General features: G+C 52.2%; 38 protein-coding genes and 2 pseudogenes. 25 read left to right on the forward strand and 15 right to left on the reverse strand.

The window, feature by feature from the left end; translation table 11 throughout:
* From PAT3040_RS37920 to PAT3040_RS02445, 6 genes are all read left to right on the forward strand, one after another.
* Positions 1–1,627 (forward strand): S-layer homology domain-containing protein (locus PAT3040_RS37920; protein WP_219930226.1); only part of this gene is annotated, 1,627 nt, incomplete at its 5' end.
* 203 nt (positions 1,628–1,830) lie between these two features.
* Positions 1,831–3,642, forward strand: a complete 1,812-nt coding sequence (locus tag PAT3040_RS02425) for a sensor histidine kinase (protein WP_108991412.1) — start codon at positions 1,831–1,833, stop codon at positions 3,640–3,642.
* A 3-nt stretch (positions 3,643–3,645) separates the two neighbouring features.
* The gene (locus PAT3040_RS02430) at positions 3,646–4,431 is read left to right on the forward strand and encodes a response regulator (protein WP_108991413.1); all 786 of its coding nucleotides are present in this window, start codon (positions 3,646–3,648) and stop codon (positions 4,429–4,431) included.
* 153 nt (positions 4,432–4,584) lie between these two features.
* Positions 4,585–5,919: an ABC transporter substrate-binding protein gene (locus tag PAT3040_RS02435; protein ID WP_307719149.1), complete on the forward strand. Its 1,335-nt coding sequence runs from the start codon at positions 4,585–4,587 to the stop codon at positions 5,917–5,919.
* A 174-nt stretch (positions 5,920–6,093) separates the two neighbouring features.
* The gene (locus tag PAT3040_RS02440; RefSeq protein WP_108991414.1) at positions 6,094–6,975 is read left to right on the forward strand and encodes a carbohydrate ABC transporter permease; all 882 of its coding nucleotides are present in this window, start codon (positions 6,094–6,096) and stop codon (positions 6,973–6,975) included.
* A gap of 22 nt (positions 6,976–6,997) precedes the next feature.
* Positions 6,998–7,846 carry a carbohydrate ABC transporter permease gene (locus tag PAT3040_RS02445; RefSeq protein WP_108991415.1) on the forward strand — a complete coding sequence of 283 codons (849 nt, stop codon included), beginning with the start codon at positions 6,998–7,000 and terminating at the stop codon, positions 7,844–7,846.
* Between the two features lie 665 nt (positions 7,847–8,511).
* Here PAT3040_RS02445 and PAT3040_RS02450 read toward each other — a convergent pair.
* From PAT3040_RS02450 to PAT3040_RS02465, 4 genes are all read right to left on the reverse strand, one after another.
* Positions 8,512–10,932: an ABC transporter permease gene (locus tag PAT3040_RS02450; protein ID WP_258234791.1), complete on the reverse strand. Its 2,421-nt coding sequence runs from the start codon at positions 10,930–10,932 to the stop codon at positions 8,512–8,514.
* The gene (locus PAT3040_RS02455; RefSeq protein ID WP_181376408.1) at positions 10,929–11,696 is read right to left on the reverse strand and encodes an ABC transporter ATP-binding protein; all 768 of its coding nucleotides are present in this window, start codon (positions 11,694–11,696) and stop codon (positions 10,929–10,931) included. The genes PAT3040_RS02450 and PAT3040_RS02455 overlap by 4 nt, the downstream gene beginning before the upstream one ends.
* Before the next feature lie 115 nt (positions 11,697–11,811).
* Complete coding sequence (locus tag PAT3040_RS02460; RefSeq protein WP_108991416.1) at positions 11,812–13,254, reverse strand: sensor histidine kinase; 1,443 nt, start codon at positions 13,252–13,254, stop codon at positions 11,812–11,814.
* Positions 13,255–13,281: 27 nt separating this feature from the next.
* Positions 13,282–13,992, reverse strand: a complete 711-nt coding sequence (locus PAT3040_RS02465) for a response regulator transcription factor (protein WP_108991417.1) — start codon at positions 13,990–13,992, stop codon at positions 13,282–13,284.
* 186 nt (positions 13,993–14,178) lie between these two features.
* Here PAT3040_RS02465 and PAT3040_RS36705 point away from each other — a divergent pair, with 186 nt between their 5' ends.
* The 5 genes from PAT3040_RS36705 to PAT3040_RS02495 all read left to right on the forward strand — a co-directional run bounded on the left by PAT3040_RS36705 (position 14,179) and on the right by PAT3040_RS02495 (position 18,849).
* Positions 14,179–14,523 (forward strand): hypothetical protein, encoded by a 345-nt coding sequence (locus tag PAT3040_RS36705; RefSeq protein WP_108991418.1) that lies wholly within the window; start codon positions 14,179–14,181, stop codon positions 14,521–14,523.
* A 260-nt stretch (positions 14,524–14,783) separates the two neighbouring features.
* Positions 14,784–15,506 carry an HIT family protein gene (locus PAT3040_RS02475; RefSeq protein ID WP_258234792.1) on the forward strand — a complete coding sequence of 241 codons (723 nt, stop codon included), beginning with the start codon at positions 14,784–14,786 and terminating at the stop codon, positions 15,504–15,506.
* A 200-nt stretch (positions 15,507–15,706) separates the two neighbouring features.
* Positions 15,707–16,318 (forward strand): FHA domain-containing protein, encoded by a 612-nt coding sequence (locus tag PAT3040_RS02480; protein WP_246608596.1) that lies wholly within the window; start codon positions 15,707–15,709, stop codon positions 16,316–16,318.
* A gap of 19 nt (positions 16,319–16,337) precedes the next feature.
* The gene (murA, locus tag PAT3040_RS02485) at positions 16,338–17,630 is read left to right on the forward strand and encodes a UDP-N-acetylglucosamine 1-carboxyvinyltransferase (RefSeq protein ID WP_108991419.1); all 1,293 of its coding nucleotides are present in this window, start codon (positions 16,338–16,340) and stop codon (positions 17,628–17,630) included.
* A 199-nt stretch (positions 17,631–17,829) separates the two neighbouring features.
* A complete protein-coding gene (locus tag PAT3040_RS02495; RefSeq protein WP_108991421.1) occupies positions 17,830–18,849 on the forward strand; it encodes a leucine-rich repeat domain-containing protein in 1,020 nt (339 codons plus the stop codon).
* 100 nt (positions 18,850–18,949) lie between these two features.
* On the opposite strand, the gene PAT3040_RS02500 is transcribed toward PAT3040_RS02495, so the two are convergent.
* The 3 genes from PAT3040_RS02500 to PAT3040_RS02510 all read right to left on the reverse strand — a co-directional run bounded on the left by PAT3040_RS02500 (position 18,950) and on the right by PAT3040_RS02510 (position 21,522).
* Complete coding sequence (locus PAT3040_RS02500; RefSeq protein WP_108991422.1) at positions 18,950–19,381, reverse strand: NUDIX hydrolase; 432 nt, start codon at positions 19,379–19,381, stop codon at positions 18,950–18,952.
* A gap of 145 nt (positions 19,382–19,526) precedes the next feature.
* A complete protein-coding gene (locus tag PAT3040_RS02505) occupies positions 19,527–20,408 on the reverse strand; it encodes a putative RNA methyltransferase (RefSeq protein ID WP_258234793.1) in 882 nt (293 codons plus the stop codon).
* 244 nt (positions 20,409–20,652) lie between these two features.
* The gene (locus tag PAT3040_RS02510) at positions 20,653–21,522 is read right to left on the reverse strand and encodes an AraC family transcriptional regulator (protein ID WP_087570996.1); all 870 of its coding nucleotides are present in this window, start codon (positions 21,520–21,522) and stop codon (positions 20,653–20,655) included.
* Between the two features lie 163 nt (positions 21,523–21,685).
* Between PAT3040_RS02510 and PAT3040_RS02515 the strand changes: the two genes are divergently transcribed.
* Complete coding sequence (locus PAT3040_RS02515; RefSeq protein ID WP_108991423.1) at positions 21,686–23,662, forward strand: alpha-amylase family protein; 1,977 nt, start codon at positions 21,686–21,688, stop codon at positions 23,660–23,662.
* A 44-nt stretch (positions 23,663–23,706) separates the two neighbouring features.
* On the forward strand, positions 23,707–24,837 hold the full coding sequence (locus PAT3040_RS02520; RefSeq protein WP_108991424.1) for a serine hydrolase domain-containing protein: 1,131 nt from the start codon (positions 23,707–23,709) through the stop codon (positions 24,835–24,837).
* 95 nt (positions 24,838–24,932) lie between these two features.
* On the opposite strand, the gene PAT3040_RS02525 is transcribed toward PAT3040_RS02520, so the two are convergent.
* Genes PAT3040_RS02525 through PAT3040_RS02535 form a run of 3 tightly spaced genes read right to left on the reverse strand, consistent with a single transcriptional unit; the run spans position 24,933 to position 27,696 of the window.
* A complete protein-coding gene (locus tag PAT3040_RS02525) occupies positions 24,933–26,522 on the reverse strand; it encodes a methyl-accepting chemotaxis protein (protein ID WP_087570999.1) in 1,590 nt (529 codons plus the stop codon).
* 56 nt (positions 26,523–26,578) lie between these two features.
* On the reverse strand, positions 26,579–27,004 hold the full coding sequence (locus PAT3040_RS02530; protein WP_087571000.1) for a chemotaxis protein CheW: 426 nt from the start codon (positions 27,002–27,004) through the stop codon (positions 26,579–26,581).
* A 56-nt stretch (positions 27,005–27,060) separates the two neighbouring features.
* Complete coding sequence (locus tag PAT3040_RS02535; protein ID WP_108991425.1) at positions 27,061–27,696, reverse strand: HD-GYP domain-containing protein; 636 nt, start codon at positions 27,694–27,696, stop codon at positions 27,061–27,063.
* A 479-nt stretch (positions 27,697–28,175) separates the two neighbouring features.
* On the opposite strand from PAT3040_RS02535, the gene PAT3040_RS02540 reads away from it, so the two are divergent.
* The 4 genes and pseudogenes from PAT3040_RS02540 to PAT3040_RS38305 form a co-directional block, all read left to right on the forward strand.
* Positions 28,176–28,658 carry a helix-turn-helix domain-containing protein gene (locus PAT3040_RS02540; RefSeq protein ID WP_108991426.1) on the forward strand — a complete coding sequence of 161 codons (483 nt, stop codon included), beginning with the start codon at positions 28,176–28,178 and terminating at the stop codon, positions 28,656–28,658.
* A gap of 115 nt (positions 28,659–28,773) precedes the next feature.
* The gene (locus PAT3040_RS02545) at positions 28,774–29,496 is read left to right on the forward strand and encodes a uracil-DNA glycosylase family protein (protein ID WP_108991427.1); all 723 of its coding nucleotides are present in this window, start codon (positions 28,774–28,776) and stop codon (positions 29,494–29,496) included.
* A gap of 55 nt (positions 29,497–29,551) precedes the next feature.
* Positions 29,552–30,025: an SRPBCC domain-containing protein gene (locus tag PAT3040_RS02550; protein WP_108991428.1), complete on the forward strand. Its 474-nt coding sequence runs from the start codon at positions 29,552–29,554 to the stop codon at positions 30,023–30,025.
* A gap of 313 nt (positions 30,026–30,338) precedes the next feature.
* A pseudogene (locus tag PAT3040_RS38305) lies at positions 30,339–30,767 on the forward strand (Gfo/Idh/MocA family protein); the annotation flags it as partial.
* A 59-nt stretch (positions 30,768–30,826) separates the two neighbouring features.
* Here the strand turns inward: PAT3040_RS38305 and PAT3040_RS39830 are convergent.
* Positions 30,827–31,432 (reverse strand): annotated as a pseudogene (locus tag PAT3040_RS39830) (AraC family transcriptional regulator); the annotation flags it as partial.
* Between the two features lie 162 nt (positions 31,433–31,594).
* Entirely contained in the window at positions 31,595–32,473 is an 879-nt protein-coding gene (locus PAT3040_RS02565; protein WP_108991568.1) for a LysR family transcriptional regulator, read from the reverse strand.
* A gap of 118 nt (positions 32,474–32,591) precedes the next feature.
* Between PAT3040_RS02565 and uxuA the strand changes: the two genes are divergently transcribed.
* The 5 genes from uxuA (at position 32,592) to PAT3040_RS02590 (ending at position 39,033) form a co-directional block, all read left to right on the forward strand.
* Positions 32,592–33,683 carry a mannonate dehydratase gene (uxuA, locus tag PAT3040_RS02570; RefSeq protein ID WP_108991431.1) on the forward strand — a complete coding sequence of 364 codons (1,092 nt, stop codon included), beginning with the start codon at positions 32,592–32,594 and terminating at the stop codon, positions 33,681–33,683.
* Entirely contained in the window at positions 33,673–34,533 is an 861-nt protein-coding gene (locus tag PAT3040_RS02575) for an SDR family oxidoreductase (RefSeq protein WP_108991432.1), read from the forward strand. Before uxuA ends, PAT3040_RS02575 begins: the two co-directional genes overlap by 11 nt.
* A 242-nt stretch (positions 34,534–34,775) precedes the next feature.
* The gene (tkt, locus tag PAT3040_RS02580) at positions 34,776–36,758 is read left to right on the forward strand and encodes a transketolase (RefSeq protein WP_108991569.1); all 1,983 of its coding nucleotides are present in this window, start codon (positions 34,776–34,778) and stop codon (positions 36,756–36,758) included.
* A gap of 79 nt (positions 36,759–36,837) precedes the next feature.
* Entirely contained in the window at positions 36,838–37,506 is a 669-nt protein-coding gene (gene fsa / locus PAT3040_RS02585) for a fructose-6-phosphate aldolase (protein ID WP_087571011.1), read from the forward strand.
* Positions 37,507–37,674: 168 nt separating this feature from the next.
* The gene (locus tag PAT3040_RS02590; RefSeq protein ID WP_108991433.1) at positions 37,675–39,033 is read left to right on the forward strand and encodes a glucose-6-phosphate isomerase; all 1,359 of its coding nucleotides are present in this window, start codon (positions 37,675–37,677) and stop codon (positions 39,031–39,033) included.
* 372 nt (positions 39,034–39,405) lie between these two features.
* Here the strand turns inward: PAT3040_RS02590 and PAT3040_RS02595 are convergent, their stop codons facing one another.
* Positions 39,406–40,785: an MFS transporter gene (locus PAT3040_RS02595; RefSeq protein WP_258234794.1), complete on the reverse strand. Its 1,380-nt coding sequence runs from the start codon at positions 40,783–40,785 to the stop codon at positions 39,406–39,408.
* Between the two features lie 115 nt (positions 40,786–40,900).
* Between PAT3040_RS02595 and PAT3040_RS02600 the strand changes: the two genes are divergently transcribed.
* Complete coding sequence (locus PAT3040_RS02600) at positions 40,901–41,245, forward strand: ArsR/SmtB family transcription factor (protein ID WP_108991435.1); 345 nt, start codon at positions 40,901–40,903, stop codon at positions 41,243–41,245.
* Between the two features lie 72 nt (positions 41,246–41,317).
* Here PAT3040_RS02600 and PAT3040_RS02605 read toward each other — a convergent pair whose 3' ends face one another.
* Positions 41,318–42,226 carry an aldo/keto reductase gene (locus PAT3040_RS02605; RefSeq protein WP_108991436.1) on the reverse strand — a complete coding sequence of 303 codons (909 nt, stop codon included), beginning with the start codon at positions 42,224–42,226 and terminating at the stop codon, positions 41,318–41,320.
* Between the two features lie 108 nt (positions 42,227–42,334).
* Entirely contained in the window at positions 42,335–43,210 is an 876-nt protein-coding gene (locus tag PAT3040_RS02610) for a deoxyribonuclease IV (RefSeq protein WP_108991437.1), read from the reverse strand.
* Positions 43,211–43,363: 153 nt separating this feature from the next.
* Between PAT3040_RS02610 and PAT3040_RS02615 the strand changes: the two genes are divergently transcribed.
* Entirely contained in the window at positions 43,364–44,008 is a 645-nt protein-coding gene (locus PAT3040_RS02615) for a methyltransferase domain-containing protein (protein WP_181376409.1), read from the forward strand.
* A gap of 47 nt (positions 44,009–44,055) precedes the next feature.
* On the forward strand, positions 44,056–50,818 hold a 6,763-nt coding region (locus tag PAT3040_RS02620), incomplete at its 3' end, for a CLIPPER-2 domain-containing protein (protein ID WP_108991438.1).

Here is a 50,818-nt window from a genome sequence, read left to right on the forward strand (position 1 = left end):
AAAGCTGGTTCTGGATGACAACAACCGGCCATTAGTGGCCTATCGTTACAAAACCGCTGCAAATCCCGATATTTTCGAAGTGAAGCTTGCTCGTTTCGACGAGGAAGAGTGGGTGAAGGAAACCGTCTACGCCTCGGAGGATACCAAAGCGGCCATTGATATTACGAGCCACGGTACGGAAATTAGAGTTTATTATGCAACGGCAGCGGGCGCCGATCGCGCTCGGGTTTCTATATTAGCCGACGGAGAATGGCATCATGACGTCCTTGCGCCCGGTATACCGATTGAACGATTGTCAGTCGAATCTAGCTCACTTGGCTCCGATATTCTCTATTTGGTGGATATCACCAATAAACGGTTGTATTATGGACGCAAGGATGCGGCAATTGTCGCTCCCGAGCTTCCCCCCGTATGGAACGATGGCGTGTTAAGCGCGACGAACGTCGGCACATCTGCGGTCACCTTAACGTGGTCGGGTATCTCCGGAGACGAGGACGTATCGGGGTATAAACTCTATAACGGCAGCAACGAGATCATTGAACTAGGTGGCGACGTGACCAGCTACCGGGTGACGGGATTAACGGCGGATACCGCCTATACCTTCAAGGTAGAAGCGGGTACAAACAAAAATGTGTGGAGCACGAACGGACCTTCGGTTAACGTTCGGACGGCGGCTGACATTTGCTACAGCTGTACGCCGGTCGACCCTGTAACGCCTCCCGCGCAAGAACCAGAGCCTGAAGTTGAGGAGCCCGCAGAGCAGATAGTGCCGGTAGAAGCGCAACGCGCCAAGGCCCTTGCCCAACAAGGTTCGGCATACCCAGGCCGACTTAGCAGGGGAGGCAGTATGGTAGAGGTGGCGCGGGATCCGGCGGCGACAGGAACCTTGTTGCCAGAACCGCTGACGCTCACGCTATCTTATGAGCCTGCAGAAAACAATATCGCTTTATTAGGGGTGTATTACCTCAATGAGACCAGTGGCCGCTGGGAGTATGTGGGCGCAATTACGGAAAGCGATTCTCATCAGTTCCAGGTGGCGGTGCATCACGCGGGAGTTTATAGCGTAATGGCGTATGACCATACGTTCGAAGACGTTCCGGAGGAGCATTGGGCGCATCAGGCCTTGAAGGAGATGACAGCCAAACATATCGTTAACGGCGTCAGCGATCGTTTGTTTAAGCCAACGGGCATGACGACGCGCGCCGAGTTTGCAACGTTGCTCGTCAGGGCGTTAGGTCTGCAATCGGCCGGAGCGCATTCCTTTGCAGATGTGCCTTCGGACGCTTGGTATGCGGCGTCTGTTGGAGCAGCTTATGAAGCGAACCTGATTAAAGGCGTATCGGCCAATGAATTTGGCCCGGACAAGATGATTAGCCGGGAAGAGATGGCCGTGATGCTCGTACGCGCTTACGCTTTTGTGTCTGGCAAGCAGCCGGTGCCGAAGCAGGGCGCAGCTCCATTAAACGATAGCAATCGGATTTCATCATGGGCAGAGAGTGAAGTGGCAGCAGCGATTGCGCTCGGTTTGATGCAGGGCAAAGGTCAAGGTCATTTCGATCCTAAGACTCCTACGCAACGGGCAGAATCCATCCAGGCGGTGTGGAACTTGCTGCAATTAATGAAATAATATTGGCAGCAAAAAGCATTCGGTCATTTTTGATCCGAATGCTTTTTGCATCTCAAGGGATATATAGTTCCCCTTATACGATAGAACAATTTGATGTTGTGCCACTTTGACATCCTACAAAATGATGTATTTCGACACGATTGGGGTTATCCAAAATAAAATGATGCTATAATGAGATCACCAAAAACAAAGGGGTATCTCAAATGCGCGGCTGGTTGGGAAAGCTCGTTCCTCATAGGCTCAAATATCGACTTTTCGCTGTGTTCGTGTTAGTCATTCTGTTGCCGTTCAGCGTATTGAATATCTATAATTATCAGAGAATCGAGACTTTGGTTCAGAACAAAATCAGTGAGCAGAGCCATGAGCAGCTTGATAATTTGCATCGCTCTCTCGAGGATCAGCTTAGCATTGCGTTCAAGACGCTTATTTTTCTGGAGCAGGACGCGGATGTGCGGGAGGTTCTGCAATATCCCGACAAACGCAACGTGCTGGAGAACCAGCGCTTGATAGAAAGGAAGTTCAAAAATCTCAATAACAGCTTCTTCCTATACAATCCTTCCGTTTATTTCACGTTGCTGGATGATGAGGAAGGATATTACGCCTCCGTTCCGCCGCGGTATACGTTAGATTACGATGCGATCGCCTCCAATCCATACATTCGGGAGATGAGAGAGACCGGCGCATCGTATTTCTGGGTTTCCGACGACGAGAATTATGTTTCGCCGGATATTTCGAAGAGCCCGACGCTTCTTTCCCTTTATGCGACTCTTAAGGATAATCGCGGTCAAGTATACGGGTGGGCTCGCATCAGCATTGATTTCTCCTTCTGGTTTCAATCCGTGCTGCAGAAATCGGCAACCGAGCAGGTCTATTTCATCCTGTCGAACAAAGGCGAAATCATATCGAGGTCGGCGCCGGATGCAAGATTGACGGGGGATGCGATCGCCAAAGTCACAGAAGCGCCGGCGAACGGCTATTGGACAGACCGATCGGAGAGCGCTCTTGTCAATTACAGCTATTTGTCCTCGCTGGATTGGTATTTGGTCAATCAGATTCCTCTAAGCGTGTTGTTCCAAGAAATCGAAAGCTTGAAGCAACAATACTTTGTCACTTTTTTTGTCATTACGGTTTCATTTATTATTCTGGCTTTCATGATTGCGTATGCATTTACAAGACCGTTATCCCATATTCAGGCCAAAATGAAGGAAGCGGTGCGCAAGGACCTGCGCATACGGCTGCCGGAAAAAAATTATAAAGGTGAAGTGCTGGAGTTGACGCGAACCTTTAATGGGATGATGGTCGACATGAATGCGCTTATTCACAGGCTGAAAGCGGAAGAACGGCAACGTGACGCCGTGCACTTCCAGATGCTGCTTGCCCAGGTCAATCCGCATTTTCTGCTCAACACGCTTAATACGATGAAGTGGATCGGATTGCGAAGCCGCAACGAAGAAATCGTGGAAATTTGCCTTTCTCTTGGCAAGCTGCTGGAAATAAGTCTGAACTCGGATGTGGATCTCATTCATTTGAGAACGGAAATCGAATTAACAAAAGCTTTTATCTATATTCAGCAGGTGAGGTACAGCAATAAATTCGTAGTCGAGTTCAGCTACGAGGAAGACTTGCAGTATGCGCTGGTGCCCAAGCTGAGCTTGCAGCCTTTGGTGGACAATGCGATCAAGCACGGAATCGCAAGCCTGGACGACGGGGGTTGCATATATATCCGAATGGGGCTCGCGGAGAGCAACCCATCGCAACTGGTGTTGGAAGTTGAAGATAACGGAGTAGGCATGGAGCAATCACAATTGATGAGGGAAGCAGGACGAAGTCGTCCGGGCATCGGACTGCATAACGTACGCGAACGCTTGCGGCTGCTCTTTAAGGAAGGGGCTTCCCTGGAAGCGGTTCAGTTGAAGCGGGGCATGTTATTCCGGATGAACTTGCCGTTTTTGTTGGCTGAGCCCTACGAGCTTCAGACGGAGCGATCTATCGATGATGAAGGAGGAGGGGGATAGACGATGTGGAAGGTGCTACTGGTGGAGGACGAGACCTTTGTCCGCGAATCCGTGAAGGAGATTATCAGATGGGAGGACATGGGCTTTACGTTGTCCGGAGAAGCAAGCAATGGCGAGGAAGCGCTCGAAATCATACGACAAGATCCTCCGGACCTCGTGCTGTGCGATATCGTGATGCCCGTGATGGACGGACTTACGCTGCTGAAGGAAACGAGACGCGCGGGCATACCGTCCAAGTTCGTCATGCTGACTTGTTTAGGGGACTTCGAGTCGATGAGGCAGGCGATGGAGTTCGGGGCTTCCAATTATATTCTGAAGCTGTCGATGAGCGTCAAGGACTTAAGGGAGACGCTTGCGAAAGTTGGCGCCGAGCTGACTTCGACGAAGCCCGCTATCGGCATTACCAAACCGGTTGGCACCGCGTTGCAACCGGAACCTTCTCACCAACGGGATCAACTATTGCACAACATTACGCATCCCGAGGTGAAAAAGATCATTCAATACATCAACCAGCATTATGCCGAGGAGATCACGCTAGCATCGCTCTCCAAATATGTGATGATGGGCGAAAATTACGTAAGCGCTTTGTTTAAGAAAAAAACGGGGGAAACGCTTATCCATTATTTGCACCGGATTCGCATCGAGAAGGCAATCGAGCTGCTGGCAACGACGGAGCTTCCCGTCAATCAGATTGGGCAGAATGTCGGCTTTATGAACGACAATTATTTCATTAAAATATTTAAGCGGATGACCGGCACGACACCGAGCCAATATCGACAAGCCAGATAGAACGATTTGGTTGGGGGAGCTGCCGGAAACGCTTGCAAATTACAAAGTTATGTTCCATCCGAAACGTGATTTTGTTACTTATAACCGCCCCCGGGGCTTGTTATCCTTGATTTGCATCAACAAAAACAAGACAATCAAGGAGGTCGAAAGCAAGTGAGCAAAAAAACATGGTTTGCTGGCATGACGTCGCTCGTGATCGCATCGGGCGTTTTGACAGGATGTTCCGGTAATGGAAACGCAGTTAATACGGGAGCGGAGGCATCGCCTTCCGCTAGCGCGCCAATAACATCGGGTGAGACAGTCAAGCTTAAGATGTGGGGAGGCGTTCCGCCGGAATCGGGCCCACAAGCCGTTGTCGACGCATGGAATAAAGAAAATCCGAACATTCAAGTCGAATACGTCCGTTACGTGAATGATGACGAAGGCAACCTCAAGCTGGATACGGCCATGATGACGGGGCAGGATGTAGATTTATTCGTTAACTATACGCTCTCCCACACAAACAAACGTATCGACTCGGGATTTGCGCTCGACCTGAGCGGCTTCACCGATTACAACATCGAAGAAAAGATGGGCAGCGATTCGGAGAACTGGAAGATCAACGGGAAATTCTATGGCGTGCCAACGACGAAAAGCTCTTATTTTGTCGCACTGAACAAGGATGCGCTCGACGCGGCTGGACTTGAAGTGCCGAAAGAATGGACTTGGAATGAGCTCCGCGAATATGCGGTGAAGTTGAAGACTGGCGATGGTTACGGTTTCCTTCAACACATCGAGCCTTACGCCGATCCGCTGGATTCCGTCTTGTCGCAGGAAGGTTACACGAAGGCTGATGGAACGTCCAAACTGGATCAACCGCTCGTCAAGTCATGGCTGGAAACATTAAACGGCATGATGGCGACAGATAAATCGACGCCTCCGCTCGGCGAGCAATTAACGTCAAAGATGCCGGTCGAGCAGGAATTCCTAAGCGGCAACGTACCGATGCTGAATATCGGAGCTTGGTTGCTGCGCAGCTCCAATAACTTCACGGATTTCCCTCGCGACTTCAAAATCGCGTTTGCGCCGGTCCCTCGTCTGACGGAAGCGGCATCCGATTACGTGACGCGCGGCGGCTTGGGAGATTACATCTCCATCAATGCCAAATCCAAAAAACAGGCTGCAGCATGGGAATTCCTGAAATGGTATGCGGACGGGGGGATGGCTCCGATGGCTTCTGGCGGCAGAGTGCCGGCATCCAAGGATGCCGATCAGGCTACGGCGCTGGACAATCTGCTTGGCGATAAAGCCGATACGTACGATCTGGACTCCTTGAAGTACGTCATGTTCGAGAATGAAACGCCGACGTACGTTAGAAGCTTGCCTCAAGAAGTGATCGACATGCGTACGCAAGAATACGAAAATTATTTCCTTGGCACTCAATCGTTGGATGAGACGATCGCAAAAATGGTGAGCCGTCACAACGAATTCCTGAAGCTAAACAAATAGGACATTCGAAGAAAGACAATAGAACGATTTGATGAATACGATTCGCGAAACCGCCTTTCCAAGGCGGTTTTTTTGTATAAAATCGTAGGATGAATCCGGTAGATATGTTCATTACCTGCAGCAGAGACGCTTGGTACACTTGTCATATTCCAAGATGAAACGAGGATCAGAGGTATGACTAATAACTGGATGAAAAGGCAACGGCTTCTCGGCTACATTTTTATCGGCCCCAGCATGTTGGGTGTACTACTGTTTTTCCTAATTCCGGCGGCGTATTCGTTCGGTCTCATGTTCACGAATTACAAGTTCATGAATCCAAACGTCGATTTCGTCGGCTTCGCTAATATCGCCAGGCTAGTGAAGGACCCCATGTTCTACAAGTCGCTTAAAAATACGGTCATTTTCCTGGCTGCCGTACCAGTTTCGATCGGCATCGGCTTTATCGTGGCGGTGGTTTTGAATCAAAAAATTTATTTAAAGAAGCTGCTTCGCGGCATCTACTTCATGCCGTATATTACTAGCGGCGTCGCGGTCGCGTTTGTTTGGATGCTGCTGTTCCATCCCAAGCAAGGTCCGATTAACGGTTTGCTCCGCAGCATCGGCATCGACAACCCTCCAGGCTGGTTGTCGACGACTACTTCCTCCATGTTCGCGATCGATATTATCTGGATCTGGTTTATGCTCGGCTACAACATGATCATTTATCTGGCGGCACTGCAGGAAGTATCGCCGGAACTGCTGGAGGCAGCCAAGATCGACGGCGCCAAGCCGGGACAAATTCTCAGGAAAATTATTTGGCCATTGGTGAGTCCGACGACGTTCCTGCTCCTTATAACGGGACTAATAATGACGATCAAAACGTTCGGCATTATACAAGCGATTACGCAAGGCGGACCGGGCAGCAGCACAACGATCCTGTCCTTGTACGTCTATCAGAACGCTTTCCGCTACTACGATATGGGCTATGCATCGACGCTCTCCTGGGCTTTGTTCGTTGTCATTCTGCTCATCACGCTCGTGCAATGGATCGGTCAAAAGAGATGGGTTCACTATTAATCGAAGAAGGGGGAGACCATAGATGGCAAAGTCCAAAAATGTTGTGACGGCTAGTACGGCCAAGCAAGGCGGGATAACCCTGATCATGTTATTTTTTGCGGTCATTATGATCGTACCGTTCGTATGGATGATCAGCACATCGCTCAAAACGCCAATTCAAGTGTTCGAATATCCCATCAAGTGGATTCCTTCCAATCCCACTTGGGAGCATCATGTAAAGGTATGGACGGGAGCTAAGAGCTTCGGCACTTATTATGTGAACTCGCTCAAAATCTCGATTATCGCGACGGTTGGCGCTACCTTTTTATCGGCTTTCGCTGCTTACGGCTTTGCCCGTATCCACTTCAAAGGACGGGAAGCGCTGTTCATGGTTTATCTCTCCATGATGATGATTCCTCCGCAAGTCCTGTTTGTGCCGAAATTTATTATGTTTGAGTGGGCCGGCATCTACAACACGCATTTAGCGCTTATTTTGCCGGGGTTGTTTACGATTTTTGGAGTGTTCATGCTTCGCCAATTTTTCTTGTCCATCCCGAACGAAATTACGGAGTCGGCATTTATCGACGGGGCGGGACACTTTCGAATATTTTTTAAGCTTGTGCTGCCGCTTGCCAAACCTGCGCTTGCAACGCTCGCGATTATCGATTTTTCCTGGCATTGGAATGATTACGAGAATGCGCTCGTGTTTTTGATCGATGAAGGTTTGTACACGGTGCCGCTGGGCCTTCAAAACTTCATTTTGGAGAACACGGTTGATTACAACGGGATGATGGCGGCCGCGTCGGCGGGAATCCTGCCCATGATCGCGGTGTTTATTATTGGCCAGCGCTACATTATTCAGGGCTTAACCAATTCCGCGGTCAAAGGATGATGAACCACGTTCGACGCCGCAAACGGAGATCGTCTTGACGTGGAACGATGACGTGAATGAAACTCTTGGACGTTCGAGTGAATGCAACATAAGAAAATGATCAGGGACAGCCGGAACAGCCGGCTGTCTTTTGTGTAATTATAGCGTTTACAAGCATCCATCCCCTTGAAAGCTGCGAAATGGGGGATGGCACGTGCAATTTCGGCTGTTCAGGAGGGGATGAGCAATTGTAGCTTAGAATAACGAGGATGACGAGAACGACTTGGAACGGAGTAAGTCGTTTATAGCGAATCGAAATGCGAGGTGTTCGCATTGAAGGTGCGATTAGGATTAATGCCAAAGGATTGAACGAGCACATCCTCGGGTCTGCTTGGCATGGAAATGCAAGGGGCCATGACCATATTTGCTGTGAATCTCAAGCGAATATTGAAGTTAACCATCTGAGAATTCCAGATCTAGAAGTCACTAAAGCCGAAAAGAAAGGCATCCATCTCCCCGAAATATGGGATTGGATGCCTTTCTTCTCTTTACCTAACTTAGTGGAAAAGATAAACGTAAGTTCTTCAGTGGCCTCACGTTTGGTCCGGATGCTTTATTTTCAAGGATTAGAGCTTTCCTTTCAGCAATAGAATATTTTGAAGCTCCGCTCCTAAGTGGGGGGGGGGTCACTCAATAGTAAGAATGCGAGGCGAAGTATCCCGGATGACCTTGGACGAAGCCCATGAGCCGAGAAAAGCCGCCGCGACGCTGATAATAGCGGCTAAGGCAATACTTCCGCCATTAAGAATGACCGGCAAACTCACGATGCCGTAGCCGGATAGTACCATCTCCAAGAGAACAGGGAGGACGAAGATGCCGAGTACGATGCCGGGGATCGTGCCGCTGAACGCCAAAGCGACGATGCCAAGCGCAATCGCTCCGCGAATCCGACCGGAAGTCATGCCAATCGATTTGTAGATGCCGTAGGTTTTGCTGGCCAACCGAATGTTGATGCGGCAGGTGCTGTATATAATGAGGAAAGTCGCGAGCAGGAACAGCAGTCCCATGAGACTCATGGGATAGACCAGTATGGCGGAAGCTTGATTGTATACGGAATCCAGCAGCGTACCTTGCGTGACGATGGAAGCCGTTTCCTTAAAGCGGCCGTTCAGATCGCTGACGACAGCATTTGCTTCCTTCGGATTAAAGACATTAATAAATGCGACGTCACGATTATTGAAGTCGGGATAAACCGCAAGCGCGCCTTCCATCGTTATACGCGCCGAGTTGGACATATTCGCAATGGCTTGATAAATGCCGGTTACGATCATCGTTACCCTTTGGCCGGCAATATACACGTCGATGGTGTCGCCCGGCTGCTTGTTCAGGTTTCTCGCCACTTGAACGCCGATGGAGATCTCGTTCCGCAGAACAGGGTGATCCCCCTCCAGATTCGCGAAGCCCAGCTCCTCATAGCTGCCTTCGAGAATACTGAGAGAGAGGCTTGAAGCAGGGGCGGAAGCCGAGTTTTGCTGATCGCTCGCCACGCTTCCGGACTGGACGATTGCCGTCATATTGCCTTGCCAGCCATACCCCGAGATACGGGAGTCCGATGCGAGCGTTTGCTCGAATTCGTCGTAAGGAAAAGCGGATTTGTTCACGACCATGGCGGCTGCGTTAGCCGAATCATATCCCCACTGCGCGGCCGTGCCCTGAATGCCGCCAATGCTGCTCAACACCACGGAACCTAACGTCAGTACGGAGGAGGCCAGCATCGTCAGAATGAGCATAATAACGGTGCCCTTCCGGTTAATCAACAGGTTCCTAAGCCCGATGGCGGCGCTGACGGGAAGATGGCCGAACCTGATTCCGGTTGAGTCCGCCGCATTCGATCTGCTTAACAGGAGTTTGCTGTCGCCCTCCGACATCCCGTAACGAATGGCCTGGGCCGGCATGACGGCACGCGCTCGCCTCGCATAAACGACGACGAAAAGCAGCACAAGCACAAAAACCATGATGGCCACGATGACCGCAGCTCCTAAACCTTGAATGGCTGACCCGGAGCTAGGTGTACGCAACGACGACGCGCTCAGATCGATGATCATCTTGGCAAGCACGGTGCTTAGCGCGAAAGCAGGCAGGATGGCTGCGGCCGACAATAAGCCGTATTGCAGAAGATAAGGCAGGATCGTCGCGCGGGAAGTCATCCCGAGTGACTTGTAGACGCCAATCGTCCTGTAATTGGCCAAAATGCCATCGGAGATCGTAAAGCCAATCGTCAGTAAGGCGATGATCAGCATGACGGCGCCCAAAAAAATCATAATGAAACCAACGATCTGATTAATGATGAGATAAAAGGAGGATATTTCTTCGAACTCCATCTTGCTTTCCAGGAAAGGCGTGCCCATGGCGCTCGAGAAGGAATGCCAATAAGCAAGATTATCTCCGTAGTTGTCGAACCGAAGTCCCAGCAAAAAGTTGCTGCCTCCGTCCAAGCCATCTATTCGGGTCTCATAGTCCTCATGGTTCATCCAGACGCGGGCCGTGTTCGAGAAAGGAGCACCGTACGGAACATCGACTACGATAGCGGATACCTGAAGCTCTAGCTTGGTCCCGTCTACGGGAATAGAGATTTCGTCTCCCAAAGAAATGCCGGCCGGATAAGCCATCGAGGTGGGAATCCATATGGTGCCGGGCGCGGGCTCCACTCCCGTTTTTCCTTCGGTAACGATGAGCTGATCGACGGACGGGGTGTTCTTTGGTGTTTCCATCATGAACATATAGAGATTGGGAATATCTTTGCCTTGATGAACGATGCCGGACAGTGTATGGTATCGCATGAGATCCGAAGTTTGAACGCCTTGCTGCGATTGCCACCAATGTTGTACGGCCTCTGGATCGTGCAGCTTCTTCTCGAAAGTCAGAATTTGATGAGAGCCGTTAGTACGCATGTGCATTTCGTCGAACCGGTCGCCGGTATTGGATACGATAATGGTCGCCGTACATACAAGCAAAGCGGATAACAAAACGAGCAGGGCGACGAAAGCGTTTTGTACTTTATTCTTAACGAGATACGATTTGCCAAGCTTCCAGATGGCCGTTATCATACTCTCACCTTCTGGGACACGAATGAGAAAATCAAAGCCTCCCGATCGTTCGTATTCATGTCTCCTTGCTTGCCGAATTCGAGAATGCCTCCGATCTTGCCGTCTCGGATGTAGATAAGCCGGTCGGCTCTGCATGCCGCTTTGATGTCATGGGTGACCATAACGACGGTCTGGCCGTCCTTATTCATCCCGCTGAGCAAATCCAGCACGGCTACGCCTTGGTCGTAATTCAGGCTGCCGGTCGGTTCGTCCGCAAATAGGACGTCCGGCGAGTTAATAAGAGCTCTGGCGATGGCGGCTCGCTGCTGCTGTCCGCCGGATGTTTGCGAGGGCAGACGGCCCAGTTGGCCTTCAATGCCCATCGTATGAGCGAGCTCTCGCGCTCGGGTGGCTATGGCTTCCTTCTTTTGTCCCGCGATGTAGCCTGGCAGCGTAACATTGTCCCATATCGTCAGATCGGGGACCAGATTAATGCTCTGATAGATGTAACCGATATTTTTTGCGCGGAAGTCCGAAAGTTCTCGCTCGCCAAATTGATCGATGCGCCGATCGCGAAAGTAAACCTCGCCGGCCGTTACGTTATCCAGTCCGCTAAGCAGATAGAGCAAGCTGGACTTGCCGGAGCCCGAGTTGCCCATGATGACGGTAAATTCGCCTTCGTGGATGTCCAGGTCCACGTTTCGAACGGCATGATATTGTTCGTTGCCGGCGCTGTAGGTTTTGCAGAGGTTTCTTGCGGCTATAATTACTTGTCTCTCCAACATGATCACTCCCTGTATCTATTAGGTAAGCAACAGTATAGGGGCTCGATCTTGCAATCCGCTTATCAAATTATAAATAAATCCTTACAGGGAAAAGTCCGCTTTGCATAACGAAGCTTCAACAGAGGGGCAGAGTAAAATAAAACTCCGTTCCCTGGCCCTCCCGGCTCTTGAAGGAAATGACGCCACCATGGGCTTCGACGATGTTTTTGCAGATGGATAAACCTAAGCCGTTGCCCTCGGTCGCAATAGCTTGGCCAGGCACGCCGGATTGTCCGCGATAATAGCGCTCGAACAGGAACGGCATATCCTGCGGCCGAATGCCTCTGCCCGTATCCGCAACCGTAAATACAAGATGATTCTCTTCCAGATCAGCGGATATATGGATCGTATCGCCTGGCGACGTATGCTTAAGCGCGTTCGTTACGAGATTCGTCAGCACCTGCTCGATTCGCGCGGCATCGACAGGGAGCAGGACGTTCGGCATGTTCAACGATTCGCGATAAGCAATGCCTTGCGTTCGTGCATAATGACCTAAAGTGGACAAAATCGGAGGGAACACTTCCATGCTATAACGCTCCTTTGGCTCCACCGATATTTGACCGAGCTCTTCCATGGCGTGGAGGAACAGATCTTCCACCTGTCTGGACATCTTGTCCGTATGATTGCGCATAATGCCGACATACTCCAGCATCGTCTCGCGGTCGGAGCACACGCCTTCGAGTATGGCTTCCATATAGGCTTTGACGGTTGTAATCGGCGTTCGAATCTCATGCGAAATGTTGGTGATAAGCTCCTTCTGCGCCTTCTCCTGTCTGGCCCGCTGCTTGCGCTGCTCCTTAAGCTCCAGGGTAATCTGATCCATCATGGCATAAAGGCCGCCGAGCTCATCCATGCGAGCAAACTGTGTCCCGATGTGGGACGGAGGTTCATAGTTGCCTCTAAGAATGGCTTCGGCACGACCTTGTAACGTCCGGACAGGGGAGCGAATACGGGAATGAAAGCTTATTCGCATAACCAACAGCAGCGCGACTGATCCCAGGAAAAGAAGGAACGACACGATCAACATTGTTAGCGGAAAGGCAGAAGAGGAGTCGCTCCCGAGCCTCTCCTTGGCGATATGGAAAATCGCGTTAGCTACATGCGAGTTTGTATCAGCATCCAGAACGGGAAATGTAATACGATAACTTCCGTCGTTCTGCGTTGCTTCGTGCAAGTCATAGTGAAGAGAGGACCGCAGATTGAGGCGATCCCCTTGCTTGTAAGGAGAGGTCGAGAACAAGATTTCCCCGCTCAGCCCGGCGTAGGTAAGCGCCACTTCATGCTCCCCTGTCAATGCGCGAAGCGTTGCTTGCACATGCTGGTCTCGGATGTTTTCGTAATGCTGCTCCATAAAGAGCAGGAGTGGATTTACCGCCAGGCGGACTTCGTTAATGACGTAATCCGACTCATGATTCCGTTCTTGGTTCGTCACGTAAAGGAACCAGCAGCCGCCTATTGCCGTCATCAGGAAAAAAAACGCCATAAAGGCGCCGATCCAGCTTTTTAGCCAAACGTTCATATGGATCCGCCAACTCCGCTTCTCTGTTTAGTCCAAGCTGAATTTATAACCCACGCCCCATACCGTTCGGAGGCAGGCGGGCTTGGAAGGATCGACTTCGAGCTTCTCCCGCAATCTGCGTATGTAGACCGTGACGGTATTCTCGTCGCCATAAGCGGCGTAGCCCCATACCGCATCGAGGAGCTGGGCTTTGGAGAACACCTGGTTCTTGTTGCTGGCCAGATAGTGGAGAAGCTCGAACTCCTTGGCGGAGAGGGAGACCTCCAAGCCGTTAGCCATAACCTTGTAGCCCTTCTTGTCGATGACGAGATGTCCCAGGATAAGCGTGCCCTCGTTCTCCGGAATCTGTTTCCTGGCCGCATTCATGCCGTCGTATCGACGGAAGTGGGCGTTGATTCGGGCGAGCAGCTCCGTCAAAGAGAAAGGTTTTGTCATATAGTCGTCCGCGCCGAAGCCCAGTCCGACCACTTTGTCCGTATCGCTGCCTCGGGCGCTTAGAATCAGGATGGGAACGTCGCTGCTCTCGCGAATGGCTCCGCAAAGCTGGATGCCGTCCATATCGGGCAGCGTGAGATCCAGTATAACAAAGTCGGGTTGCAGCAGTTCCATCATGCGCAAGGCGTCTTTCCCAGAGGATGCGGCAGCGGCTTCATATCCGTTTTTGGTCAAATAATCCCGCAGTACGCGAGCGATATCATATTCGTCGTCAATAATGAGTATTTTCTTTTGTATGCCCATCGCGCGCTCACCATTCCGTGTCCCAATTTCCTTTTATTCTACTTCATCTTCCAATGGATTGATAGGTTTGGCATGTTGTACGAGTTGGATGGAGGATTATAAATATCCCAAAAAGAGGGATGTGCGCAGCGTTTGTCGAAATGGGGCTTAATGCGGTTATTCCCGTATGTTTAGGGGGGACGAATTTTGAAAAGAAAACGAAGCCGTTTGGAGTGGTTGACGATAGGAGTCGTCGTTATCGTAAGCCTAATGTTCGCGACGGTACCATCTGAGGGAAGATTCGATAGATTCATTGCAAAGAAACATGGAATCGTATGCAAACCCGACTTTGAGTTCGGCCATGTATGTTATGCTGATGAAAAAGTCATTCAATCGAAATCCGGCCATTTTCGGAGATCTTATTTACATGCCTCCTCCGAAAGAAACTACAAATTTGAAAATGGAGAAATTATAACGACGCGAACGTTTGGCGTGTTTGGCCTATTATTTGAGATGCGCGACGGGTTCTGGTGGGAGCACGTTTTTAATTGATGCTCGAATGCGAGTTTATGGTTCTAAAGGACATCACAAACACTATTTCGCCGAAACTGGCTCGTTTGGAAATCTAACGGACAGAAATGACCTTATTTGAGTAAAAAGGGAGGCCGGCGCGCGTGGCTTTTGCTCAAATAGAGTCGCTGATGTCGGTTAGATTTAGAAAGTATGAAGTTTCTGCAAAATAAGGGCTGTGGTGTCCGATAGCGTCCCTTTGACCTAGCAATGCGATCTTGAGAAAAAAAGAGGTGATGGTTTTGAAGCTGAGAGTAGGATTTTTTATTGCATGGATTATTCCTTACGTTTTTTTGGTTTGCTATAATATAGGTTTTTTTACGTACATTATAACGAACGCCAAAGGTCTCAATGAGATTAATAGAATGGGGATATTTGTATTCATGTGGTTTGTTTTCAGTCTTGTACTGGTATTCGGGGCCATACGAATTATACAGTGGTATAAACAGGGGAAGTTTCATATCGCGCATCCATCGCCAAATCAGGAAACTGAATCTGTAGAGCCTAAAGCTGCTGAGAAAAGATTGAGCTCTGTGCCTGATGTCCCATCTTGCTTAGGCTGCCGCCTTGCCAACGGATTGGAGGAAGCGCATGTCGTATTCGAAAACGATTATGTGACTTGCCTGCTGGATATAGACCCGCTTAATGAAGGACATACCTTGATTCTGCCCAAGCGGCATTTTGTAGAATTGGCGGACACGGATATAAGCGCCAGACATGCCATTATGAACGCTTCCGTACGCATCTCCAATGCCCTTAAAATGATTTATAAACCTGACGGAATATCCATTATGCAAAATGGCGGGAGCTTTAACGATTTGGGACATTACCACATGCATGTGTTTCCGAGATACAACAACGATGGTTTCGGTTGGAAGGAGCCGGCCGTTAAATCACGGCATTCTTTAGATGTGGTGAAACAACGAATAGCGGAGCAGCTAAAAGACGGTATGCCCCAATTGTGACCCTGACGTCAGGGAGATGAGCTTTTCTTCCTCTCCCGAATGGGGTACGATCAATAGCAGAATGGCTAGATTATTAAATATGGCAGCTTGCCATCGCGAACGGAGAGGTCAACTTGGAAAACTTTGCATGCCTTTACGTCATACGAGGCGAACCATTTCCCTCAGGCACCTGCGTAAATTTGAACGAGGAAGAGACGATAGTGGGACGAGCATCCCATCAAGCGACGCCGGACGTGGCGTTTACGAACGCATTTGTATCTCGCCAGCATTTCTCCATTCGCCGGGAGCGGAATCAGGCGGTGTTGTATGATCTGGGCAGCCTTCACGGAACCGAAGTTAACGGGGAGCGGGTCAAACCCAATCAGCCGTATGTTCTCAACAACTTCGATATAATCAAGCTGGCCAAAGGGATGACGGTGCTTCACTTTTCTTATTTGTCTGCAGATCAGACGCTGGATATTGAACCGCTTAGCATAACCAAACGGCTGCAGGCCGTACATCTGTCCTTAACCATCCATTGGGAGAAACGTGAATGCGTGGTGGACGGTAAAAGAATTCCGATGTCTGAGAAAGAATATTCCCTCATTCGACTGCTTCACGATAATGCGAACCGGCTGGTGCCGCTGGATGTCATTAAGACCACGGTTTGGCCGGAACGAACGGTAGAGGGAGATGGCATACCCGACGTGTCTCTGGATGAGCTCAACACGCTTGTCTACCGGCTTCGGAAAAAATTCGGCAAAGACACGTTTATGATCAGCTCCGTGCGGGGCAGCGGCTACGTATTGGAATCCGAAGTGAAATCGTATTAACGAAAGGCGGAATATCGCCATGAAAGTTATCCAAACGGAATATTCGGGGCCGTTGTACGGCTCTGTTCATATACCGGGGGCGAAAAACAGCGCCCTCGCCATTCTTGCGGCTGCTTGCTTGGCAGACGATATTGTAACGCTGGAGGGCATTCCTCCAATCGATGATGTGCGCGTCATTGCAACGATCGGCCGGGACATTGGCCTGGACCTCAAGCGGGTAGACGGCCGCATCGTTATCGATCCGCGCTGGATCCATAAAGCAGAGATCGATCCCGGCAAAGCTTCCAGCTATCGCGCCTCCTATTATTTTGCAGGCGCGCTGCTGGCCAAATTCGGCAAAGTGACGATCGGTTATCCAGGAGGCGACGACTTTGTGTCCCGGCCGATCGACCAACATATCAAGATGTTCCGGGCGCTTGGAGCACGGGTAAATCTGCAGGACGATCATTATGTCGTGGAAGCTGCGGAATTAAAGGGAGCCCCCATTTATTTTGACACGATTACTTCGGGTGCTACTATAAACGCGATGCTTGCCGCCGTGCGTGCCCGTGGCCGGACATGGCTGCATAATGCGGCGAAGGATCCGGAGGTTGTGGATACGGCGGCTTTTCTTAACAGGCTTGGCGCCAGAATCTACGGAGCAGGCACGGAGCATATTCGAATCGAAGGGGTTCCTTATTTAAATGGAGGGAGCTATACCATCATTCCGGATCGGCTGCTTGCTGGCGCGTTTCTGATGTCGGCTGGACTTCGCGGTGGACAAGTGACGGTGCAAGACGTCATTCCCGAGCATCTGGGTGCTTGCCTGGCGAAGCTTGGTGAGATTGGCTTGGAGATCGAATGCGGAGACAACGAAATCACCGCGTACGGTACGGGAGCGCTTCGGGCGACTCGTGTGCGTACCGGCATGTATCCCGGCTTCGCGACGGATCTGCAGCAGCCCATGACCGCGCTGCTGCTTCAGGCGAGGGGCAAAAGCATCGTAACGGACCGCGTTTATCCGAAACGTTTCGCGCATGTGCCGCAGCTTCGCAGACTCGGCGCGGAGATTGAGCTCCGCAAGGAGAGTGCGTACATACGCGGAGGAGTACAGTTGCAAGGCGGCTGGGTTCACGCTACGGATGTTCGCGCCGGCACAAGTCTGATTTTGGCGGGTCTTACGGCCGAAGGCAGCACCTACATTACGGGAGTCGAGCATCTGGAACGCGGCTACGAAGACGTCATCGGCAGCTTCCGATCCATCGGAGCGAAGCTGGATATGAGTGAGATAGAGGCTGGCGAAGCCTCGGGACAATGGATGTTGCCGGGATAATGGAAGAAGGCTGCCTGGAAAGGCAGCTTGGATTCGTTGAAGACGGGTGGTCGACGGCCGTATTTCGCAAAGCATTCGAAGCATCCCTTGGAGTTACGATCTTGTTGATCCTTTTGTATCCCGTTTTACTAGCTATGGAGACGAGGCGGAAGAAAACAACCAAACATGTCATTAGACATGTTAGATCGGAGAAGATTCATTGAGATTTTACATGCCGCCGACAGGTGAAGCTTACAAGCGGGTAATCGATTTGGCGATCCGAAATTCGGATTGTTTCGTGCTTAAACAAGCGTTGGAAATTTACCCCGTTTGGGATACAACCGGATATATGCTTGCATTGGAGGAGCTGCAGCCATACCTCATTCATACGCATACGATTCCTGCGGGCAATATGGAGGATGTCATCGAGGCGCACGAAAGTTATAGAAGCAGCGCTTTTTATACGGCTGGCATCTACCGCTTCTATCGTTGCTCCGAGAATAGCGGCAAGGTGCTGAAGGAGCTGGCCAATGGTTTGTCCGATTGGAAGTTTCCCAACCTTCCCGAGGATTTGTGTTTCTTGATGGAAGGGGGCGGCGATTATTTGTATTCCATCGTACACGAGAACATGTATGGTCTGGAGGTATCCGAAGAAGAGGCGACTATGTTGATGGATCAAAATCCGGGCCTGTTTCTGGAGCTCGAGAACCATCACAATTTGGATCGTCTGCTGGAGGATGCCATCAAGCAAAAGGGGACCCGTCTCTCGATCAGCGGGCATGGATTGAAGTCGTTGCCCGATGACATTCGTTATTGCACGGAACTGGTCGAACTGGATATTTTCGAGCAGGATCTCTATGAGCTGCCCGAAGCTTTGTTCGAGCTGAGCAAGCTGGAGATTTTATCGATTATGACGGCCGATCTGGCTTGTATTCCTTCTTCCATCGGCAAACTTAAAAATTTGCGGGAGCTGCGTATCGTATGCGCCAGTTCGGACCGGCCCGCACCAGGCTGGACTCCCAAGCCCATCCATAAGATAAGTTTGAACCGCATCCCGCCGGAAATCGGCGAGCTGCAGCGGCTAGAGGTGCTTGCGATTCAATATTCGTCTATCGACGAACTCCCCCAAGAGATAGAGAAGTTGAAGAATCTCCGTCATTTGATGATTGCTCCAAGCTTGCTTCGCGCTAAACCCGACTTTCTCTCCCGCATGAAGGATCTGAGCTTTATCTACAATTAGAAATTGGAACAGCGACAGCCAAGGACGAGATAAAGTCCTGGGCCGTCGCTGTTTTTTGCTAACGATCTCCGTTGGCTAAATGGTCTATGCATTAAGTCGATTATTCAAACCATTGTCTCGTTCCAATCAAATGGAATAGTCGGTTACCATCCATATTCAACGCATCCTGAATACGTGCGATTGTAAAGTCACTAATAGGCTTGGGCAAATGATCTATAGCCCAATATTTACAATCAGTTACTTCTTTCTCATCCGGCTGTGGCGGTTGGTTGCCGTCCAGCTTACATGTGAAAACAAAGTGGTGCATATCATGAACAGCTTCATAATAAACGCCAGTCAAGCGCTCAACCGAAACTTCAAGACCGGTTTCTTCCAGCACTTCTCTTTTTGCCGTATTTTCGGCAGATTCATTTTGCTCAGATAAGCCGCCAGGTAGTTCCCAATTATATTTTCCGTAGTTATGTTTTACTAAAAGAACTCGCCCTTCCGAATCCATGATAACTGCCGCCGCTCCAACTGGCTTTCGTGACATTCCTGCATTCCTCCTGGTCGATTAAATTGAAAGAGTTAATTAACATATATTAACATATGAATAGACGTTAATTAGAATAAAAAGTTGCACTGAAATTAACGCAGTAAAGCTGCCGATCATCGTCGGCAGCTTCATTCCTGTTCGGTTATTTTTTACCAATCAAAATCTTGAAGTCCATCGTGACTTGTTTCAGATTCATCTGCAGCACTTTTTCTATACGCTCGTTAGAAGCACCCCAGGATAAAGGCGTCATGCCAAGCAAGGGTTCGATTAAGGATTCACCCAGGTTTACTTGATACCGAATGTTTTGAACATCCACTAACTTGATCTGCTCGTTAAAGTGGCTGGTGGTAAGGAAATTCGAATAAACCTGTTTATCTGAACCGCTGTAAAAGATTTCTCTTAATTCCATCAGATAATCCCGATTAGGCACGACTTTAATGACCAAACCATGATCACTAATCAATCTCTGGAATTCCGAATAATTTGCCGGGGAAAGAATATTTAAAATGAATTTGAATTGCCGATTTGCAAATGGACAGTTTGCAATGTCCGCGACACACCAGATCGCATCGGAATATTCGGATGCGGCCATACGAATGCCCTCTTTTGAAATATCGATTCCTACAGCCAATGTAGCGATATTTTTATTCTGACTTATTTCTAATCGTATGTTATTTAAGTGAGACCCTTCTCCGCATCCCGCGTCCAGTATGCTTATAAGATCATTACTCGAGTGATGATTCATTATAATTTGACTTACCGCGACATGTAAGGGATTAAACAAACCGCCTTTGCCGATTAATCTTCTGTGATCGAATACCTGTTTATCATATTTAGTAAGATTACCTCGAGACAGTAGGTTTAAATATCCATGTTTTGCTATATCAAAGCAGTGCCGATTGCTGCAAATCAAACTTTGCAAGTGGACCCCTCGCATCGATTTCTTGCACAATGGGCATCTAAATAGCTCTTGATTCTTTTCGATTTTTTCAGCACTAATCCACTTTTTACTTTTTTGGAACACAAAAAAGCACCCTTTCATTCGTAGTAGGTGAATGAAAAAAGGCACAATCAAATAAACCCTGGCATTTCTGTTCAAAATGCGGGTTAAGTGATCTGCGCCTTACATTACCTTAAACGAATGAATTTGATGATCATGGATTAGCTCTCCCTTTTGTAATACAGGATACAGGATTAAACACTCTTATATTAGCATGTTTCGCTTATAGGAGGAAACATTGCTCGACCGCATGCGGCCTTCGCATATACTACGCCCGTCCCTGCCTGGAGGAACGATATTGTCCCGGGGTTATGCCGGTTTCCTTGCGGAACAGCCGGATAAAATAGTTCACGTTATCGATGCCGACTCTCTCGCCGACCTCTGCAACGGATAGGTCGGCATTTGCCAGCAGCGAACGCGCCTCCGATATTTGCAGTCCGTGTTTGAATTGCAGCGGGCTCTTGCCCGTGTACAATTTGAGGCATCTAGCAATGTAGTCGAACCGGTAATGCAAGGCTTTCTCCATATGGTCGGCGCTAAACGGATCCGTTGCATGGCGCTGCAAATATGCAATGGCGAGATCGCACAGCTTACGCGACCGGGGAGCATAACGCCTTTGCGCGGCTTCTTGCAGCTTCACCAACAAGGAGGCCAGTTCGGCTTGAAGCAACAGCGAGCCGGAGGCCGTCGCGCGATGATGCAGCTCCAACATGCGGTTCAAAACGGGCAGGAGATCAGGGCCGTTGAAGTCGGCGAACTTGGGAAGGTACATCGTCTGTCTGTGAGGAGCCAGGTCGAGATCCGTGCCTTTGGCATAAGGGAATGACCAAGGAATACTGGCGCTGTCAAGCGTACGGACAGGCGCATCGTGGACGAAATGAACCCAGTAGATCTCCGTTGCTTCGGAGCTTGCTTGATGGCCGATATGATGTTTGCCTGGCTCCAGCACTAACATATTGCCTTCGGTAATTTCATAAGACTTATTGTCTTCGGTCATATATAGGACGCCATTGTTAACAAAGAGCATGTCATATACGTCGAAAACGCGGGAGAGATGCTTGATCCCGGGCGGCCAGACAGCATGTCCGATCGTGACCAGCTGAGGCAACGGGGGGATCGTAAGCTCGAGACAAATCATGGCGGGCCATCTCCTTTGCAAGAAGTGCTGGTTGCCATTCATTGTAGCATGCTTCGGCATCGAAAGGTAGAAATCGTGCTATTACAAGTCGTTTCCGAATCTGTCCAATCCGCTCCGCGCTTCCTATACTTAAGGCATATGAACAGGAAAGGAAGAGTGAATCATGCGATTTCGTCAGGTCCATCTAGATTTCCATACATCCGAGGCCATCACACCGATCGGAGAGCGATTCGACAAAGGGCAATTTCAGGAGATGCTTCAATTAGGCAGCGTGGATTCCATTACGGTATTTTCCAAATGTCATCACGGCTGGGCTTACCATCCGTCCGAAGCCAACGAGATTCATCCCGGACTAAGCTTTGATCTGCTCGGCGCTCAAATCGAAGCCGCGCATGAAATCGGCGTCAAGACGCCCGTTTATTTGTCGGCGGGGCTCGACGAGAAACTGGCAATACAGCATCCCGAATGGCTGATCCGCGACAAGGAAGATGCGACAAACTGGGTCAAAGGTTTTATGGATCCGGGCTATCATGTTATCTGCTTTAACACGCCGTACCTGGACATTTTGCTGTCGCAGATCGCGGAGACGTTGTCCCGCTACGATGCGGACGGGCTGTTCCTCGACATCGTCGGCGTCAAATCCTGTTATTGCCACAGCTGCGTGGCAACGGCTAGACGGGAAGGGATCGATCCTCGGAACGCCGAAGACATGCGGCCGTTATGGGAGAGAACCTATGCGAATTATACGGCCAAGGTCAAAGAGACCGTGGAATCCGTAAAGCCGGGACTTCCGATCTTTCATAACGGCGGCCATATCAAGCGCGGGCGCCGCGACCTGGCATGGATGAATACGCATCTGGAGCTGGAATCGCTGCCTACTGGCGGCTGGGGCTACGACCACTTCCCGTTGTCGGCACGATATGCTCAGACCCTTGGCATGGAGTTTCTCGGCATGACGGGCAAGTTCCATACGACATGGGGAGAATTCGGCGGCTATAAGCATCCCAATGCGCTCCGTTACGAAGCGGCGCTCAGTATTGCGAACGGGGCCAAATGCTCCATTGGCGATCAGTTGCCTCCGAACGGCCAAATGGACAAAGCGACCTATGCCTTGATCGGGGCTGCATATCGGGAGGTTGAGAGCAAGGAAGCGTGGTGTACGGGGACGACGAATGTTGCGGATGTCGCGATTCTGTCTCTGGAGGCGACAGGCGTGCATCCAAAGGTTAAAGAGGAAGGCGTAAAGTCGGAATCCGATGTCGGCGCGATCCGGATGCTGCTGGAGGGCAATTTCTTGTTCGACGTCATCGATTCGGAGCAGAATTTCTCGGCGTACCGGGTCTTGATTCTGCCGGATTACGTAGCAGTGGAAGACTCCCTGCTAGAGAAGCTGGAGGCTTATCTGGAACAAGGCGGCAAGCTGCTTGCGACGGGCTGGTCCGGACTGGACGCCGAGGCAGAGAGCTTCGTCATCGACTTTGGCGCGAGACTGGTTGGACGCAATCCGTATCGACCGGATTATTGCCGTCCGTTGTTTAAGCCGGGAAGCCTGGAGGAAGCGGCGTTTATTTTCTACTCGCAGGGGCAGAAGATCGAGCTGCAGGGTGGAACGGAGCTAGGACGTCGCGAGGATCCTTACTTCAATCGGGATGTTTACACATTCTGCTCCCATCAGCATACGCCTAACAGCGAGACCTACGGGGGGCCAGGCATCGTTAAGAACGAGAATGGCATTTATATAGCCTGGAACGTGTTCGACGAATATGCCGAAAAGGGCAGCCTGATCCTGAAGGAAACGGTCGTGCACGCGCTGAAGCAGCTTCTTCCCGATATCACGCTCGATACCACTCTCCCGGCTCAAGGCGTCGTTACGCTGCAGGAACAGAAGGCCGAGAAACGTCTCGTTAACCATCTTTTGTACGCAACGCCGATCCGTCGCGGTAAAAGCATCGAGGTTATTGAGGACATCATCCCGCTTCACAACGTTGAGGTGTCCGTTAGGACTGACGCTGACGTTAAGGGCGTATATCTGGCGCCTCAGCTCACTCCGCTTCCATATCATTTCGAGAATGGCGTCGTTTCGTATACGGTACCCGAATTGGATTGCCACCAGATGGTCGTTATCGATTATAATGAATAGGTTGATAGATTAACGACTATTTTATAGTTAAAGGATGGCGAACCATGGATTTCAAACCATTAGCCTTATTCCTCGACCGTATTACCGCTTGGCGCATTCCGTGGGCGGAGGTGCTGGTCATGCATCGCAACGAGACCGTATTCCGCTACCGGAGCGGAATGCTGGATCTTGAGGCGGGAACGCCGATTGACGAAGACCGGATTATCAATATTTATTCCATGACGAAGATCATGACCTGCGTCGCGGCATTGCAGCTTGTCGAGCGGGGAGCGATGTTGCTTAATGACCCAATCTCCCTTTACTTGCCGGAATATGCGGAGATGAGCGTGAAGCGGGGAGAAGACGGGGAAAAGACGCTGGCTAAGGCGGAACGTCCTATTACGGTGCGGGATCTGTTTACGATGACGGCCGGCTTCTCGTACGATCTGTCCGTGCCGTCTATTCGCGAGGTGATCGAGACTACGGCAGGCAAGGTGCCTACCAGAGCGTTCGCAGAAGCGCTTGCGAAGGAACCGCTCCAGTTTGAACCCGGCACGCATTGGAATTACAGCCTCTGTCATGATGTGCTGGCAGCGCTGGTGGAAGTCGTAGACGGACGTCGCTTCGGCGTCTACATCCAGGAGGAAATTACGGGTCCTCTGGGAATGAGAGATACCGGCTTCGACTTGTCGGCAGAGCAGCGCGGAAAAATGGCTCCGCAATATTTTTACGATGATGCTCTGGGCAAGGCAATAAGACATGACAATAACGGCTTCCGGATTGGTACGGAATACGAAAGCGGCGGCGCCGGTCTCTTATCGACCGTAAGCGATTATGCATTGTTCCTTAACGCGCTAACGAACCGGGGAACGAGCCCGGCTGGCGTACGAATTTTAGCTCCTGCGACTGTAGAGCTGATGCTTGCGGATCATCTCACTTCGGCTACGCGTCCAGATTATAATTGGGAGCATATGAAGGGCTACGGCTATGGACTTGGCGTCAGAACCCATATTTCCAAGGAAGAGAGCGGTTCGTTAAGCCCCATCGGTGAGTTCGGATGGGCAGGCGCAGCGGGCTGCATGGCCATTATCGACCCTGCAAACGAGCTTACGGTCATGTATGGCCAGCATATGCTGAACAACCAAGAGCCATACGTGCATACACGCCTGAGAAATATCGTCTACGCTTGTATCTAAGCAATCGGCGAATAACAAGAAAGAGCCGTCCCCGGCATGTACCGGGAACGGCTCTTGTTCTTGCGGCAACCATTTGCGTTATTACAAGACTGGCTTTATCTGACCCGGAACACCGCGATCGCCTGTTGCAGCTCTTGGGCGAGCACGGCCAGGGACTGCGCAGTGGCGGCGGATTCTTCGCTCGCGGCCGCGGCTTCCTGCGTCGTGGCGGAGATGCTCTCTACCGCGGTTAGTACCGTCGTCGTCTGGGCTGCCTGCTCCTCGCTGGCCGCCGCGATTTCCGACACTTTCATGCCCGCGTTGTTGACGAAGGACACAATGTGCTGGAACGATTCCGACGTCTTGTTGGACATGGCGACGCTTTGATGGACGGCCGTCGAGCTTTGTCTCGTATTTTCTTGCATGCCTTTAATAATGCCCGTAATTTGTTTCGTCGCTTCGCTGCTTCGTTCAGCCAATCGGCGAACCTCGTCGGCGACGACGGCGAATCCTCTGCCTTGTTCGCCGGCACGGGCGGCCTCGATCGCGGCATTTAAAGCCAGCAGGTTCGTCTGATCGGCAATATCTTCGATGACTTCGATAATATCGCCGATTCTGGAGGAATCCTCTTCGAGTCGCGACATAGAGCTCTGCAGGGAATGCATGCTTTCCATGGAAGATTGAACGACCTCGTTGCCTTGACCCGCCATCTCCATCGTTTTGTCCGACAGCTCGGACGCGATTTCCGTGTTTTCCGCGACGGAATGAATGGCGGACGAGAGCTCCTTGAACAGCTCGCTGATCGTTTGAGCCGCTTCGGCCTGATTGGCATTGCCTCCGGCAAGCTCCTCGCTGCTGGCGGACAGCTGCTCGGCGGATGCGGCCACGTTTTGCGAATGCTCGGAGATCCGGCCAACAACAACTCTAAGCTTGTCGATCATGGCATTGATGCCGTCCCCGAGCTTGCCGATTTCATCGCGCGTACCGATCTCGACCTTCTCGCGCAGATCGCCATCCGCTACTTTCGAAAGCAAGGCGACAACTCGATTTAATGGGCCTGAAATAATGCGAGAGATGAAATATCCGAATGCAATGCTTGCGAGTACGGCTGCGACTAATACGGCAATCGTAATGTTCCGAGACGATTCATACAATGCTGCGCCTTCGTCTCTGGCAACATCGGCTTCATTCATGTTGATATCAATTAATTCGTTAAGAGGCTTCTGAAGCTCGCCAACGAGGAGGACATATTCTCCGTCGATAAACGCCAGCAAATCTTCAAGATTATTGCTGTCCCTAAAGGCAATGGCACGGCTCACCGCATCTTTGTATTTAGGCCATTGGGTCTGAAATTGGCTGAGCGCCGTTTCGGATTCCGTTGACAGCTTCGTTTGGCTGAAGGCTTGAACTGCGGTTTCCACCACTTTCATGTCGGTTTCCAAGGTCGTTTTCGTTTCGTTAATCATTGTGGAGGTTTGAGACATATATAATTTGCGGACGAACGTGCGCATCTCGCCAAGAGCGATTTTAGCATTCTGTATTTCGGCAACTGCCCTAAGCTGGTTCGTGTACATATCGTTTAAGCTGCTATTGGTTTTGCCCAAATTGCTTAAGCCGTACAAACCTATGAAAGTCATCATGATTGAAATAAGAAGGAACGCGGCAATCAGCTTAACCATCGTTTTGAGATTATAGAACCATTTCATGTTAGGTAACTCTCCTTGTCGCGTATGTAAGATGTTCCGCAGGGCGCGGCTATTCGTTATTGCATAAGCACTTCTTTCAGCTTAAGAATACCAGTCAAATCGCCATCCGTAATGCCTATTCCGGCAAGCAGCGAGGAGGAGATACCGCCGAATTGATCAGGCGGAAGCTGAATATCCTTGAAGCGGAGCACCTTGTTCACTTTATCGACAATAATACCGGCCGTAGTATCCCGATTGCGAACGACAATAATGCGAGTGGATTTGGATACAGTCTCCTCCGACATGCCGAGCAGCAGTCTAAGACTGAAGACGGGGACGATTTTTCCTCTCAGATTTACGACGCCTTTTACATACATGGGCGTGTCCGGCATCCCCGTAATTTCGAGCATTTGAATAATTTCGTGTACTTCAGAAATAATGACGGCATATTTGTCCGTACCGATGTTGAATTCAACAAATTGTTCGGATAAATTGAGTTCCATGGTATTTTTCCTCCTGGGCTGGTGTAAAGCGCGGCATGGCGATAGGGCGCTCCTTGCTAACTGTCATTGGGGGCCATGGCGTTTGGCCAACCATACATGTACAGTGCGCCAGGCTTGCAAACCATTTTTATGAACAACTCCACGAGTCCAGGATCCAGTCGGTTGCCCGCCAATCGTCTCAATTCTTTTACGCCTCCTGCTATGGTTCTATGGGAATAATGGCCTCCAGGCATTACCCAACCATCAAAAATATCGAGAATCGCACAGATTCTTGCATATTGCGGAATATGTTCCCCTGTAAGCCCGTCTGGTGTGCCACCGCCATCCCAGCGCTCATTCTGATGACGAACCGCGGCAAGAATTCGGGAATTCATGACCGGTTCCAGTAATCGGACTCCGATAGCCGGATGCCTCTCCAGCGCGCCCGGACGTGATCCGAAATACTTCCTCTCATGATCAAGAATCGAGTTGTCGATCAACAGCTTGCCAATGTCATGCATGAGACAGCTTTGAACTAACTCTCTCGATTCCCGTTTGTCCAATTCAAGTCCTGCCGCGAACTTCTCAGCTAACAATGAGGTTCGAATGCAATGATAGTACGTGTCAGGGTGCTTGCGCCGAAGCGCCTCCATGGCATCGTACAACGGATAGCCGCCGCCGTGTCCTTTTTCCGATAATGCGATCACTCTCACCGTCGCCCACCTCTTTTCGCAAGCTGCTTCTCCGGATCGTCTATTTGGTGCGGCAACTTGAGCAAAATTCGATAACGCTGTAATTCGACAACATTTCCTGTGACGATTTAACTAGTTGAAGCGTTGTTCGAACGTAGTATAGTATGTTTATACTGTTTTTACAACCTTCATTTAAGTCCAAAGTCCCGAATGAAATATAAGAATAAAATGGAAAGTATTTAATAATAATTAAAGTGTACTAAACAAAAAGCTGTTAATATGTGAGATAATAAGTGAAAAAAATATTCGTAAGATTGAATTGATGAAATTTTCTTTAGATTCCAACGAATTTATTGAAAATAAATTTGAAACAATATTTAAAATCAATTTATTTCCTAATGATAAAAATTTAATATTTTTAATAAGAATTTGTCGATTTAAAATACATATTATGTTTTATTTGAACTATTGTTTTTCCAAAATAGCTTAGGGGAATCTGTATGTTTTTGTCGAATGAGAGAGATAGGGCAACAGGTGAAACGGGAAGCTTGGAGTCGGTCGAACACGCCATGAAGCGAGTCAAGGATCGACGAATGTATGAACGGTACCAGGCGCTGTATTTGCACCTGAAAGGATATTCGCCGGAACACATTTCCGATATCCAGAACCGTCACGTCAAAACGATAAAATCGCATATCAAAGCCTTTGAGGAAGGTGGGCTTGATGCCTTGAAGATGGATTTTTCGACTGGCGCGCCGCCTAGATTAACGGAAGGTCAGCTGGAAACGCTGGTGCAAATTATTAACAACAGATCTCCGAAGCGCGGCGGGTATTCCAGTGGTCGGAAGTGGACGTTGCAGGCTATTGCGACCTGTATTGAAAGGGAATTTGGATACCGATACTCTCTTAGAGGTGTATCGAAGCTCGTGGAACGGCATGCTATTCTTAAAGACTCCAGATCAAGCCGGAAAACGAAGTATTAGTCTACTTTTTGAACAACCTCTAAAGGGAAAAACATTAGTTCAAGTATGGGTTTGGGTAGTTGGGGAGCATTAAAATAGGGAAAAGGAGGAAATCGCGATTAACATTTATCCGAAATTGGAAAATTTTTCAGCCTACATTCATTCTTTGTCCGGCGAGAGACTGACTCGGGAGCAGTTGATTGTACCTGAGCTCCTGATGGATGAAGAGCAAAGGATAAAAATGTATTATGTGCCCTACGATTACATAAATGTTGATGCAAAGCTGATGCTCGTAGGTATTACGCCAGGTTTTACCCAAATGGAAATAGCTATTCGAACAGCGCGAGACGCATTGCACAGCAAGGTTCCGTTGCAAGACATCCACCGACGGGCAAAACTCGCCGCAAGCTTTGCCGGTACGATGAGAACGAATCTGATCGCCATGTTGGACTTAATTGGCATCCCGGCCCTTCTTGGCATAGCGGGAAGCGGAGAATTGTTTGGCGTTCGTCGCGAGCTCATCCATACGACCTCGGCTGTCCGTTATCCTGCATTCGTCGAAGGGCGCAATTATACAGGACACGTTCCTTCTATTATGCAGTCGTCTATGTTGTCCTCCTATGCCCGGTCGATCCTGCTGGAAGAGTTGGAGTTAGCTGGCAATGCTTTAGTTATTCCGCTTGGGAAAGCGGTGGCGGACGTGCTTCGTTTTTTTGTTCAGGAGGGGCAGCTGCGGGCGGAACGATGCCTGTTCGACTTCCCTCATCCTTCCGGCGCGAATGGCCATCGGTGGAAGCAGCTCGAGATGCATCGGGAGATCTTGTCAGCGCAGGTTGCCGATTGGTTGAGTCGACGGTAAAATGGACTCAAAGAGGTAAACGAAAATTCCTATAAAAAAGGAGGTTCATTATACGATGAGTCATGGGCAACGTATCGACAAAGCCTCTATTAGGATCTCTGCGACGCAGCGTGAGGTATACGAGGCATTCATTAATCCAGAGGCTTACGAGTCGTGGCTGCCGCCACAGGATATGACGGGGCAATTGCTGGAGTTCGTCCCCCAACCCGGGGGAGCTTTCCGTATGAAGTTAACGTATAACGACCAGGGTTACGCCCATGCAGGCAAGACGACCGAAGAAGCCGATATCGCGAAGGGATACTTTCGGGTGTTGACGCCCTATGAGCTTGTCGTGCAGGCTATCACATTCGAATCCGACGATCAGCGATTTGCGGGCGAGATGACGATGACCTGGAAAATTCAGCCTAGTGACGGAGGCACTATAGTTTCCGTCGAATGCAGCGATGTTCCTGAAGGCATTGGCCAAGAGGATCATGAGATGGGTTTGAACTGCAGCCTTCGGAATTTGGAACTTTATTGCGAGACATAATGATAGCACCATAGATAAATCCGGCTAAAGGCGGAGGAGCGGCAGCGGGACGCCGTTCACTTCCAAATGCTGCTTGCCCATATTAACCCGCAAGGTTTAACCAATTCTGCGCTCAAAGGATGATAAACCGTACGAACGAATAAGGAATGGGAGAACAGCTCAACGTTCTTCCGTTCCTTTTTTCTCGTACCGTACCGCAATAGAACGTTATTTTTCTCACAAGAGAGAACGACATTACAGCAATTTATTCGGATAAGATGATAGGGAAAGCGGTTTGCGAGATGAAATACGAGATCAATACGGAGGGATACGCATGTTAAAGGTTGCCATTATCGGTGCAGGTGCGATATCGACGGCTCATATCGAAGGTTATCTGCAATTCCGGGATCGTTGCCAAATCGTCGCGGTCAGCGATGTTTATCCCGAAAAGGCGCTTGCCCGGATCGAACAATTCGGTATCGAGGCGCGCGCCGTACAGGACTATAAAGAACTGCTGGAGGGCGGCATTGATATTGTGTCTGTCTGCACGCCTCCTTACACGCATGCCGATATCGCGGTTGACTTTCTGAATGCGGGCAGCCATGTCATCATCGAAAAGCCGATGGCCTCCTCCTTGAAGGAATGCGACGAGATCAATGAAGCAGCTAGCCGGAACGGCAAGCTGGTATCCGTCATCGCCCAGAATCGATTTAGAAATCCGATGATGAAGCTGAAAACGGTACTTGAAAGCGGTCTCGCCGGCGCGACCGGCTTATCCGTCGTGGTCAGCAGCATAACGGCTTGATGCATGCGACGAGTCGCGATGTATTCGGTCATGCTGATGCCAAGCGATTCCTTAAAGGAATGGGATAGATGATAGGGCGATAAATGCAGCTCGCCCGCCATCTCCTCGAGACGGAAGTGCATCGTATAATGACGTTCGATCCAGTTCAGCATGCGCTCCGTCTGTTCGTTTCTGCAGGACCGCGAGGCTGGACTATGCTGAAGCTGTTGCCGCTGTTGCCGTTGCCAATCGGGCTTCATCGCGCGGAACAGCAGGAGGAGGAATAAAGAAATTTCTTCAAACTGTTCCGTCTCGGGCAGCGGCAGCTTCTCCTTAAAACTTCGATACGCCGCAGCGAGCTCTCCGTTCTCCTGTATGCCGTAGATGCAGGGCGACTGGAGCGCGCCGAAGGAGATGTATTGATAGAAGGCATGCAGCAGCGGCCACTTTTCAAAATAAAGCTCAAACATCGAAGGCTCGAAAATCGCCAAGGATCTCTCTAAGGGATGCTCCTCCGAACAGTTCAGCTGTAGATGATGGAGCTGATACGGTTGGAAGACGCACAGCATTCCCGGCTTTATTTCGTAGCTGATATTGTTGACGATCATGGTCCCCTGTCCTTGATGGATCAACAAAATTTCGGTTCTTTGGTGCGATTGGAACGTTTCCTTAAATCAGTTATCCGAGTGAAAACGTTGGTAAGCGAAATAAAGAGAACCGTCGTTAATGTCAGTTGCCGATAAGGAAAACACCGCTATCCACTCTCCCATTCGTTGATGATGGATATTTTACATCGTCATGCAACGTCAATGAACCATATCGATGAACTGTTGAGCGGAGCGGGACAACGGCATATTGCGCATGGTCATTATACCGACATGGGTCGGCGGGAGCTGCACGTCGAGCTTGATCTCGAAGAGGGATCCTTCCTGCAGCTCATTGGCGACAAATTCCTTGGTGACATAAGAGATGCCAAGCCCCTTGCGAGCGAACTCGATAAGCAGGTCAACGCTGCCGACCTCGATTTCGGGTTTAATGGTATAGCCATAATGCTGGAATAACTCGTTAATCGTCATCCGGGCCCGGCTGTTGCGCGAAAACAGAATGATGGGATGCTGAAGCAGCTGCTCCAGCGACATCACTTGATCCTTCAGCTCCGAATAACCGGCGCCTGCTACGAAGCAATCCTGAAGCCTGATGCTCTCGCGCACCTCCAGCTGAGAGTCGCCGATCGGCATGCGCACGACGCCAAGATCGATGCGGCCTTCCTTCAGGAACGTGATAACCTCGGGCGTCGTGCCATGGTTGAGATGGAGCTTGATCCCGGGATAGCGGCGATGGAAGTCCTCGAGATACGGCAGCAAATAATGTTTGAACAACGAATCGCTGCCGCCTACGCGGAGCTCGCCGCTGTCGAGATTTTTGAGCGCGGCCATTTTCTCTTCGGCCAAGGTGATCAGAATTTGGGACTGCTCGATGTACGAATAAAGGATGGAGCCTTCCTGGGTTAGCGTTACTCCCTTGGAGGTCCGGTAGAACAAAGCCATGCCGAACCGATCCTCCAACTGCTTAACCGCATGGCTGACGCTGGGCTGGGTCAAATATAATGCGGCTGCGGCCTTCGACAGGCTGCCGGTTTTCGCTGCCCAATAGAATACTTTATACAACTCGTGGTTGTTGGATATAGACATGGACGATGGCTCCCGTGACTTGTATTCATCATATGAATGAAGGTTACTTGCATTATATCGGAATGGTTCAAGCGATTCAATTGCAGATTGACAGGAAGCAGAGGGATTCATTATGCGTATGACTTTTCGCTGGTTCGGAGAGGGCAATGATACGGTTCCACTTCGTTACATTAAACAAATACCGGGCACGGACGGCGTCGTCTGGTCGCTTCATGATCTGGCGGCGGGGGAAGAATGGCCGATGGATCGCATCCTGGAGATGAAGTCGCTCGCGGAGAAGGAAGGCCTGCACATCGACGTGGTCGAGAGCGTAAACGTTCATGAGGATATCAAGCGGGGACTGCCTTCGCGCGATATCTACATCGAACGGTATATCAACACCATTCGCAAGCTGGGACAGGTTGGCGTAAAAGTGATCTGCTATAACTTCATGCCGGTCTTCGACTGGCTGAGGACGGATCTGCACTGGCGAATGGAGGACGGCTCGACGGCGATGTTTTACGAGAAGTCCGTAATTGAAGGAGTTGATCCGCGGCAGCTGACGGCCACGATCAATGCCAATCCGGCGTTTACCATGCCGGGCTGGGAGCCGGAGCGTCTGCTCCATATGGAGAGATTGATTCAGTCTTATCAAGGCGTCTCGGAAGAACAGCTATGGGGGAATCTGGCTTACTTCCTGGAGGCGGTTGTTCCTGTTGCGGCGGAAAATGGCATCCGGATGGCCATTCATCCCGATGATCCGCCATGGCCCGTCTTCAGGTTGCCGCGGCTGATGACCTCGCAGACCAATTTGCGCAAACTGCTGAAGCTGTACGTTCATCCCTCAAACGGCATTACGCTGTGCAGCGGATCGCTTGGCGCCAATCCGGACAACGATATCATCTCCATGATTCATGAATTCGGAGATCGAATTCCGTTCGCGCATATTCGCAACGTTCGCCGTTTCGGCAATGGCGACTTCGTCGAGAGCTCGCATCGGACCTCGGACGGATCCGTCGATATCGCGGGCATCGTCAAGGCGTATCATGATATCGGATACACGGGATACGTCCGTCCCGATCATGGGCGTCAAATCTGGGACGAATCATGCAGGCCGGGCTACGGCTTGTATGACAGAGCATTGGGAATCATGCATCTATTAGGGTTATGGGACGGCTACCAATATGCAAAGAGCACTGGGGGAGACAGAGGTCATGCCGGATAAATTGCAGCCCATTCACGAATCGTTAAATGGCAAAGTAGCCGTTGTCACGGGAGGCGCGGGCGTATTATGCCGGGCGATGGCGATCGAGCTTGCCAGGCAAGGAGCTAAGGTTGCCATCCTTGGCCGGACGGCGGAGAAAAACGAAGCTGTCGTAAGCGAGATTGCCGCTAACGGCGGAATCGCAATCGGCATCGCTTGCGACGTGACGGATATCGACAGCGTGCGGGAAGCAGGACGGGTCGTCCTGGAAAAGCTGGGACCGTGCGACATTCTCGTTAATGGCGCGGGCGGCAATCATCCCAGCGCGAATACGACAAACGAGACGTATTCTCCGGAGGATCGTACGGCAGAAGGCGTAACAAGCTTCTTCGATCTTAGTATTCCGGGCTTCCGGAACGTGCTCGATCTCAATTTCGTGGGCACGCTGATCCCGTCCCAAGTGTTCGCGGAGCAGATGCTTGACCGTCCAAGTCCGGTTATTATCAATATTTCTTCCATGAGCGCGCCGTCTCCGATGACGAAGGTGCCGGCCTACAGCGCGGCCAAGGCGGCCGTCGACAACTTTACGCAATGGCTGGCCGTCCATATGGCGGAAGCGGGCATTCGCGTAAATGCGATCGCGCCCGGTTTTTTCCTGACAGAGCAAAATCGCAAGCTGCTCGTGCAGGAGGACGGCTCCTTGACGCCTCGCTCCGGCAAGATCATTGCCCATACTCCGATGCGCCGCTTCGGCAAGCCGGAGGATCTGCTTGGCGTGCTGCTATGGCTCGTCGACGATACGACATCGGGCTTCGTTACCGGAACGACCATACCGGTAGACGGGGGATTTATGGCGTATTCCGGCGTATAGCCGATTCTGTTCGAATAACCTCTGCAAGCGTTCATTCGCGGCAGGGGTTATTTGGCGAGAAACGAAACCGGATATGAAGCTTTCATTTAGCTATAGATCAAATGTATGGCTACTGTGAAATATATCAATTACTTGTATGGCGAAGAAACGTATTATAGTGGAATTACGAAATCGATTGGCAAGATTTATTTAAAGCGAGAGAACAACCTCTCAAGGAAAGGAAGTACGAACAAAATATGACGATAACAAAAACGATTGAACAACTGGCTATCGACACGATCCGTACGCTGTCCATCGACGCGATCAACGCGGCGAATTCCGGACACCCGGGCTTGCCGATGGGAGCGGCGCCGATGGCTTACGCACTATGGGCACAGAAGCTTAAGCATAATCCGGGCCACTCAAAGTGGTTCAACCGCGACCGCTTCGTGCTGTCGGCCGGTCACGGGTCGGCGCTGTTGTACAGCCTGCTGCATCTGAGCGGTTATAAAGTATCGCTCGACGACGTTAAAGGCTTCCGCAAGCTGAATAGCTTGACGCCGGGCCATCCCGAATTCGGCCATACGGACGGCGTTGACGCTACGACGGGGCCGCTGGGACAAGGCGTCGCAATGGCGGTAGGCATGGCGATGGCGGAAGCGCATCTGGCAGCCAAGTTCAACAAAGAAGGTTTCCCGGTCGTTGACCACTATACGTATGCGCTCGTCGGCGACGGCTGCCTGATGGAGGGGATCTCCTACGAGGCGATGTCGATGGCGGGGCACATGAAGCTGGACAAACTAATCGTGTTGTATGATTCGAATGACATCTCGCTTGACGGCGAGTTGGCGCTTTCCTTCGGGGAAGGCATTCAGAAGCGCGCGGAATCCGCTCACTGGCATTACATCCGGGTCGAAGACGGCAATGATATCGAAGCCATCGCCGGCGCGGTCGAATCGGCCAAGAGTGCGGGAAAACCATCGTTGATCGAAGTTCGCACGGTTATCGGGTACGGCAGCAAAGTCGCCGGCACAAACAAGGCGCACGGCAACCCGCTCGGCAAGGAAGAAGCGAAAGCAACCAAGAAGGTATATGGCTGGGAGCATGAGGAAGACTTCTATGTGCCGGAAGAAGTGAAGGCGCATTTCGCGGCATTGAAGGAGCAAGGTGCAGCGGCGGAAGCGGCATGGAACGAGCTTGTCTCTACTTACGGCAGCCAATATCCGGAGCTGTGTCAAGAGTTGGCGCAAGCCATCGAAGGCAATACGCTGATCGATGCTTCCGACATTCTGACGTTTGATACCTCCAAATCTATCTCCACTCGCGTGGCAAGCGGCGAAGCGATCAACCACTACGTGAAGCTGGTTCCTTCCATCTTCGGAGGAAGCGCCGACCTGTCCCACTCGACGATGACGGACATTAAAGGCGAAGGCAAATTCGCGGTTGATTCTTACGCGGGACGCAACGTCTACTTCGGCGTTCGGGAGCATGCGATGGGCGCTGCCGGCAACGGCATGGCGCTGCATGGCGGAGTGAAACCGTTCGTCAGTACGTTTTTCGTTTTCAGCGATTACCTGCGTCCTTCCATTCGTCTGGCGGCGCTGCAGAAGCTGCCTGTGACGTACGTATTTACGCATGATTCCATCGCCGTAGGCGAAGACGGCCCGACGCACGAGCCCGTCGAGCATCTGGCAGCTTTGCGCACCATTCCGGGTCTGACGGTCATTCGTCCATCCGATGCGAACGAAACGGCCAGCGCTTGGGCATACTCACTAGAGCAGAATGACGGTCCTGTGGCTCTTATTCTGAGCCGTCAGAACCTGCCTATTTTCGAAGAGACGAAAGGCAACATCGAAAACGTAGCGAAAGGCGGCTATGTGCTGTCTCAAACCAACGGGCAGCCGGACATCATTTTGATCGCCACGGGCTCCGAAGTATCCCTTGCCGTAAGCGCTAAGGCTGCGCTCGAGCAAGAGAATGTTTCCGTCCGCGTCGTAGCGATGCCGAGCCGCGAGTTGTTCGACCGCGCGCCGCAGGACTACAAAGAAAGCGTGCTTCCAAGCTCGGTGACCAAGCGTGTAGCGATCGAAGCCGGCATTTCGCTTGGCTGGGACCGATTTACGGGACCTGCAGGCAAGGTCGTCTCCATCGATACGTTTGGCGCTTCGGGCCCTGGCGGCGAGGTGCTTGCATACTTCGGGTTCTCGACAGATAATGTCGTGCGCGTGGCCAAAGAGCTTTTGTAGAAGTTGTTAAACACGAAGTTATAGTATACGCTACTATTGACATAACTAACCAAAAAACCATTTAGGGGAGGCAACAACAATGAAATTTTTTATCGATACGGCTAATGTGGAGCAAATCAAAAAAGCGTACAAAGTCGGCGTCTTGTCCGGCGTAACGACGAATCCTTCGCTTGTGGCAAAAGAAGGCGTGAAGTTCGAGGACCGCATCGCGGAAATTTTGCGCGAGGTGCCGGGCGTAGAATCCGTATCCGCGGAAGTAACGCCGGACGCCGAGACGGCTGAAGAGATGATTGCGCAAGCGAACGAGCTGATCAAAATCAACGACAACGATCCTAACATTACGATCAAACTCCCGATGACGCTTGCCGGCCTCGAAGCATGCCGCTATCTGGCGGACAAAGGTGTTAAAACAAACGTTACGCTGATCTTTACCGTTAACCAGGCTTTGCTGGCAGCTCGCGCAGGCGCAACCTACGTGTCGCCGTTCCTTGGACGCCTCGACGATATTTCCGAAGATGGCGTGCAATTGATCGTAAAAGTTGCCGAGCTGTTCCGCATTCACAATCTGGATGCTCAAATCATCGCGGCATCCGTTCGTCATCCGGATCATGTGACACGCGTTGCGATGGCAGGAGCTCATATCGCAACGATTCCGTTCTCCGTCATCGAGCAAATTTCCAAGCACCCGCTTACGGATCAAGGACTCGCGAAGTTTGCGGCTGACTGGAAAAACACCGTACTCGCATGAGAAAACCTCTATCGAGGCCTCTCGACGATGAGCGACCGCGTTTAAAGGTAGGTTTTATCGCCAATAAAAAAGCCGTTTTCGAAGACCGAAAACTTATATTTTCTTATGTGGTAAGAAACACGGCTTTCTTTATAGAGAAGACGATTGGTTTAGGAGGGAATAGACAATATGGCTATACGTTTTGATTATTCCAGCGCGCTATCGTTCATTGGCCAGCATGAGGTCGATTATTTCGCGCCGTTCGTGGGCGCCGCCCATGACATGCTGCACAAGGGTCAAGGCCCCGGCTCCGATTATCTTGGCTGGGTGGATCTCCCGAACAGCTACGACCTTCAAGAATTCGCCCGGATCAAGGCAGCCGCGGAGCGCATCCGCGGAAATTCCCAAGCGCTTGTCGTCATCGGCATCGGCGGCTCTTACTTGGGTGCCAGATCCGCAATCGAGTCGCTGTCCCATACGTTTCACAATCAGATGGCGGGGAATACGCAGGTTTATTTTGCCGGCCAAAATATCAGCTCCACTTACATGTCCCACTTGTTGGAGCTGCTAGAGGGCAAGGATGTCTCCGTCAACGTTATCTCCAAGTCGGGCACGACAACGGAGCCGGCAATCGCGTTCCGGATTTTGCGCGATTATCTGGAGAAGAAATACGGCAAGGAAGAGGCGCGGAGCCGCATATTCGCGACGACCGACGCTTCCAAGGGAGCGCTTAAGAAGCTGGCCGACGAAGAAGGATACGAGACGTTCGTCATTCCGGACGATGTCGGCGGACGTTATTCCGTACTGACTGCCGTAGGACTGCTGCCGATCGCCGTCGCCGGCCTCGACATCGACAAGATGATGGAAGGCGCCGCTGCTGCCGCGAAGAAATACGGCAATCCAAACCTGGCGGAGAACGAAGCCTACCAGTATGCTGCCGTGCGCAACGCTTTGTATCGCAAGGGCAAAAGCATCGAGCTGCTGGCAAACTTCGAGCCGTCGCTGCATTATGTGGCGGAGTGGTGGAAGCAGCTGTTCGGCGAGAGCGAAGGCAAGGACGGCAAGGGCTTATATCCGGCATCCGTCGACTTCACGACCGATCTGCACTCCATGGGTCAATACGTGCAGGAGGGCCGCCGCGATCTGATCGAGACGGTGCTGTCCGTAAAGAAACCGCGCGTGGAATGGACGATTGAAGCGGATTCCGGCAACCTCGACGGACTCAACTTCCTCGCCGGCATGACCATGGACGAGGTCAACCGGAAGGCAGCCGACGGAACCCGGCTTGCGCATGTGGACGGCGGTGTACCGAACCTCGTCGTAGAGCTGGACGAGCTGAACGAATACACATACGGCGAGATGGTCTACTTCTTCGAGAAGGCTTGCGGCATCAGCGGCCACTTGCTGGGCGTTAATCCATTCGACCAGCCGGGCGTCGAAGCTTACAAGACGAACATGTTCGCGCTGCTTGGCAAACCAGGCTTTGAGGCGCAAAAAGCCGAGCTGGAAGCTCGACTGGCCACAGAAGGAGATCGCGTTCACGTGTAAATACCGCTTCATACGATAAAAAAAGCCCAACAACCCGCAAAACGGCGGCTCGTTGGGTTTTTTTCGTTGAATTTAGATGCAAAATAATAACGATATTGATATGAGGCTGCCGTGGTCCCAGCTACAAAATAGGCAAAGTGATCAACGAAGACAAAAATAAGTGGAAAAAGTCCATTTAATTTTATGCCATTCGTTGTTTCTTTAACTTTAGTGGGAAATGTGCCCATTAATTATCGATGAATTTGCGGGTATTGCCGAAATTGCATGAATTAGTGGGTGGATTCCCCTTTATTTCGCTGAAACGGACCAAATTCATTGGATTAGAGGGAGGTTTTCCTCTTAGATCATCCGAAATGTGATTCCGCTTGATGATTAACGTACATGCATGGCACGACCGCTGCTCTTCGTGTATAGGAACGAGCAGAGTATAGCGAGAAGAACGATCGTGGACAGTCCCCAATAGATGTTGCTGTAAGCATGAGTAAGCGAGAGCTGCTCTTGCCAGGATAATGCTGCAGCCGACATTGCTACCCCGAAGGCGCCGCTGAAAAACTGCAGCAACTGGTACAAGCCGAGACCGGACCCAATCTGTGCAGGTTCCAGAATACGCGAAAGCTCGTTGGAAACGCTGCTCTGCAAGATCGTAAAGCTTATGCTTAGCAAGATGTAGATGAACAGCAGCGCCCAGAAGGAGATGCCTTCAAACAATGCAAACAGCACGACGGAAGCCAGCAGGAACAACGGAACGTATCGAATGATAGAGCTGTTGCCCTTCGTGTCAATGTATTGACCGACTCGTCTGGAGACGAGCATTGCCAAAATCGAGCCGGGGAAAATAATGAGACCGGCTTCGATAGCGCTGAGCTCGTATTGTTTCACTAATATTTGCGGCATAAGGAATAAGGTAGAAAAGCTGCATAAGTATCCGGCAATGCCAACCGCGCCCAAGATGAGGTAGGGGCGGTTGCGGAAGAGCGACGGAAGCACGAACGGTTCCCTCGCTGTCCGGATGCGCACAGTGAACAATACCAGCGCTAACACGCCAGCAGCCAATGCGAACCACGAGCCGCCCGTCAGAAACAGCAGCAATCCGGTCGTTCCGACGCCGATCAGCAGCGCTCCTAGCCCGTCGAATGAGCCTTCCTTCATGCTTTCTTTGGGTAAGTAGAGCGAGAATAAGGGAAGGAGCAGAACGGTTAACGCCGTCAGCGCGAAGAGGAAATGCCAGCCCATAAATTCCACTACCGCGCCGCCAACAACGGGACCAAGTCCAAGTCCAAGCGACACGGAGGACATAATAAGCGCCATCGCTTTGCCGCGGCGCTCGACAGGAATGTATCTCGAGATGAATATGAGCGATAAGGAAGGGATCGCTCCAGCTCCGGAAGCTTGCACGATGCGAACGGCAAGCAGCATCAGGAAGCTGTTGCTGAACATTCCCGCGATAGCGGCGAAGCTGAGCGAGATTATGCCGATCACAAATAGTCTGCGGATCGGAACGAAATCGGCCAGCCTGCTGTAAGTTATGGACGATATCGCGAATACGATGGAATACCCCGTGACGATCCAGGATGTCGAGGAGGGGGATAACGCGTACGCTTCGGCAACGTCGGGCAAAGCCAGGTTGAACATCATTGTATTCATGATGACAAGAACGATCGTTACGCCAAGCAAGCCGATTACGAGTCCTTCTTTAACGGCGGGAGTTTCCGCAAGGGGTTTATTCGTAGTAATGGATGATGCTTTGTTCAAGGGGATTCCCACCTTCAAGTTCGTTATTTCGATTATTATCGAACAATAGGATAATAGCATATCATATGATATACTGCAATCATCAATCCTAGTCGATATGAAGGAGGAAACCCAAGTGAAGGTGTTATTCCACCCTGATCGTGAAGATATAGATTTGTCATCCGTTTTATATGCGTTAAGCGACCCTCTGAGACTTGCGGTTGTCTCTCAGCTTCATTGTTCAGATGAAAGAAGCTGCGGCGAATTCGATGTGCCCATCGCCAAATCGACTTTGTCGCATCATGTACGCACGTTGAGGGAAGCGGGAGTTGTCAGAGTCAGAAGCGTAGGCACGCAACGCCTTATTTCCTTGCGGTCGGAGGATTTGGAGAAGCGTTTCCCTGGCTTGCTTCCGTCTGTGCTGGAGGCTTTTGAACCTTCGGGGGAGAAGCGGGTAGAGGGAGTGGCGGACCCAACCTAACAATGAGAAGGGTCCGGACGAGTCACTCTATCGCGATGATTTGCATTATCACCATTAAAATCAGCGCTATTGTCATACAGGCAGTGCCGTTCTTCCGATGACATCAAGCCGACGTTTCGCTTCCGCGTACACGTCGGCGGGAAGCGGGCCCATCGCCGCATAACGTACGTTGTCGGCCAGATGGTCGACGTTCTTCGTGCCGACGATCGTCGTCGTCATGGAAGGATGGGACAAAGTAAATCGCAGCAGGAAGCCCGTTCGCTGTTCGCCATGTTCAAGAAGTTCGTCCAGCTTGGCTTCCTCCCAGATGCTCCAACGCTCCGAGGAACCGCGTCCGACGCCGGGTTCTCCTTGTCCTACGCCGCCGCGAACGATAATGCCGGCTCCGGTCTCCGAAGCCCGGTCGATCCAGTTCTCATGCTCGCGCTCCAGCGCGGAGTAGGGGAGCTGGATCGAATCGAACGAACCCCATTCGACGAAAGCGGGGAGATGGGGCAAGTAGGACGATACGCCGATGTGCCTGACTTTGCCGCTAGCTTGTATCTCATTAAGTACTTCTACAAGCCTGCCGTCTTCAGCTTGCTTGACGGTTGGGCCATGCAATTGCAAAATATCAATGTAGTCTGTACGTAATCTGGATAAGCTGGTGTCGATGTTTCGCATCAGATTATCTCTTGTCCACTCGTGCGAAACTTCATCGTGGTCGCCGCAATCGACGACCCTGCAGCCGCATTTGGTCGCCAATACGAATTCATGGCGGCGGTGGCCCAGGTATTTTCCGATCAGCTCCTCGCTTCGTCCATAATCAAGGGAGGTGTCGATCAGGTTGATGCCGGAATCGAGCACGGCCTCCAGCACGCGGGCCGCTTCGGAGTCTTCGATCGGCCGCCCGCTCCAGACGCGGGGACCGCGAATTTCCATTGCTCCGTAACTAAGCTTCGTCACTTCAATCCCCGTACGACCCAATATCGCCTTGTCCATGATTAGCAGCTCCTCTCCGGTACCGCCGCCTGATCCATCGCAGCGGTTCGTATCTATTGTAACCGGATTCGGCCTGGGCAGGAATACTTTTACAGCGGTTAACCCGATTTATCTCGCGACGGGTTCGTCGATTTCCCCGCGCAGGAGACTAATTTCATGCTTGTACGGCGGATTGACATATTTCCGCTCGCCGATGGAAGGCGTCTCTAGCAGCTTCGGGATGTCAGTTAACTGAGGGTGGTTAACCACGTATCGCAGCGCCTCCAGTCCAATGCACCCATGACCGATATTTTCGTGACGATCCTTGCGCGAGCCCCGGACATTTTTGGAATCGTTGATATGGATAACCTTAAGCCGTTCGATTCCGATTATGCGATGAAATTGCTCCAGCACCCCGTCGAAGTCGTGCCGGACATCGTATCCCGCATCATGGATATGGCAGGTGTCCATGCAGACGGACAGACGATCGTTGCGATGCACGCCTTCCAAAATGGAGGCTAGCTCTTCGAACGAGGAGCCGCACTCGCTTCCTTTTCCCGCCATGGTCTCAAGCGACACTTGCACAGATCCCTCCTCCGACAAAACCTCGTTAAGTCCCTCGATAATGCGGCGGATCGCAGCTTTCTTGCCAGCCCCCACATGAGAACCGGGATGAAGCACGATCTGCAAAGAGCCGAGCGCTTCCGTCCTTTTGATCTCCGACCTTAGAAACTCCACGCCGTGCTCGAATACTTTAGACGTTATCGTGTTGCCGAGATTTATAATGAAAGGAGCGTGCACGACGATGTTCGAGATGCCATGCTCTCTCATATGCTCATGTCCTTCCCGTATCCGAAGCGACTCGATCGGCTTGCGTAGCGTGTTGTGCGGAGCGCCGGTGTAAATCAAGAAGGTGTTCGCGCCGTAGGAAGCGGCTTCCCTGCTGGCACGCAAGAGCATATCCTTTCCGGACATGGATACATGAGATCCGATTAACGGCTCCATCCTCGACCAACCTCCCATTCGAGCCTTGTATGCCTGCCGCAAGCAAGCTTAGCCATAGTGTTTCAAGAATTACCGGTTATAATCGCCTGCATCGGAATAAATATAGCGATAAGAACGACAATCCGAGCGGGTTCGCAGATTGGGGTGGTCAGCATGAAGCTTGATCTTGGATGCGGGGAGCGCAAGCAGCGAGGCTTCTTCGGCCTTGATATTTCTCCGCTCGAGGGAGTGGATATCGTGGTCGATATGAACGAAGGGTTGCCATTCCCCGACGACTCCGCCGAATATGTCATAGCCTCCCGGTCGCTTCCGTTCGTCCGGGATCTATTCGCCGTTCTCTCCGAAATTCATAGAGTTTGCATGCATAAGGCGGTCGTCTGCATACTCGCCCCGTATGCCCATAGCTATCATCACAGCTCCAATCCGCATTTGCGCCATCAATTCGACGAGCATACTCCCCGATATTGGACATCGGCCTTCTTCCAGCCCCAGCTAGGTCCGGTCAGCCCGGAAGTATCGCATTATGCCGGCCCCAAACCTCCTTTTGACTTCCGGCTGCTTCGTATGGAGCATTTCTATCTGCCGCCTTATCGATCTCCTATCTTCGAACAGGAGGAACTGGAAATTCTACAACAGCTTCAGCTTAACGTCGTGGACGAAATTATGTACCATCTATTGGTCGTGAAAGAGGATATTGCGACGGAAGAGCTCGACCGGCTGAGCAGGATGGCATACGAGGAGCCTGCATGCGTGCAGGAGCTGAGGATGAGAGACCGGAGGGACATGGAAGAGGGATAGACAAGTAACCTAATTATTCGCATTCGCTGGAATCGGGGACATGCATAATGGATAACGTCCGCAATATAGATAGGGTGGGCGTACCAGAAAGGAGGTGGAATGATATTCCGCTTATCGTAAGAGCTACCTTCAATGCTACGGGCGCGATTACGTTCACGGGCAATACGCTGGGCCTCAGCCGCTCCGACGTATCCGGCGTCCCCGGCACGCTGGACAGCATCGGCGCGTTCACGACGACGAATACGGCGATCCGTTACGGCTCCTATCCATTCGGAACAACGGACAATTACCTGCTTAACTCCTCCTCTGCCCAACTCGCGCTTCCGGCAGGCAGCTCCATATTGTACGCCGAGCTGATCTGGGGCGCCAGCTATATAAATGGAACGGTCAATTTGTCATCCGTCATCAACAATGCCATCACCTTCGCGACCCCTACGGGTTCCTTCACGGTGTCTCCCGATTCGACGACAAGCAACGACATTGACTTGGGGAACGGCGTGAGCGCGTACGTGCGCTCGGCCAACGTAACGTCCATTATCCAATCGGGCGGAGCGGGTACTTACACGACCGGGCGGGTGCCCGGCACGATTACCGTCAATAACGACCCTACCGGCAACCATGCGGGCTGGACTCTGGGCGTCATCTACCAGAACCCCTCGCTGCCATTCCGGAACATGTCGCTGCGCGCCGGCGCCGTCCTGATCCAGGCGGATTCCTCGGCCGTGACGACGACGCTGACGGGATTCTCGACGCCGGTATCGGGAGCCCTTGGGGGGCGAGCGCTGTTCAGCGCCCAGGAAGGCGACGCGAACCGCAACGGCGACCAGGCCCTGTTCGGCCCCACGACGTCCAATCTCGTCGCGCTGTCCGGAACGAACAACTTCGCGACCAACTTTTTTGCATCGCAGATCAATAACGACTCCGGAGCGCTGGACACGACGGGAACGTTCGGCACGCGCAACCAGACGAACGGGGCGCCGGGCACGAACATTAGCGGGGGGCGCCAAGGCTGGGATATTACGAACGTCGATATTTCGTCGAGGCTCGTCAATAACCAGACGACGGCCGTCCTTCGCTTGACCACGTCGGGCGACGCGTACGTATTGAACGCGAACGCGATCCAAGTGAACATCAACGCCCCTCTCGTTACCGTGTCGAAGGCAGCCAACGTGACAGGGGCGCTGGTCGGCGACACGATCCGATATACCGTCACCTCGACTAATACGGGCACGGCGGATGCGACCGGCGCAATCCTTACCGACGCGCTTCCAGCGGGATCGACGTTCATCGCGGGCAGCGTCACGGTGGGAGGCGTCCCCAGACCGACGAACGATATCACGGCCGGCGTGCCGCTAGGAACCATCTCCCCGGGAGGATCCATTGTCGTCGCATACAGCGTCCGCGTGACTTCCATGCCTTCGGGACAGCGGCTCGTGAACGTCGCCAACCTGTCGTTCTCCTTCCAAAGTGTATCCGGCGGACCGATCACGAACGCGATTATTCCTTCGAATGCCGTCACCATTCCCGTATACTCGCCGCTGCTGACGCTGACGAAAAGCGCCAACACGGGTAACGCCCTCGTCGGCACTACGGTTACTTATACGCTAGTGGCGTCTAATACAGGCAACATCGCATCTGCGGTGACGGTCTCAGACCCCATCCCAGCGGGAACGACTTTCGTGCCGAACAGCGTGACGGTTAACGGGTCGACCGTTCCTGGCGGCAATATCGTAACCGGAGTCTCGGCCGGAACGATCGCCGTTGGAGGGAGCTCTACGGTCACGTTCCAGGTGCTTGTGCAGAGCGTGCCTTCGCCGCCGCAGCTGACCAATCAGGGCAGTTCCTTGGGAACGTTCCAAGTGCCTGACGGCAGAACCTCTTCGCAATCCGTCGTCAGCAATCAGGTGCAGGTGCCCGTAGCCTTGCCCAATGTGGCAGCCGTTAAAAGTGCCAGCTTCACGGATGTTACCGTCGGAGACACGATTACGTATTCCGTCGTCGTCACCAACAGCAGCGCGGGTTCCGTGACCGACGTCGTCGTTCAGGATGCTTTGCCGGCCGGATCCCAATTCGTCACCGGAAGCGTGACTGTTCGGGGTGCGACGGTTCCTGCGGCGAGTCCCTCAAGCGGCATCTCGGTCGGCACTCTTGCCGCCGGCACGAGCGCTACCGTCACGTTCAAAGCGCTTGTCGCTTCCGTTCCGTCGTCGGGAAGCCTCGTCAACCAATCCAACGTCGCGTTCCGCTCCGGCGCATTCAACAGCATCGTTCTGACGAATACCGTTACGATTCCGGTCTACCAGCCCGTCATCAGTACGACGAAATTCGTGAACGCGACGATCGCGACGGTGGGAAGCACGTTAACCTATTCTTTGTCGGTTACGAATACGGGCAATATCGCGGCGCAGGGCACATTGACGGACCCCTTGCCGTCGTCCGTCACCTTCGTGCCGGGCAGCGTGTTCGTCAACACGGTCAATCTGCCGGGAGCTTCCCCGATAGCGGGCATTCCTCTCGGGACGATCGCGCCGGGCAGCACCGTGCCGGTAACGTTCCAAATCGTGGTCAACGCCGTTCCGCCATCCTCCAGGCTGGTGAACCGGTCCACGACGGGATACTCTTACCAGCTGCCTAGCGGCAGGTCTTTCACGGGACTCGTTTCCTTATCCAATACAGTGGATATTCCCGTGACGTCTCCCCAAGTAGCGGTGACGAAAAGCGTAAATACGGCGATCGCCATCTTAAACGATGTGCTTACATACACTTCCGTCGTAGCAAACAACGGCGTACAAGGCATTACCGGGGTCGTCTTCTCGGACGTCATTCCTTCCGGACTGACGTTCGTGTCGGGCAGCGTAACGATCAACGGCGCGGCGGCGCCGATCGCCAATCCGGCGACGGGGATATCCCTGGGCAGCATCGCCGCCGGAGCGTCTGTCACCGTCGTGTTCCGGGCGAGCGTCGATTCGGTGCCGCTAACCATACCGGCGATCGTCTCCAACCGATCGAACGCGAGCTTCACATCCGGCGCGTTCAACGGGACCGCTTCGTCTGCACTGGTCAATACGCAGATTCTGCAGCCCGTCATCGGGATCGCGAAGTCCAGCAGCGTGCAGTCGATTACAGTGGGCGGAACGTTCAGTTACACGCTCACGGCGAACAATGCGGGCAACTATCCGGCGGACGTCATGTTGTTCGACATCATTCCGCCATCCATGTCGTTCGTACCGAACAGCGTCGTCATTAACGGATTCCCGAATCCGGGCGTCGCCCCCTCGACGGGCATCCCGCTCGACACGCTCTCCGCCGGGGAAACCAACGTGGTCAGCTTCTCGGTGACGGTCGTCTCGCTCCCATCGCCCCAACAGACGGAGAACCAGGCTCAAGCGGCATTCCAGTCCACGCTTCCCAACGGAAGGGTGCTGACGGGCTCCGTGCTTTCCAATACAGCGAAAGTCGCCGTGTTCGCGCCGGACGTGGAAGTCGTTAAAAGCGCAAGCGTGCCGACCGCCGTGAGGGGAGACAGCTTCGTCTATACGGTATTCGTCACCAACGAGGGGACTGAGACGATCAATGAGGTCGTCTTGCTCGATTCGCTTCAAGCGGGATTGACGTTTGTTCCCGGCACCGCAACGGTAAATGGCGCTACTAGGCCAAACGCCGACCCGGCTGCCGGCATTCCAATCGGTTCGATAGCGTCAGGCGCATCGGTAACCGTAACATTTGAGGTGATGGTCAACATGGCGGATCCGACGCCGATTATTAACCAGTCTACGGTAAGCTTTACGTCGGGCGCGTTCGCGTCCTCGTCCTGGTCCAACGTGGTCGTGACGCCAGTCACCCAGCCCGTCATCACGCTCGCGAAGTCGGCGAGCACTAGCAATGCAACGTTAGGCGATTCCGTCGTCTATTCCATCGTCGTATCCAACACGGGCAATGTAGCGGCTAACTTGACGTTGACCGACCCCATACCGGCGGGGACGATCTTTACGCCGAACAGCGTTGTCATAGGCGGCGTTCCGCTGCCCGGCGCCGACCCGTCAGCCGGTATTACGTTAGGCAGCGTCGCTCCGGGTACGTCGGTGACCGTGACGTTCAACGTCGTGGTGGATTCGCTGCCTACTCCGCAGCAGCTCAGGAACCAAGCGACGGCTGCGTATACCTTTGTTCCGCCTGACGGCAGGACGCTCAGCGGAAGCGCCGTGTCGAATACGCTGGTCATCCCGGTATCCGCGCCGAACGTCACGCTCGTCAAGAACTCTGCGACAACGAATACGACGATCGGGGACACGATTCCGTTCTCGGTTGTCGTAACGAATTCAGGTATCGAGGCCGTCAACAATGTCATTTTTGTAGATCCCGTACCTGCCGGAACTTCTTTTGTTACGGGATCTGTCACCCTTAACACTGTACCTGCTCCGACTGCCGTGCCGTCTAACGGCATCAATCTGGGCAGCATTCCGGCCGGTGGTTCCGTAACGGTAACCTTTAACGTAACGGTGACGTCGGTGCCTAACGGCGGTTCTATTGCGAACCGGGCTTCCGCCAACTTCACATCGGGCGCGTTCTCAGGCATCTCTTTCTCCAATACGCTCACGATTCCTGTAAACCAGCCGAGCGTAACGGGCGTCAAGTCCTCTTCGGTGACGAGCGCGACCGTAGGCGATACGATCAACTTTACGGTAGTCGCTACCAATACGGGCAACTACCCGGGTACGGCGACTTTGACGGATATCGTTCCCGCGGGCGCTTCGTTCGTCGAAAACAGTGTCGTTATCGGCGGCGTGCCGCTGCCGGGCGCATCTCCGGTAACGGGGATCCCTCTCGGCTTGATCCAGCCTGGCAATTCGGTCACGACATCGTTCTCCGTCCTGATCGAATCGCTGCCGACGCCGCCTCAATTGTCGAACCAGGCGACTCTCAATACGTCCTATACGCTGCCTGACGGTCGATCATTCTCGAATCAGACGCTTACGAACACGGTCGTGGTGGCCGTTCGCGCCCCGAACGTCAACGTCGGCAAGGCGACGACGACTACGGCAACTACGATCGGCGATACGATCGAATACAGGGTCACGGTTACGAACGAAGGTATTACGTCCATTTCGAATACGATTCTTACGGATCCGATTCCTGCCGGCACGACCTTTGTAACGGGAAGCGTGACGGTGGGCGGTGCGCCGGTGCCGGGAGCCAATCCGGCCACGGGCGTAGCGCTTGGAACCATTGCGCCGGGCACGACCGTTCCGGTGACCTTCCAGGTTACGGTGGGCAGCGTGCCGACCGGACAACTGGTCAGCAACCAAGCGTTCGTCAGCTTCACGTCGGGATCCTTGTCCGCTACTTCGTTCTCGCCGATTATTACGACACCTGTAAACGTACCTAGCGTTGCGCTGGTCAAATCGGCAAATACGCCTGGCGCCATCGTAGGCGATACAGTCGTCTATTCGACGGCCATCACGAATACGGGCAATATCGGAGCCAATACGACGTTCTCGGACGCCATCCCTGCGGGAGCCGTGCTTGTGCCGAACAGCGTGATCTTTAACGGAAGCTCGCTCGCGGGGGCCGATCCTGGAGCAGGCATTCCGCTCGGCGTATTGGCGCCAGGCTCCACCAGCACGCTTTCGTTCTCGGTCGTCATTACTTCCCAGCCGCCGATGAACCAACTGAACAACCAGTCGAACGCATCGTTCTCCTATACGCTTTCCGACGGACGTACCTTCAACGGCAGTGCCGCATCCAATGTCGTTGTTACTCCCGTCTCTTCGCCGGACGTCTCGCTCGTCAAAAGCACGACGTTCACCGCAGCGACTGTCGGCGATATTGTTCCTTACACCGTCGTCATTACGAACAGCGGCGCAGGCAGCGTCACAAACGTGACGTTCTTCGATCCGGTGCCGTCCTTTACGACGTTCGTATCGGGCAGCGTCACCGTTAACGATACGGCGGTGCCAGGCGCTAATCCTGCTCTTGGCGTAACGATCGGCACGATTGCCTCGGGCACATCGGCTACCGTAACGTTTAACGTGACGGTCAATTCCTTGCCGCCATCCGGTCAAATCGTCAACCAAAGCTCTGCAGCTTATACTTCAGGGGCATTCTCGGCGACTTCATTCTCCAACCAGCTCTCGCTGCCGGCGTATCAAGCCCTCATCAACGTCGTCAAGAGCGCGAACGTTACCGTGGCGACGGTTGGCGACACGATCACGTATTTGCTGAACGTTACCAATACGGGCGATATCGACGCGCTGGTCACGCTCAGCGATCCGCTCCCGGACGGAGCGGAGTTCGTACCGAACAGCGTCATTATCAATGGCGCTCCGCAGCCGGGCGTCAATCCGGAGACGGGCATTCCGCTCGGCGTCGTGCCGGCGGGAGGAGTATTGACCGTTGCGGTAACGCTGCAAGTGACGGTGGAAGCCCTGCCGTCGCCTCAGCAGCTCGCGAATACGGCGACGGCAAGCTACTCCTATACGCTTCCTGATGGCCGCGTAATTACCGGCTCCGTTAATTCCGACACCCTGGTCATACCGGTGTCTGCACCGAACGTTACTGTCGTAAAGAGCACGCCGGCAATCGATGCCGTCTCGGGCGACGTCATCACGTATACGGTCGTCGTATCAAACAACGGCATTGAGACCGTCAACAACGTCGTGCTGGTCGATCCCATACCGCCGGGCAGTACCTTCGTTGCGAGCAGTGTAACGCTTAACGGCACGCCTCTGCCGCTTGCCAATCCCGCTACGGGCATCACGATCGGCAGCTTAGCTGCCGGCGTCGACGCCACCGTAAAGTTTCAGGGACAGG

It is taken from the genome of Paenibacillus agaridevorans, assembly GCF_003112455.1.
GTDB classification, from domain to species: domain Bacteria; phylum Bacillota; class Bacilli; order Paenibacillales; family Paenibacillaceae; genus Pristimantibacillus; species Pristimantibacillus agaridevorans.

Bases quoted from the DNA above. Each gene is read 5' to 3' on its own strand.
- uxuA (WP_108991431.1), top strand. From the start codon at position 32,592: ATGCGTATGACTTTTCGCTGGTTCGGAGAGGGCAATGATACGGTTCCA.
- PAT3040_RS02590 (WP_108991433.1), top strand. From the start codon at position 37,675: ATGGCTATACGTTTTGATTATTCCAGCGCGCTATCGTTCATTGGCCAG.
- PAT3040_RS02615 (WP_181376409.1), top strand. From the start codon at position 43,364: ATGAAGCTTGATCTTGGATGCGGGGAGCGCAAGCAGCGAGGCTTCTTC.
- PAT3040_RS02540 (WP_108991426.1), top strand. From the start codon at position 28,176: ATGTTTTTGTCGAATGAGAGAGATAGGGCAACAGGTGAAACGGGAAGC.
- PAT3040_RS02520 (WP_108991424.1), top strand. From the start codon at position 23,707: ATGGATTTCAAACCATTAGCCTTATTCCTCGACCGTATTACCGCTTGG.
- PAT3040_RS02445 (WP_108991415.1), top strand. From the start codon at position 6,998: ATGGCAAAGTCCAAAAATGTTGTGACGGCTAGTACGGCCAAGCAAGGC.
- PAT3040_RS02525 (WP_087570999.1), bottom strand. From the start codon at position 26,522: ATGAAATGGTTCTATAATCTCAAAACGATGGTTAAGCTGATTGCCGCG.
- PAT3040_RS02515 (WP_108991423.1), top strand. From the start codon at position 21,686: ATGCGATTTCGTCAGGTCCATCTAGATTTCCATACATCCGAGGCCATC.
- PAT3040_RS02450 (WP_258234791.1), bottom strand. From the start codon at position 10,932: ATGATAACGGCCATCTGGAAGCTTGGCAAATCGTATCTCGTTAAGAAT.
- PAT3040_RS02605 (WP_108991436.1), bottom strand. From the start codon at position 42,226: ATGGACAAGGCGATATTGGGTCGTACGGGGATTGAAGTGACGAAGCTT.
- PAT3040_RS02500 (WP_108991422.1), bottom strand. From the start codon at position 19,381: ATGTCACGAAAGCCAGTTGGAGCGGCGGCAGTTATCATGGATTCGGAA.
- PAT3040_RS02440 (WP_108991414.1), top strand. From the start codon at position 6,094: ATGACTAATAACTGGATGAAAAGGCAACGGCTTCTCGGCTACATTTTT.
- PAT3040_RS02550 (WP_108991428.1), top strand. From the start codon at position 29,552: ATGAGTCATGGGCAACGTATCGACAAAGCCTCTATTAGGATCTCTGCG.
- PAT3040_RS02425 (WP_108991412.1), top strand. From the start codon at position 1,831: ATGCGCGGCTGGTTGGGAAAGCTCGTTCCTCATAGGCTCAAATATCGA.
- PAT3040_RS02610 (WP_108991437.1), bottom strand. From the start codon at position 43,210: ATGGAGCCGTTAATCGGATCTCATGTATCCATGTCCGGAAAGGATATG.
- PAT3040_RS02460 (WP_108991416.1), bottom strand. From the start codon at position 13,254: ATGAACGTTTGGCTAAAAAGCTGGATCGGCGCCTTTATGGCGTTTTTT.
- PAT3040_RS02430 (WP_108991413.1), top strand. From the start codon at position 3,646: ATGTGGAAGGTGCTACTGGTGGAGGACGAGACCTTTGTCCGCGAATCC.
- PAT3040_RS02575 (WP_108991432.1), top strand. From the start codon at position 33,673: ATGCCGGATAAATTGCAGCCCATTCACGAATCGTTAAATGGCAAAGTA.
- PAT3040_RS02510 (WP_087570996.1), bottom strand. From the start codon at position 21,522: ATGATTTGTCTCGAGCTTACGATCCCCCCGTTGCCTCAGCTGGTCACG.
- PAT3040_RS02455 (WP_181376408.1), bottom strand. From the start codon at position 11,696: ATGTTGGAGAGACAAGTAATTATAGCCGCAAGAAACCTCTGCAAAACC.
- fsa (WP_087571011.1), top strand. From the start codon at position 36,838: ATGAAATTTTTTATCGATACGGCTAATGTGGAGCAAATCAAAAAAGCG.
- PAT3040_RS02465 (WP_108991417.1), bottom strand. From the start codon at position 13,992: ATGGGCATACAAAAGAAAATACTCATTATTGACGACGAATATGATATC.
- murA (WP_108991419.1), top strand. From the start codon at position 16,338: ATGAAAGTTATCCAAACGGAATATTCGGGGCCGTTGTACGGCTCTGTT.
- PAT3040_RS02530 (WP_087571000.1), bottom strand. From the start codon at position 27,004: ATGGAACTCAATTTATCCGAACAATTTGTTGAATTCAACATCGGTACG.